Annotated in this window: 41 protein-coding genes, 1 tRNA gene, 1 other RNA gene, 2 pseudogenes and 1 CRISPR repeat array; of the genes and pseudogenes, 21 read left to right on the top strand and 24 right to left on the bottom strand. The window is 67.3% G+C overall.

From position 1 onward, the window contains the following. Both TF1_RS06215 and TF1_RS06210 read right to left on the bottom strand, forming a co-directional pair. Positions 1–248, bottom strand: a pseudogene (locus TF1_RS06215) (3-oxoacyl-ACP synthase); the annotation flags it as partial. Then, on the bottom strand, positions 248–1132 hold the full coding sequence (locus TF1_RS06210) for an ACP S-malonyltransferase (RefSeq protein WP_038043900.1): 885 nt from the start codon (positions 1130–1132) through the stop codon (positions 248–250). The pseudogene TF1_RS06215 and the gene TF1_RS06210, both read right to left, overlap by 1 nt. A 263-nt stretch (positions 1133–1395) precedes the next feature. Between TF1_RS06210 and TF1_RS06205 the strand changes: the two genes are divergently transcribed. From TF1_RS06205 to TF1_RS06185, 5 genes are all read left to right on the top strand, one after another. Next, on the top strand, positions 1396–2592 hold the full coding sequence (locus tag TF1_RS06205) for a PucR family transcriptional regulator (RefSeq protein WP_041428127.1): 1197 nt from the start codon (positions 1396–1398) through the stop codon (positions 2590–2592). A 569-nt stretch (positions 2593–3161) separates the two neighbouring features. Next, a complete protein-coding gene (locus TF1_RS16130; RefSeq protein ID WP_146088124.1) occupies positions 3162–3719 on the top strand; it encodes a hypothetical protein in 558 nt (185 codons plus the stop codon). Positions 3720–3808: 89 nt separating this feature from the next. Then, the gene (locus TF1_RS06195) at positions 3809–4573 is read left to right on the top strand and encodes a LamB/YcsF family protein (protein ID WP_011292393.1); all 765 of its coding nucleotides are present in this window, start codon (positions 3809–3811) and stop codon (positions 4571–4573) included. Positions 4574–4585: 12 nt separating this feature from the next. Continuing rightward, entirely contained in the window at positions 4586–5191 is a 606-nt protein-coding gene (locus tag TF1_RS06190; RefSeq protein WP_011292392.1) for a 5-oxoprolinase subunit B family protein, read from the top strand. Between the two features lie 39 nt (positions 5192–5230). Further along, positions 5231–6091: a 5-oxoprolinase subunit C family protein gene (locus TF1_RS06185; RefSeq protein ID WP_061783737.1), complete on the top strand. Its 861-nt coding sequence runs from the start codon at positions 5231–5233 to the stop codon at positions 6089–6091. A 21-nt stretch (positions 6092–6112) separates the two neighbouring features. Here the strand turns inward: TF1_RS06185 and TF1_RS06180 are convergent, their stop codons facing one another. Then, a complete protein-coding gene (locus TF1_RS06180) occupies positions 6113–7813 on the bottom strand; it encodes an alkaline phosphatase D family protein (RefSeq protein ID WP_061783736.1) in 1701 nt (566 codons plus the stop codon). Between the two features lie 165 nt (positions 7814–7978). Here TF1_RS06180 and TF1_RS06175 point away from each other — a divergent pair, with 165 nt between their 5' ends. From TF1_RS06175 to TF1_RS06160, 4 genes are all read left to right on the top strand, one after another. Beyond that, positions 7979–8407: a secondary thiamine-phosphate synthase enzyme YjbQ gene (locus TF1_RS06175; RefSeq protein WP_011292389.1), complete on the top strand. Its 429-nt coding sequence runs from the start codon at positions 7979–7981 to the stop codon at positions 8405–8407. A 149-nt stretch (positions 8408–8556) separates the two neighbouring features. Further along, positions 8557–8982, top strand: a complete 426-nt coding sequence (locus tag TF1_RS06170; protein ID WP_016188916.1) for a DUF3052 domain-containing protein — start codon at positions 8557–8559, stop codon at positions 8980–8982. Positions 8983–9085: 103 nt separating this feature from the next. Next, complete coding sequence (locus TF1_RS06165; RefSeq protein WP_061783735.1) at positions 9086–9556, top strand: peroxiredoxin; 471 nt, start codon at positions 9086–9088, stop codon at positions 9554–9556. A gap of 249 nt (positions 9557–9805) precedes the next feature. Then, positions 9806–9879: transfer RNA gene (locus TF1_RS06160), tRNA-Val, on the top strand. A gap of 88 nt (positions 9880–9967) precedes the next feature. Here TF1_RS06160 and TF1_RS06155 read toward each other — a convergent pair. The 12 genes and pseudogenes from TF1_RS06155 to TF1_RS06100 all read right to left on the bottom strand — a co-directional run bounded on the left by TF1_RS06155 (position 9968) and on the right by TF1_RS06100 (position 25000). Further along, complete coding sequence (locus TF1_RS06155; protein WP_061783734.1) at positions 9968–11209, bottom strand: tyrosine-type recombinase/integrase; 1242 nt, start codon at positions 11207–11209, stop codon at positions 9968–9970. Next, the gene (locus TF1_RS06150) at positions 11209–11385 is read right to left on the bottom strand and encodes a DNA-binding protein (protein ID WP_156482491.1); all 177 of its coding nucleotides are present in this window, start codon (positions 11383–11385) and stop codon (positions 11209–11211) included. The genes TF1_RS06155 and TF1_RS06150 overlap by 1 nt, the downstream gene beginning before the upstream one ends. After that, positions 11385–13084, bottom strand: a pseudogene (locus tag TF1_RS06145) (replication initiator). The gene TF1_RS06150 and the pseudogene TF1_RS06145 overlap by 1 nt, the downstream one beginning before the upstream one ends. Further along, on the bottom strand, positions 13085–14581 hold the full coding sequence (locus tag TF1_RS06140; RefSeq protein WP_082797697.1) for an FtsK/SpoIIIE domain-containing protein: 1497 nt from the start codon (positions 14579–14581) through the stop codon (positions 13085–13087). A 210-nt stretch (positions 14582–14791) separates the two neighbouring features. Further along, positions 14792–15187, bottom strand: coding sequence for a hypothetical protein (locus TF1_RS06135; RefSeq protein ID WP_061783732.1), 396 nt, complete (start codon positions 15185–15187; stop codon positions 14792–14794). A gap of 128 nt (positions 15188–15315) precedes the next feature. Next, positions 15316–16119 (bottom strand): protein phosphatase 2C domain-containing protein, encoded by an 804-nt coding sequence (locus tag TF1_RS06130; RefSeq protein ID WP_061783731.1) that lies wholly within the window; start codon positions 16117–16119, stop codon positions 15316–15318. A gap of 3 nt (positions 16120–16122) precedes the next feature. Further along, positions 16123–16965 carry a sigma-70 family RNA polymerase sigma factor gene (locus TF1_RS06125; RefSeq protein WP_174522683.1) on the bottom strand — a complete coding sequence of 281 codons (843 nt, stop codon included), beginning with the start codon at positions 16963–16965 and terminating at the stop codon, positions 16123–16125. Between the two features lie 143 nt (positions 16966–17108). Further along, positions 17109–17489, bottom strand: a complete 381-nt coding sequence (locus TF1_RS06120) for an ATP-binding protein (RefSeq protein WP_061783729.1) — start codon at positions 17487–17489, stop codon at positions 17109–17111. 107 nt (positions 17490–17596) lie between these two features. Then, positions 17597–18394 (bottom strand): helix-turn-helix domain-containing protein, encoded by a 798-nt coding sequence (locus TF1_RS15805; protein WP_082797696.1) that lies wholly within the window; start codon positions 18392–18394, stop codon positions 17597–17599. Positions 18395–18420: 26 nt separating this feature from the next. Next, positions 18421–19416 (bottom strand): hypothetical protein, encoded by a 996-nt coding sequence (locus tag TF1_RS16125; RefSeq protein ID WP_156482490.1) that lies wholly within the window; start codon positions 19414–19416, stop codon positions 18421–18423. A 910-nt stretch (positions 19417–20326) separates the two neighbouring features. Continuing rightward, positions 20327–23171: a CRISPR direct-repeat array (repeat unit 29 nt; unit sequence GTGAGCCCCACGCACGTGGGGATGGACCG). Between the two features lie 210 nt (positions 23172–23381). After that, complete coding sequence (locus tag TF1_RS06105) at positions 23382–23891, bottom strand: DUF1918 domain-containing protein (protein WP_011292386.1); 510 nt, start codon at positions 23889–23891, stop codon at positions 23382–23384. Between the two features lie 101 nt (positions 23892–23992). Beyond that, entirely contained in the window at positions 23993–25000 is a 1008-nt protein-coding gene (locus TF1_RS06100; RefSeq protein ID WP_061783726.1) for an L-threonylcarbamoyladenylate synthase, read from the bottom strand. A gap of 174 nt (positions 25001–25174) precedes the next feature. Between TF1_RS06100 and TF1_RS06095 the strand changes: the two genes are divergently transcribed. Further along, positions 25175–25465 carry a GNAT family N-acetyltransferase gene (locus TF1_RS06095; protein ID WP_011292384.1) on the top strand — a complete coding sequence of 97 codons (291 nt, stop codon included), beginning with the start codon at positions 25175–25177 and terminating at the stop codon, positions 25463–25465. 156 nt (positions 25466–25621) lie between these two features. Here the strand turns inward: TF1_RS06095 and TF1_RS06090 are convergent, their stop codons facing one another. Continuing rightward, positions 25622–28576, bottom strand: coding sequence for a glycoside hydrolase family 48 protein (locus tag TF1_RS06090; RefSeq protein ID WP_016188914.1), 2955 nt, complete (start codon positions 28574–28576; stop codon positions 25622–25624). Between the two features lie 532 nt (positions 28577–29108). On the opposite strand from TF1_RS06090, the gene TF1_RS06085 reads away from it, so the two are divergent. Next, on the top strand, positions 29109–29867 hold the full coding sequence (locus TF1_RS06085) for an adenosylcobinamide amidohydrolase (protein WP_011292382.1): 759 nt from the start codon (positions 29109–29111) through the stop codon (positions 29865–29867). Here TF1_RS06085 and TF1_RS06080 read toward each other — a convergent pair. Both TF1_RS06080 and TF1_RS06075 read right to left on the bottom strand, forming a co-directional pair. Further along, positions 29837–30163, bottom strand: a complete 327-nt coding sequence (locus TF1_RS06080) for a hypothetical protein (protein ID WP_011292381.1) — start codon at positions 30161–30163, stop codon at positions 29837–29839. The two genes, TF1_RS06085 and TF1_RS06080, sit on opposite strands and share 31 nt — an antisense overlap. A 94-nt stretch (positions 30164–30257) precedes the next feature. Beyond that, positions 30258–31139, bottom strand: a complete 882-nt coding sequence (locus TF1_RS06075; RefSeq protein WP_016188913.1) for a deoxyribonuclease IV — start codon at positions 31137–31139, stop codon at positions 30258–30260. Positions 31140–31309: 170 nt separating this feature from the next. Between TF1_RS06075 and TF1_RS06070 the strand changes: the two genes are divergently transcribed. From TF1_RS06070 to TF1_RS16230, 5 genes are all read left to right on the top strand, one after another. Further along, complete coding sequence (locus TF1_RS06070; protein WP_011292379.1) at positions 31310–32146, top strand: Nif3-like dinuclear metal center hexameric protein; 837 nt, start codon at positions 31310–31312, stop codon at positions 32144–32146. Between the two features lie 46 nt (positions 32147–32192). Then, positions 32193–32936, top strand: a complete 744-nt coding sequence (locus TF1_RS06065; RefSeq protein ID WP_011292378.1) for a zinc ribbon domain-containing protein — start codon at positions 32193–32195, stop codon at positions 32934–32936. A 22-nt stretch (positions 32937–32958) separates the two neighbouring features. Beyond that, entirely contained in the window at positions 32959–34095 is a 1137-nt protein-coding gene (locus tag TF1_RS06060; protein WP_016188911.1) for a bifunctional RNase H/acid phosphatase, read from the top strand. Positions 34096–34147: 52 nt separating this feature from the next. After that, positions 34148–34531: RNase P RNA component class A (rnpB, locus tag TF1_RS06055), an RNA gene on the top strand. 347 nt (positions 34532–34878) lie between these two features. Continuing rightward, complete coding sequence (locus tag TF1_RS16230) at positions 34879–35022, top strand: hypothetical protein (protein WP_169803309.1); 144 nt, start codon at positions 34879–34881, stop codon at positions 35020–35022. Between the two features lie 309 nt (positions 35023–35331). On the opposite strand, the gene TF1_RS06045 is transcribed toward TF1_RS16230, so the two are convergent. Next, positions 35332–37113 carry a hypothetical protein gene (locus TF1_RS06045; protein ID WP_016188909.1) on the bottom strand — a complete coding sequence of 594 codons (1782 nt, stop codon included), beginning with the start codon at positions 37111–37113 and terminating at the stop codon, positions 35332–35334. 335 nt (positions 37114–37448) lie between these two features. Then, complete coding sequence (locus TF1_RS06040; RefSeq protein ID WP_011292374.1) at positions 37449–38006, bottom strand: YbhB/YbcL family Raf kinase inhibitor-like protein; 558 nt, start codon at positions 38004–38006, stop codon at positions 37449–37451. A gap of 329 nt (positions 38007–38335) precedes the next feature. On the opposite strand from TF1_RS06040, the gene TF1_RS06035 reads away from it, so the two are divergent. Beyond that, a complete protein-coding gene (locus TF1_RS06035) occupies positions 38336–38764 on the top strand; it encodes a PH domain-containing protein (protein ID WP_016188908.1) in 429 nt (142 codons plus the stop codon). Continuing rightward, on the top strand, positions 38761–40425 hold the full coding sequence (locus tag TF1_RS06030; RefSeq protein WP_011292372.1) for a PH domain-containing protein: 1665 nt from the start codon (positions 38761–38763) through the stop codon (positions 40423–40425). The genes TF1_RS06035 and TF1_RS06030 overlap by 4 nt, the downstream gene beginning before the upstream one ends. A gap of 44 nt (positions 40426–40469) precedes the next feature. Here TF1_RS06030 and sepH read toward each other — a convergent pair whose 3' ends face one another. After that, positions 40470–41462, bottom strand: coding sequence for a septation protein SepH (gene sepH, locus TF1_RS06025; RefSeq protein ID WP_011292371.1), 993 nt, complete (start codon positions 41460–41462; stop codon positions 40470–40472). Positions 41463–41799: 337 nt separating this feature from the next. Next, complete coding sequence (locus TF1_RS06020) at positions 41800–43101, bottom strand: D-arabinono-1,4-lactone oxidase (protein WP_011292370.1); 1302 nt, start codon at positions 43099–43101, stop codon at positions 41800–41802. Positions 43102–43266: 165 nt separating this feature from the next. Between TF1_RS06020 and TF1_RS06015 the strand changes: the two genes are divergently transcribed. Next, positions 43267–44298, top strand: a complete 1032-nt coding sequence (locus TF1_RS06015; protein WP_011292369.1) for a ferrochelatase — start codon at positions 43267–43269, stop codon at positions 44296–44298. A gap of 58 nt (positions 44299–44356) precedes the next feature. Here the strand turns inward: TF1_RS06015 and TF1_RS06010 are convergent, their stop codons facing one another. Continuing rightward, positions 44357–45433: a polysaccharide deacetylase family protein gene (locus TF1_RS06010; protein ID WP_016188907.1), complete on the bottom strand. Its 1077-nt coding sequence runs from the start codon at positions 45431–45433 to the stop codon at positions 44357–44359. 409 nt (positions 45434–45842) lie between these two features. On the opposite strand from TF1_RS06010, the gene TF1_RS06005 reads away from it, so the two are divergent. Further along, complete coding sequence (locus TF1_RS06005) at positions 45843–46643, top strand: inositol monophosphatase family protein (RefSeq protein ID WP_011292367.1); 801 nt, start codon at positions 45843–45845, stop codon at positions 46641–46643. A 253-nt stretch (positions 46644–46896) separates the two neighbouring features. Here the strand turns inward: TF1_RS06005 and TF1_RS16120 are convergent, their stop codons facing one another. Then, entirely contained in the window at positions 46897–47067 is a 171-nt protein-coding gene (locus tag TF1_RS16120; protein WP_155983545.1) for a hypothetical protein, read from the bottom strand. Positions 47068–47680: 613 nt separating this feature from the next. Here TF1_RS16120 and TF1_RS06000 point away from each other — a divergent pair. Continuing rightward, positions 47681–48190 (top strand): response regulator transcription factor (locus TF1_RS06000; protein ID WP_061783725.1); only part of this gene is annotated, 510 nt, incomplete at its 3' end.

The raw sequence follows: 48190 nt of genomic DNA, 5'->3' as shown, positions 1-48190 counted from the left end.
ACCAGGTCGATGTCGTCCGGCGCCAAACCGCTGGCAGCCAGCGCCTTGCCGCCGGCAGCGACCGCCATGTCGGTGACGCTCTCCTCCGGGGAAGCGATCCGGCGTTCGGCGATACCCACCCGGCTGCGGATCCACTCATCAGAAGTGTCGACGCGCTTCGCCAAGTCGTCGTTGGTGACAACGTTGGCGGGCTGGTACTCGCCGAAAGCGACGACACATGCTCCGGGGACGGACTGGGAGGTTTTCATCACGCTTGCCCTTCCAGGTCGGTGGAGGTCGCACCCGCGTGGTCCGCGACGAGTGTGCGTGCCCGGTCCAGGTCCTCGGGAGACTTGATGGCGAGCAGTTCCACACCGCGCAGCGCTCGCTTGGCGAGATTAGTCAGCGTGCCTGCGGGCGGCAGCTCCATCAGTGCGGTGACACCGAGATCAGCGAGGGTAGCGGTACAGGCGTCCCACCGAACCGGGGAGCTGATCTGCGACACGAGACGGGACAGGTACTCCGAGCCGGAGGTGACCACTGCGCCGTCACGGTTGGACAACAGCCGAGTACGAGGATCAGCGGGCGTGAGGGTGGCTGCCAGGGCCTCCACGCGCTTCACTGCGGGAGCCATGTGGTGGGTGTGGAAAGCACCGGCAACCGCGAGAGGACGCAGCCGTGCCCGGGCAGGGGGAGCAGCCGCCAACGCCTCCAACTGTTCAAGAGTCCCGGCGGCCACGATCTGCCCCGAACCGTTGTCGTTAGCGGGAGTCAGACCCGCTGCTTTGATCGCGGCGAGGACTTCGTCCCGATCGCCGCCCAGCACCGCAGTCATTCCCGTCGGGGTGACCGCGGACGCTTCAGCCATCCCCCGGCCCCGCTCCGCAACGAGCAGCAGCGCATCCCGGGGCGTCAGAGCACCGGCAACCGCGGCCGCAGTGAATTCGCCGACACTGTGCCCGGCCACCACATCGGCTGATGCGGCGGCGGACTCAAGGTCGCCGAACAACGCGATCGCTGCCGCAATGCCCGCGCTCACCAGCAGCGGCTGGGCTACCGCGGTGTCCCGGATCTCTTCAGCGTCAGCGGTGGTGCCGTAGCGGACGAGGTCGAGCCCGACCACATCCGACCATTCAGCGAACCGCTCCGCCATTCCGGGGAGTTCAAGCCACGCGGAGAGGAAACCGGGTACCTGGGCGCCTTGGCCCGGAGCGACGATTGCAAGCACAGCATCAACCTTGCCCTGAAGAACAACACCAGCTTGATGGGGACAGGCACGAACTTCACGGTGAGCCCTTTGTGGAGACTGCACATATCCCCGCAGAGAAGTATTCCCCCGCCGTCTCCGCAGCGCCCCCTGGGGAGCACGGAACCCCACTGTACGGCTGTCCTGCCGTGAAGTGTCACCCTAGAAGGGTGACCGATTCCCCTGATGCGTCCCCGCACGACGACGCCGTACGCGCAGAGACCGTGCGCCGACTGGAACGCGCCATGGGCGCCCTGGGCACGGCCGCAGTAGCCCAGATGGAACAGCGGCTGTCATGGTTCCGCTCCATGTCCGCGGAAGACCGCTCCTGGGTGGGCCTCGTCGCCCAGTCAGGGGTCGCGGCTTTCGTCGACTGGTTCAAAAACCCGCACCGGGGCCGCCCCGCGATCGCCGTGGAAGTGTTCGGCACGGCGCCGCGGGAACTCATCCGCTCAGTGTCGCTGCAGCAGACCGTGGAAATGGTGCGGGTCGTCATCGACGTGGTGGAGAGCCGGGTCTCCGAACTCGCTGCCCCCGGCGGCGAACAGCAGTTGCGCGAAGCCATGCTCCGCTACAGCCGGGAAGTGGCGTTCAGCACGGCCCGCATCTACGCCCGAGCTGCAGAAGCCAGAGGAGCCTGGGATGCCCGGCTGGAAGCGCTGATCGTCGACGCCCTGCTGCACGGCAACCGCGAAGAAGGTCTCCAGACGTGGGGTGCCTCCCTCGGCTGGTCGCGCATCCCCGTCATCGCGATCGCGGGCCTCCTCGGCGACCAAGACGCCGAAGAAACCCTGGAAGACCTGCGCTCCCATGCCCGTCGGGCAGGACATGACGTGCTCGCAGGCGTCCAAGGCGACCGTGTCGTCGTCGTTGTAGGCGTCAACGAGAAGAACGCTTCCGACCCCATGGGCGCGGCCACACCACTAGCGGGACTGTTCGGCCCGGGACCGGTCGTGGTGGGACCCCCCGTCTACGACTTGAGCGCCGCCAACCAGTCGGCCCGCGCCGCCGTGGACGGGCTGCGTGCCGCCCCCGGCTGGCCGGACGCGCCCCGGCCGGTCGCTGCCGAGGACCTGCTGCCCGAACGGGCACTGAACGGGGACCCGGCCGCGCGGCGCACCCTCATCGAAGAGGTGTACCAGCCGCTGCGGGACGCGGGCACCCCCCTGCTGGACACCCTGTCGGTCTACCTGGAGCACGCCTCGTCCCTGGAGTCCACCGCGCGGATGCTGTTCGTCCACCCCAACACGGTGCGCTACCGGCTCAGCAGAGTGGCGGAGCTCACCGGCTACGTCCCCACCGACGGCCGCGGATCGTTCGTGCTGCGGGTAGCGCTGACCCTCGGCCGGCTCGCCGACACCCCGTAAACCGGCCACCCGTGCCAAAAGAGGGCGCCTTAAGCCGCGGAAGAAGAACAGAAAGTCCCGGGAGCGGCACTTCTTGTGAGGTGACAGCGCCCCACAGTCCAAGAAAACCAGATAACGTGAACGATGGGGTCCCTAAAAAATTAGGGGTCCGCTTCTCTCCGTACCGCGGCCACGGTTCTCGGCCCTACTTCAGGGACGTGTCAACCGGTTGGTGGGACGGTAAGCGCGTGAAGAGGGGAGTGGTGACGACGTCCATGTTGAGACGGTTGCGCACTCGCGTCATAGAGTACGTCCAGGAACCTACAGCCGCAGGCCAGATTAGACGGCGGGTCCTGTTCCACGTTCCGCTCCCGATCCTCCTGCTAGGGCCGCTCGCCTTAATGGTGGATGGCCGGTGGTCAGCGCCCGGCTGGACGATTCTCCTTTCCGTATCGGTTGCCGTCGGCGCGCTACTGCTGGCATATTTTGCCCAGCCCACACCTCTTCCCGCCGGCGTTTCCCCAGAAACGTCGGTGCGCCGTTCCTTGTACCGCTTTCGCCAGATCTCCACTGTACGCATCGGACTGGCGATGACACCCATTGTGATGGGTGCGGCCGCATCGATTACCGGCGATGGTCTTTTCCCGTATGTGGCCGCCCTACTGCTGTCCTGGCCGCAACTGCTCCTCGCGCTTCCCGGCTACTTCACCGTCTCCCGCGCACGGCGGGCGATGGAAGCCTGGGGCGCGAAAGCGTACTTGTGGGCAGCACTCGCCCAGCCTGCCCGAGTCGAATGGCCGCTGATCACCTGGTGGCTTGACTGGCGGCGAGCCCGCTTGGCAGGCAAGGAGGCAGCGACGTCCACGGGGGACACCGACCGGACCGGACGTACGGAGAAGGACGACAAGGAAACAGTGGAGGAAGACCCGGCCATCCCCGGTGTGCCTCCGCGGCTGGCTCCGCCGCGCCCGCACACACCGGTGGAAGCGGTGGTCCCCGGATTCACCAGCGGGTCCAGGAGTATCACCGCGAAGAGCGGTCCGAACTCCACCCAGCCGCTGCAACTCCAGTTGCTGCGGCTGCGGTCCAACACCCGTCCCAAGACCCGGAGCCGTCGCGACGAGCAGCGGCAGAAAGCTAAAAACTAACCTGGAACAGACAACCCCCTCTTTCGGGAGGATGACTCCCGCAGCGTCGGCCCCGGCACACCTGCCGGGGCCGACGGACAGGAACACCGATGCACATCGATCTCAACTCCGACCTCGGTGAGAGCTTCGGCCGTTGGGAACTCGGCGACGACGAAGCACTGCTCTCCGTGGTGACGAGCGCCAACGTCGCCTGCGGCTTCCACGCCGGAGACCCTCTCGTCCTCCGCCGGGTCTGCGAACAAGCGGCCCGCCGGGGCGTCGTCATCGGAGCCCAAGTGGGCTACCGCGACCTCGTCGGATTCGGCCGCCGGTTCATCGAAGTAAGCCCCGACGAGCTGGTCAACGACGTCATCTACCAGATCGGTGCGCTCGACGCGCTCGCCCGGGTCGCCGGGGAACGGGTCCGCTACGTCAAACCCCACGGCGCGCTCTACAACGCGATCGTCCACCACGAAGACCAAGCCCGCGCCGTCGTCGAAGCAGTACGCCTCTACGACCCCGACCTGGCAGTCCTGGGACTCCCCGGATCCCTGTGGCTGACCTTGGCGGAAAAAGCCGGGCTACGCGTAGTCCGCGAAGCGTTCGCGGACCGCGCCTACACCCCCGAAGGCACCCTGGTGCCGCGCCGCCACCCCGGAGCGGTCCTGCACTCCCCGGAAGAAATCGCGGAACGCTGCCTGCGGATCGCCAACGGCGACCCCATCCCCGCCATCGACGGCACCCCGATCCGGATCACCGCCGACTCCCTCTGCGTCCACGGCGACACCCCCGACGCGGTCCGAGTCGCCGAACAGGTCGCGCAGCGGCTCAGCAACGCAGGCATCAACCTCAAAGCGTTCGCCCACCACAGGTGAGGACCCACGGTGATGCGCATCCTCGAATACGGTGACGCCGGACTCCTCATCGAAGTCGACGACCTGGACACGGTCATGGCGTTGCACGCCGCGCTCGCCGAACACCCCCTGCCCGGCGTCGAGGACGTCGTCCCCGCCGCCCGCACCATCCTGCTGCGGCTCACCCCCGGAACCGACCGGACCCGAATCAGGCAAGCCGTACGCGACTTGCCGCTGCGACCCGCCGCAGCCCACCCGGTCGGAGAAGTGGAAATTCCCGTCTGCTACAACGGCGCAGACCTGGCCGACATCGCGGCAACCACCGGGTTGAGCGAGACCGAAGTGGTCGCCGCCCACACCGCCGCCACCTGGATCGTGGCGTTCTGCGGTTTCGCCCCCGGTTTCGGCTACCTCGTCGGCGACGACCCCCGGCTGCGGGTCCCCCGCCGCGCCGAGTCCCGCACCCGCGTACCCGCGGGATCAGTCGCCCTCGCCGACGGTTTCACCGGCATCTACCCACGCAGCTCCCCAGGAGGATGGCAGTTGCTGGGCCGCACCGACGTCGCGGTCTGGAACCTCGACCGGGACCCGCCGGGACTGCTCCGCCCCGGAACACGAGTGAAATTCGTCCCCGTGTAACCAGCGCCCAACCCGACAAGCAGGGGAGAGGAGGAGCCGATGCCAGCGCTGGAAGTGCTCGAAACCGGGGTGCTCACCACCGTGCAGGACGCAGGCCGGGTCGGCCACGCCCTCCTCGGAGTGGGACGCTCCGGGGCCGCCGACCCCGTCTCCTACGCGCTGGCGAACCGGCTTGTCGCCAACCCGCCCCGCGCTGCCGCCCTCGAAGTCACCTTCGGCGGGCTGCGATGCCGCGCCCACGGAGCCATGACCGTAGCAGTCACCGGGGCACCAGGACCGGTAAGCGTGGACGGCCGCGCCGCCGCCATGAACACGGTGATACACCTCCGCGACGGATCCGAACTGCGGATAGGCACCCCGGAACGCGGACTGCGCAGCTATGTGGCGGTCCGCGGCGGGCTCGACACACCCCCCGTGCTGGGATCCCGCAGCACGGACACACTGGCCGGCCTCGGCCCCCAACAGGTGACCCCGGGCACCGTGCTGCCAGTGGGGCCGCCACCCCAGGACCTTCCCGTAGTGGACGCCGCCCCAGACACCGTCTTCCCCCGCGACGAGGTCGAACTGCGCGTCATGCTGGGACCGCGCGACGACTGGTTCACCGAAGACGCAATCCGCACCCTGCTCACCAGCGACTACGTGGTCAGCAGCCGAACCGACCGGGTAGGGGCACGCCTGCTAGGGCCGCCGCTGCCCCGCTCCCGCATGGGAGAACTGCCCAGCGAAGGGATCGTCCCCGGAGCACTGCAGATCCCGCACCACGGCGACCCCGTGCTCTTCCTCGCCGACCACCCCGTCACCGGCGGCTACCCGGTGATCGCCGTAGTCGTCTCCGCAGACCTGCGCTGGGCCGCCCAGGCCCGCCCCGGCACCCGGCTCCGGTTCCGCGCCGTGGGATGACCCCGGTCTTTCCTCGTCCGCTCAACGCGGCGTGAGACGGTAAGCGGCCAGCTCCGCAACCGGAGGACGACGCTCAGGCTGGGTGACAGCCCGCGCAAGCGTACGGGGCACAGGAGAGTGCTCCCAACGCACCGTGGCAGACCGGCCGTCCAGCACAAGGGTGGCCAAAGCGTTGTCATACCAGGGCCCGCCGTCGAGACGCCACGTCACCGCGGGCGCGCGCACACCGGCTGAAGCGGCCAGAAGACGGCAGCTAAGCCCGGTGACCGCCCGAGCCGACAGCCACGTCATCCGCCGCAACGCAGGCGGCAGCCAGTTACACAGCGGAGAACAGACTAGTTGCGCAATCACCGTGTCCGTGGCATAGCCGCGAAGCCGGGCCCGAGCCAGATAGGAAAAGTGCACATCCCCGCCGAGGAACAGCACACTCGCCGGAGGCCTCCCCCGCCGCCCAGTCGCAACCTCCGCCACCGCCGCAATAACCGAAGCGAAAGAACGCTGGAACGCGGCCCAATGCTCCAAATCCAATGCCTGGCGCAGCCGCTCCCCCGGCCCGCGAAACCATTCCCCCCACGCGCCCGCACACACCGCCTCATTCCACGCCTCCAGATAGTGCACCCCCTTAGGCAGGAGAAACGGCAGTGTGCTAGCCACGATCAAGTGGTCCACGTCCCCGGTCAGCGACTCGTCCAACCACGGCTCCCCGACCGGGCCGAGCATGGACCGTGCCCGGTCGTCAGCGACATCCCGGCCGCACCGCGTATCCACCATGAGCACGCGGCTGCGCCCGAACGTGTGCGCATGACTCCACCGGTAGGCGCCAGGGTCAAGGTGCGCCTGCCACGCAAACTCGTCCAACGCCGCGCCCCCGCCGCCGCTGCACAACGCCTGCCACACCGGGTCAGCGGCGCGCTCGTCCGGAGAAAGGTTGCCCGCATGCTGGTAGATCCAGTAGGCGCCCAACCCGGAAGTGATGCGGTGCCGCCACCACGGGTTCTCGGCGATCTCCTGCCGCCAGCGGCCAGAGGTGTTCCAGTCGCCGCGGATGTCATGGTCGTCGAAGAGCATCAAAGTGGGCACAGTGGACAGCAGCCACCGCACATCCGGGTCGCTCCACGACTGCCGGTACAGTTCCGCATACTCGTCAAAGAACACGACCTCGTCGTCGGGCGGATGCGGCAAGTCCCCGCCATGGCGGGAGCGCCGCTCCGCCACATAGTCCCGCATCGGCTGCTGGATCTCATCGGCATACACCTGATCACCGATGAGCAGCAACGCGGTCGGCTCCTCCGCGGCAACCCCGGAAGCAGCACGGCGGGCTTCCGCCAACCGCAGCGCATAGGCACGGAGCACATCCGCCCCATAGCGGGCGACCGCGGCCGGACCGTGATCGGTAGGGGTCCGGCAGGAGCCGAAAAGCAGCCGCTGCGGAGCCGCGGGATCCAAAGTACGCACCAGGCTCGGCGGATGCGACGAGCCAGCAGGCGGCCAGACAGGCACACCGTCCACTGCCACGCGGTAGGGCACCGCCCGCCCCGAGGCAAGACCGGTGAGGTCGCAGAGCGCGTAATGGTGCCCGTGCACCTGGAAAGTGTCGGAGCTCACTGACCGGTCGCCAGCAGTCACCGTGACCGTGCCAGCAGCCTCGGTTTCCACCCAGATCGTGGCGCTCGTCTCGGTCACGTGACGCAGTATCGGGCCGAGCCGTAATCCGTTTCCCACTCTCGCTCTCCGCTGTAGTCCCGCCGCGGACAGTCAGGGCCGCTGGCGTGAGTATTGTCGCTTTCCTCGGAACAAGCCAGCCCACCCATGCTGTTGACATTGAAAAATTGGAGAAACTGGTGCAACGAGTTTGGAACCGGTCCGAATGTGGGTAACCGTTGCCGCATGCGGACCACTGTGCTCGAGTTACACACCGGGACGACAGAGAGCGTTACCGACATCACCCCGCAATGCGCCACGTTCGTCGCGGAAACCGGTGGAGACGGGCTGCTCAACGTGTTCGTTCCCCACTCCACTGCCGGGGTGGCGGTGATGGAACTAGGGTCCCGTTCCGACGAAGACCTCCTCGCCAGCCTGCGGGACCTGCTGCCCCCCGACGACCGCTGGCGACACAAGCACGGGACGCTCGGCCACGGCCGCTCCCACGTGATGCCAGCCCTGATCGCCCCCTACGCCACGATCCCCGTGGTTTCCGGGAAACTCGCCTTAGGGACGTGGCAATCTATCGCCATCGTTGACCTGAACGTCGACAATCCCGATCGTCAGGTGAGGCTGTCGTTCTTGACGAGTCCCTCTGACGGGGCAGGATGGTAGAAGCAGAGCACAGTTGACAAACACGCGTTGACGAACCAGGCACCCAACGTGTGAACTTAGCCAGCAACGGCGGGATCACCCCGGAAACGGGACCAGTCGCGGCCGTGCCCGTGACAGCGGGCACCACCCATAACGGAGGAGGACTTTTCGTGAGCGCGACCGCGGGCCAGGCACAGAGCGAGCGCAGCCTGGCCGAACGACTCGGATTCAAACCGGGTCAGGTGGTGCAGGAGTTCGGATACGACGACGACGTGGACGAGCAGCTCCGCCGGTCGATCGCTGCAGTGACCGGCAACGAGCTGGTGGATGAGGACTATCCCGACGTCGTGGACGCGGCACTGCTGTGGTGGCGCGCCGACGAGGAGGACGACCTCACCGACGTGCTCGTAGATGTGTCCGCCACGATCGAAGGAGGCGGCAGCATCCTGGTGCTGACGCCCAAGGCGGGCAGAGAGGGACACGTCTCGCCTAACGACGTCTCGGAGGCGGCCACGACCGCGGGACTGTCCCAGACCAGTGCGGTGAGCGCAGGCCCCGACTGGTCGGGGACCCGTCTCGTCCTTCCCAAGCGCTGACGATTCCGTGCTCTTCTCCGACACCGCGGACGTCGACGACTAACCCGGGTCGCGGGCCGTTCCTCACCGGGGCGGACGCGACCCGCACAGAAACCGAGGACCCATGCCGATCGAGGTTGGCCAGAACGCCCCCGATTTCGAACTCGCTGACCAGCATGGCCAGACCGTGCGCCTCTCCGATTTCCGCGGGCGCAGCAGGGTAGCGGTGGTGTTCTACCCGCTGGCCTTCTCCGGTATCTGCGACAAGGAGCTGCGGCAGCTCCACGAGTGCATGAGCGAGTTCACCGCGCGCTCCGTGCAGCCGCTGGCAATCTCCGTGGACTCCATGTTCGCCCACCGGGTCTGGGCGGACCGGGAGGGCGTGGACTTTCCGCTGCTGTCCGACTTCTGGCCGCATGGCGCGGTCGCGCAACGCTACGGCGTGTTCGACGCAACCAAAGGGGTAGCGCTGCGCGGCAGCTTTCTGATCGACACTGAGGGCGTGGTGCGCTGGAAGGTCGTCAACCCGACATTCCAAGGCCGCGACATGGACGACTACCGCCAGGCGTTCGCGGACCTCGGCTGGAATCCTTGAGGATGGCGCTGCCCTGCGGCTTTCCACGGCTCTTTAGCCGGTTTCCGGGAGCGGAAGCAGGCAGGAGCACCTAATAGGGCCTGCGGTTTCTCACCGGATCCGCCCGAGGCAGAAGGGCTGTGACCAGCGGGTGGGCCGGGTGGTGCCGAGGATGGCGGACGGTCTGCCCGTAAAGAGTGCAACGCCGACTCTTCGGAACCGGTACTATCTCTGTGCGGGACGGGCCTGACAGTGTCGGGCCCATGGTGCGGGCGTGTAGCTCAGTTGGTCAGAGCACCCGCCTTACAAGCGGGCGGTCGGAGGTTCGAGTCCTCTCGCGCCCACCCCCGACAAGCAGCGCAAACGCCCGGGGCCGACTACGGCCTCGGGCGTTTTTCCGCACCGGTCGACAGCAACGTGACAGCAACCGCCTCAGCCGAGCGCGTCGCCGAGCCTGCCCAGCGCCCGCCGTTTGTCGTCGAGGGAGGTGTGCGCGTAGATCGTCATGGTCACTCCGATGTCGCTGTGCCCGACGATCTCGCGGACCACCTGGGGAGGCACGTCGAGGTTGAGCAGCAGCGTCACGCAGGTGTGCCGAAGGTCATGGAAGCGCATCCCGTCGAGGCCCGCCGCCGACCGCAGCGGATGCCAACTGCGCCGCAGGTTGGTCGGTTCCAACGGAGTGCCCCGCCGTGAGGGGAACACAAGACCGTGGTCCTGCCAGTTCGCCCCCGCCGCAGAGCGTTCGGCGAGCTGGCGTTCCCGGTGCTCCCGTAGCGCAGTTATGCACAGGTCAGGCAGGGGGACCGTCCGCGCCGAGCCCTCGGTCTTGGGCGGCACCAGGAGAAGCCGACCGTCGACCCGTTGCAGGGTGTGGACCACCTCCAGACGTCCCGCCACCAGGTCCACGTCTTGCCAGCGCAGTCCGAGTAGTTCCCCGCGCCGCAGTCCCAGGCAGAGCGCCAGGACGTAAAGCGCGTGAAACCGGTCGTCCCTGGAGACTTTCAACAGCCGCTTGGCCTGGGCCAGGTCGAGCCCGCGGTTTACCGTGTAGCGCGGTGCGGAAACCCGCACCAGAGAAGCCACGTTGCGGGGGATGACCTCTTCCCGGACCGCCGTCTGAAGAGCGTTGCGCAGTACGGCATGGATGAACTGCACCATGCGTGCCGACAACCGGGTCCCGCAGCATTCCGGGGAAGTCTTGGCGCAGCAGCGGGGAAATTCCCGTGCGGCATCGGTGCCGTTGCGGCAGCACTGGCACTGTTGCCGAATATTCGTGATGAAGGTCCGCACGTCGCGAGCGGTCAGCTTGTCCAGCCGCTTCCATCCCAGAGCGGGAACGAGGTGGCGACGTATGACGCTTTCGTAGCCCTGAACGGTCTTGGGCCGCCGCTCGACCCGCACGACGTGTTCCAACCAGTAGTCCAGGTAATCCCCGACCGTCCAGTTCTCCGAAACCACCGGGATACCCCGGTCGGAGTCGGCGAGCAGCTTGTGCAGCTTGGTCCGGGCGTCTTCGTAGTCGCGCCCGTAGCCCTGGACGCGCTTGTAAATGCCGTCCGTGGTCAGAACGTAGGCCGCGAAGGCGTAGCGTCCGTCCTTGCGCTTCCAGATGCTCCCGTCCCCGTTGGCCCGTTTGCGCCCTTTGCGGTTCCGCCGATTGTTGACCGCCATCAGGCCGCGCCCTCCAGACCTTTCAGGCACTCCACCAGAACCGAGAACGGCACGAACAGAGGCCGACCGGTCTTGACCGAGCGCAGTTGCCGAGAGCGGGCCAGGCCGCAAGGCATCCGCTGGTCGGTCTGAAGCCACTGGGCCGCCTCATCAACGGCAAGGATCAGATCAGCCATCACGCTGCCTTTCCAGTTGCCGAAAGGGTGGCCTGTCGTTGAGCGGCTTGCGCCGCGTGGAGGGCGGCGCGGCGTTTGAGTGCTTCGCCGACGGCCCGCAGGAGGCGGTGTTCGCGGGGTGGCACGTCCGGGTCGGTGGGTCGGGCCAGTTCCCAGGCGATGTGGCCGCCGCCGCCGAGGAAGTGCAGCGGGACACCGTGGGGGTGTGTGTCCTTTTGGGTGTGGTCGGGGTTGTCCGGGTCGAGGCCGAGGGTGCGCAGGACCCAGGCCAGGCGGTCGGCCTTGTGGTCGGCCAGGGTCTTGCCGGACCACTTGCGCGAGACCAGGACGCGCCGGCCCGCATAGCCCAGGTACTCGCGCCGGTGGGCTTTGGAGGTGCAAAACCCCGGGCGCAGTCCTGGTTTGGCTGCTTGGGGTTGGATGCCGTAGCGCAGCCAGTTCGCACACCGCGGCGAACACGGCTCGAACCGCAGCGCGTCCAGGAGGCGTTCGACGTGCTGTTCCTGCGCCACGGTTTCGACGGTGTGGCATTCGGCGATGTCCTTGGTCAGGTACTTGGCCAGGTACCTGATGCACCGGTCGGCGTCGGGTGATCCGGCGAGCACGCCTTTGGCGTCGACTTGGGGGCCGAAGCGGACACGTGCAAGGGCTGGGCGTGGGGGGCGGCGTCCAGGGCGTCGAGGGCTTGGTCCCAGGTGGGCAGGATTTCCCCCGTGGCCGGGTCGAGGTAGGAGCCGGTTGCTTCGTCCCAGACGGGCAGGTGGTCGCCGTCGAAGACCACCCGATCAGTCGGAGGCCACCACACCTGGTGGTAGGTGGCCGCCGCGATCTGCCGCAGCTCCGCACGCGGGATCGTGCCGCGGATCGCCATGTGCAGATGCGGAGCAAGACGCCGTTGCGGCTCCACCGTGGCGAAGTACTGCACCTCGAACCCGGCCACCCGGCGCAGGTTCTGCGCGAACCGGTCCACCAGCTTGGAAAAGTGCAGGGCATCGCGTGCGGCCCGCCGGTAGTCGTAGGAGGCCGGGTCCACCGGTGTGCCGTCGGAGCGCACCCGCCCGTAGGAGTCACAGGTCAGCGTGACAAACAGCGACGGCCGGAACACTTTGCCGGTGTCGGGGTCGGTGAAGGCCCGGCCCACGGTGCGGCGCACCATCGGACGCTTGGGCAGGTCGGGCGCGTCTTGGCGTCGCCGGGTCGAGCGCACCCGCCGAGACCGAGCCCTAGCCGCAGAGGAGGGAGCGGGAGCGACCCGGCCGCGCAGCCCCGAGGCAGCGATCTCCTCATCCAGATCAGCAATGGCCTGGTCCAACTCGGCCAGGACCCTCGGGTCAGCGCCGAGGGCGGCCAGCCGGTCGCGTTCAGCCGTGACCACGGCCCGCTGTTCGACCCAGGCCCGCTGCACCGTGGTCGGTTCGTTGGGGGTGATGACGGGTTCTTCGGTCAGGTGCCAGCCTTCTTCGCACTGGGTGCGGCGCAGGGACCGCTTGCGGCGCGCACACGCCGGGCAGCGAGACTCCAGTGTTGCCCCGCACGGCACGTCGACGACCTCGCTGGCCCCGGTGACGGTGTCGATACGCCGCAGGGCCACCGGGCGGATGCACACCCCGTGGTCGGCGGCGACCTGTTCGGCCACCACTCGCGCCAACGGCTGGGCCAGGCGTTCAGCGCGGGTGGTCTTACCGGTCGGCGTGGGCATCTACGCGGCCCCCTCCGCCACGCGCAGCACCGTCGTGACCGTCGCGTCCGCCGAGGCCGACCGCTCCACCCCGGCCCCGGAGGCCTTCACGGAGGTGGGGGCGAGGCGGGCGGTCATGGCGTCGATGTCGGCATCGGACACATACGCCGCCCGCACCCGCACCGGCACGGGCGAGCCCTCCAGCCGGACGAACGCCACCCCGGGAAGGGCCGGATCGATCAGGTGCGCATTGGCGCCGCGGTCGCGTGCGCCTTCGCCGAGCACCATGTCGACCTGGGCGGCCTCATCCAGGCGCAGGGCGATCTTGTCGGGAAACAGGTTGCGCAGGTTCATGACCTCCTTGCGCGGGTCCTGCAACGCCGCCAGGACGCAGAACCCCACCGAACGCCCCTGGGATGTGAGCGTGGCGATGGCGTTTTCGGCGCGACGCCGCACGTCGCGGTCGGGGTGGTAGGCGGTCAGGAACGCCACCTCATCCAGCACCACCACCACGAACGGGTCCTCGGTCGTGGGGGTGTGGGAGCGTCGGTGTCCGGCGTAGCGTTCGGCCCGGTTCTGCATCTCGGCCACCGCGTCTTCCAGCAGGGCCACCGCCGCTTCCCCCGTGTCGGCATACCGGGCGAACAGCGAACGCCCGTAGGACAACTCCATCCGCTTGGGATCCACCGCCCACACCTGCACCGTCCCGTCCTCCAAGGCGGGAAGCATGGCGCGGACCGCCGACCACAGCACCGAGCCCTTGCCCGAGCCGGTCACCCCCACCACCAGCACATGCGTGCCGTGCAGGCGCAACCGCCACAGCGTGCCGTCCTCACGCAGGCCCACCGGCAGCGCGCCCAGATCGACCGCCTCGGGCACCTCCAGGGCGTCGATGGGGGCAGCCAAGGTGTCCAGGCGGGGAAACTCCAAGACCACGTCCCGCGGCCCGCGCACCATCACCCGGCAGGAGGGCGCGCCGAACCCGTGCGCCAACTCCACCACCCGGCTCTCGAAGTCGGCGGGAGTCGTCCCGGCGACCAGACGCACTCGCACCCGGTCGGCCCAGGCCGTGCACGTCACCTTGCGGATGCGGGGAAGGTACTGGCGCTCTTGGTAGGTCTGGGCCAGCCCGGCCACCACGAGCACCGGCTGCCAGTGCCGCGCATACACCCACCACCACCGCCACGCCGCCAGCAGCCGCAGCCCCACGCAGTGCCGGAAGGAGACCGGCCAGCGCCACCACCACACCAGCAGGCCGACAACGACCAGCACCCAGACCACCGCCACGGTGACTGTGCCGAAGACGTGCACACCCAAGACGGACAGGCCCGCCAGGGCAAAGGCCACAGGGAAACGGAACGGCAGCCCCACCACCAGCACCAGGGCGCGGGCCAGCCAGCGGGCCACGATCAACGCCACCGGGGTGGGCAGCACCGGCGTGGCGAACCGGAACGCCTGGGCCGGAACCGGCGTGGTCACCGACACCTGCTGAGAGGCCGGCCGAGGAGACCACCACATCAGCACCCACCCCCCACCAGGCAGGCCGGACGGGTGCAGGCACCCGGTGAGGAGAACGCGAAGTTCTCCCACGACACGACGGAAGACGACTGGTCAGCCATAATCAGACACACCTCTTCTGTGGTTCATCGGTTGGCAACCCGAACAGAAGCAGAAAGGCCACAGGGGCGGCTCGGTGTTGCAGCACCAAGCCGCCCCGCTCACACCAGCTCAGGCGTCCTTGGCCGCCCGACGCCCACCGGCGCCGGGAGCCTTGATGCCGCGGGCGCGCAGCGAGTAGGCCACCCGGGGCCGCCGCCCCGAGTCGTCCACGTAGGGCATGACCGTCATGCCCTCGAACTCCACCGGCCGGAACGGCAGCCCCGCCACCTCATCGGGCAGGACGGGGCAGACCTCGGCCGCCACCTTGACCTTCACCGACTTGGCCCGGCCCCGCGCGTTGGGGTCGGCGTCGATCACCTCCACCGCCCACAACGGCAACCCGGCCTCCCGGTCCACCTCCGGCCGCTTGGTCTCGAAGTTCGTCACCGCCTCCACCCCCAGCGCGAACGCGCCGTGCGGGAACACCGTCCCGAACTCCACCGGCAACGCACCCTGAATCGCCATCTAGCAGCACCTTTCCACTCTTGTCTATCCCCCTAGACGACACAGGGCGTGCGCCCCGGAACAAGGGATGTCTAGGGGGGTTGACAGAGACGGCAACAAGAAGCCCGAACGATTGTCTAGGGGGGTATTCAGTTGGCCGGTCGCCAGGTGATGACGGTGGCGTCGTCGTGGCGTTTGGAGCGCGGCCAGCGCCGACCGTCGGGGTCTGCGCGTTCGGCGTCGCGCACCCGGGCGATGAGTGCTTGCGGTCCTTGGGTGTGCAGCAGGTCGAGCAGGGCGCGCCAGTCGAGCAGGCCGAAGGTGTCGACCAGTCGGCTGGCCCCGTCGGTGAGCAGGGCCAGCCCGGCCACCCCGGCCAGCGGCACACTCCCGGTGAGCGCCTCCCCGGCGGCGCGGGGGTCGGCTCCTGCCGTCCAGAAGCCGCCGGGAACGTTGCGGTACTGGGCCAGCCCCGCATCGAACTCGCGGCGCGTCAGCTTCTCCCCCGCCGGGTGCAGGCGCCGGACCTCCTGCTCTGCGGCGTTGATCCGGTCGTCGGTGACCACCAGCGGATCGGAGTCGACCAGGTCCACCACGAGCACCGAGTCGGCCAGCACGAGATAGTCCAGCCTGTCCGGGGTGAAGCGCACGGCGGCCACAGTGGCCGAGGGCGTGTTCGGATCGGCCAGGTCACAGGCGGGGCCGTGCAGTGCAGCGGCCGTGTCGATCGCCGAGGCCAACGCGTCGGCGAGCGTGCGGTCCGGGGTGGCCTCGGCGAGCAGCAGGCCGCCGAGCCTGCGGGTGTACCAGGCCACCCCGTGCACACACCCCGACTCAAAACCCGCAGGGGTGCCGGCCCCGTCCAGCAGCACCGCCACATCCGCGCCCACCGCCGCAAAATCCTCGTTGACCCGGTCGGTGTGCGCCGGGTCGGTGGCGAGACGGAACGGCACGGGCTACTCCCGGTCGTGGCGGTACAGCGGTGTGGCCAACTCGGTCCTAGTCGGTTCGTTGGTGGTGGGGTCGTACTCGGTACGGACCAGGACCGAGAAGTTGTCCGTTCCCACCTGACCCCACAGTGTGGCGATGTCGGTGGACAGCAGGTGGGCCACGCCGAGTGAGCCCACCGGGTGCACGCCCGCGATCACTAGCACCGACCCCTTGCCGTCGGGGCGGGAAAGCCGTCCCAGATAGGCGATGTCACTGGGTTTGGGCGGGTTCTGGTCGGAGCCCGCATAGTGGACTTCGCCGGTTCGGGTGTCCCGGATGCGCCACGGTCCGCCGTCTTCGCGCTCCCAACGGAGCACCGGGTCGGTGTCGTACAGCTCCCGTATGGCCCGGCTCATCCGAGGTCCGCACACCACCACCAGGCCCGAGCGGTTCAGGTCGACCTCTCCGGAGACCGAGACATGGTCGTCTTTGACGGTCAGTTCGAGGTTGCGCGCCAGTTCTTCCAGCCGCTTGCCGGTGTTGAGGTCTTCCAGCGACACCACGGCCCGGTTCTTCTCCGGGTCGTGGCGCAGCGGGGTGACGACCGTGACCGTGCCCGAGCCGAAAAACTCCCCTTCGGGTGCCGGGCCGGTGTGGCGGATCTGGTGGATACGTCCACGGCTCAGCCCGGCTTGCTTGGCGATCTGGGCATACGACAGCCCTTGAGCGTGCAGGTCCTGAATCACGCGACGGCGCAGCCGGGCCAGGTCGGTCACTTCCTGCTGTGCTTCGGCGAGACGTTCGGTGGCCGCCCGGAGCAGAGCGAACGGGTCATCGATCGCTGCGATGCGCTCGTACTCGCTTGGCACGCGCCCCCTCCTCTCCGCCACAGCAAGCAGCATGAACAGCGCTTGCGAGTGTAGTCCCCTAGACAAAGCAGGGTCGAGGAGTTCACCAGAGGAGGAACTAACTGCCCGGAAGCGTCTGCGCCGCCGCGGCATCCGCATACCGCTCACGACGAGGGGGGATCAGTGGCCAGTTCGGCCCAGAAGCGCTGTCCTCCCGGGAGTGTGTCGCGTCCCCACTGCTTGGTCAGCGCGGCCACGATTGCCAGACCCCGACCATGCTCCTCATCGGGCGACGGCATCCCCGGGTGAGGGGTGATCGGGGTACGCGAGCCCAGGTCGGCCACGACCACGCGAACACCCCAGTCGGCCACCTTCAGGCCGACGATGAAGGAGGAGCAAAACTCCGCACTCTTGGAGTGCTTCACCGAGTTGGTCGCCAGTTCACTGACGACGAGTTCCACCTGATCGACCAACGGATGATCACCCAGGACCGCCCGGGCGAACTCGCGAGCGTCCCGCACCTGGTGCGGGAACGCGCGAAACATGCGTGACCACTGTCGAGGCACCGCAACCACCGCCGTCTAGAGGGCTATACACCTTGACGTTGGGAGCGTAAGCCAAGACAGAGCAATGATTCAACGAAATCAATGAATCAGTTGGATTGGCCGAGGAGCCGCGCGAAGTCTGCCCGGACAGTCGCGATCAACTCCCGTGCCTCCTCCCCGGACACGGCCGCCTGCTCCACCGAGGCGAAGGCGTCGCGGTAGGCCGCCACGTCGTCCGGATCGGTGATGGTCACTTCAGCCGTGAAGGTCTCCACCGACACCGCCTCATCCCCGTACACCGTGAACCCGTGCGGAGGCACCACATCCAGCCGAGCTGACCAGGGCACCACCCCGACCCATACGTTCGGCCGCTCTGACACCGCTGCCACGTAGTCGAGTTGGGCCAGCATCACCGAACCGTCCCCCGGCCAGGTCCGCAACGCCCCCTCGGACACCACGAACCGGAACGACCGAGTCTCGTCATCGAGCACGCCGGAGACGCCGAGGTCCCGAGTCCTCGCAGCCTTGGCGTAGTTTCCGGTCCGCAACAGCCGAGGAATCACCGCCGACTGAAAACCAGCCACTGAAGAGGCCGACCGCTCCAACCGACGAACCGCATCCGGTTTCAATGAAAAACCAGCATCTATCCTCCTTTCCTTGGTTCTCGTTGCATAAGCTTTCAAAGTCTCGGAAATGAGGTGCTCTGTCTCTTCTGTGGATATCGGTAGGGCTGTAATGATCTTTTTTATTGTCTCGGTTGACTTTATGCGCTGGCCGTTTTCTATCCGTGAGATGGTAGATTGGTTTGTGTGTGAGATGTTTGCCAGCTCTCTGGTGGACAAGCCAGACTTCTTTCTGGCTTGACTCAATTTTGTGCCGAGTTCTTGTAGATAGTTGGAGGACATGGGAGTTCTTATTTTATTTACAGGGTCTAGTCTCGAAAGTTGATGTGCTTCTCCGTCTCGGAGACATTCTTTTGGACGATGTTTTCGAGGGGTTCGAGCTCGTCTTCAATGTCCGCAAAGCGCGAAAATATCCTATACCTTTCTTCCTCTTTTCGGATGTCTTCTGCTCTTTTTCTCCATCTGATAAGGTCTTTTTCTCTGTATCGAAACTTCAAGCTTAGGACATTCTCCAATTCTATCTCTTCTGAGTATCTGTCAAACTGAACTAGCTTCAGCATCTCCTCCCGGTTGTCCACGATGGGGAGACAAGAAATAAGGAAGTCCAGATTTTCCTCAATATGCTGTATTCGTGACTTCAGGTGTTCGATCAGGGCAAGTTTTAAGGTTTCCTCGTTGAGGTCAAGCTGTCTTCTGAGTTCTCTTGCAACGGTATCACAAACATCCAAGGGGGAGAACATTTCATACTTGACTCCGTAGCGGTCGCAAATCTCTCTTAGAGAATCAGAAAGTGGCCAAACAACAAATTGTTGCCTTACTTTAGAAAAAAGAAGACAAGCGACATCAAATAGAATGGTAGTTGCTGGCTTAATTGATTCATGGCGAATGTTGTCCCGATGGTAAACTTCATTTCTGTACGAATGCATCTTCGTTATTGTTCTGGCAAGAGGGTGGCTAATTACGCCCCTCTGTGCCAGAAAATGGGCCTTCTCGTCGAAATGACTTTCTATTCGCTGTACTTTTTTAGGAGGTACGGTCTCATTTTTTAGACTTTCTAAAGTTTTCCGAATTCTTTCCTGGTCTAAATTTTCACTGGAGATGTCTAGCATCTGTTCCCAAAATTTGATGGATTTAAGATTTGTATGATTATTAATCAATAGATTTTCCTTTATTATTCTTCTCATGGAGAGTTCTACAACATTGTCTAGTAGCAAAAATGCCAATCTGAAGCGAGGAATTCCTCCGAGGTCTATCATTCTTTTTGCTTCTTCGAGTTGAGTTACGATAAATTCAATACGTTCCACTTTCTCTCCGGATAATTCTGGTTGCCGAATTGGGCTTTATGGGATCAAGGCGACGGCGCTGCGCGCCGTCGCAGGGTGTGGCTGTGGCTCGGGCTGCGGGCTGTCGCCCGGTCCCGAGCCACAGCCACACCGTCACAAGGCCGAGCTGCATTGATCGGTATCCCACCACAGCACAGGCCAAAGCAACGAGACATCGCGCAAACTGGCGGAATCTGGCCCCTGGCCCGTGGTCTCGCCTGTGGTTGATGGCGTTCTCGGTTCCCGTGGCACTCGATCGCGCGACCCTGCCTGTCTGTGGCTGAGCGCTCCGGCGCGATCGAGCGCCACGGACCGAGAGCCGTGGGCGCCCGCCGTTGGAACGGGGGAGGCCGAAGCCGAAGGGGACCCGACAGCGGACCGTGGTCAGTGGTTGCTGTTCCCTGCCGTCTGTGAGGTGAGAAGGGGGAGAAAGGGACAGCAACCGTGACAGCAACGGCCACGGCTTGTCCCCGGCCGAAAACGGGCGTCTTTTCGTATTAGCCCAGGTTAGCCATGGTTCGAACTAGTGATGCCTTTGCCTTACAAGCGGGCGGTCGGAGGTTCGAGTCCTCTCGCGCCCACGTCGATACGCACTCGGAGACGCCCGGGAGCCGGTACGGCCCCGGGCGTCTTGCTGTATTGAGGCCAGCTACAGCACTTCCCCTGAGCCCCGTGGGCGTGGTGCCATCAACCGTCATCCGTCGCGCAAGAAGAAAGCTCGTCATGGCCACGCAGGGACCGCCAGGCATTCCGCGTATGGCGACGGTGATTAATTGGGTTCTAGTTCTGACTCAGATTTCTGGAAAACGGTCTAGAGTGTCTTGTGCGACGAAGTTGTCCACGCCTTTGGTAACGAGGAGATAACGCCTCGCAAAGTTGCAGGTCAGCTTCTGTGAGTCCCACGCACGTGGGGATGGACCGAGGTCCCCCGGTACAGCCGGTGCGTGGTGTGGGTGAGTCCCACGCACGTGGGGATGGACCGGATCTCCGTTTCGGAGGGTAGAGCTAGGGCACGTGAGCCCCACGCACGTGGGGATGGACCGCTAGAACAGTGTGTTCTGTGTCACACTATCGTGTGAGCCCCACGCACGTGGGGATGGACCGATCCGAACCGGGTTCTCCTGCGGCGGGACCAGTGAGCCCCACGCACGTGGGGATGGACCTCCTGACCATCTGGTGCGAGGAGGGGAGGTGCGGTGAGCCCCACGCACGTGGGGATGGACCGCTCGGCGACCAGGTCAACGAGGGCTGTCAGCTGTGAGCCCCACGCACGTGGGGATGGACCGGACGAGGAGTGGAGGGAGCGTTCTCCGCGGAGGTGAGCCCCACGCACGTGGGGATGGACCGTCGTCGAACTGGCAGACGAACTCTCGGACTGGGTGAGCCCCACGCACGTGGGGATGGACCGCCGACCAGCGATTTCCGCTGCTTCCCGACCGTGTGAGCCCCATGCACGTGGGGATGGACCGGTTCTGGGCTACCGTCGTCACGATCAGGGGAAGTGAGCCCCACGCACGTGGGGATGGACCCTCGGCCGCTAGCGCGGCATAGGTGGGCAGGCGGTGAGCCCCACGCACGTGGGGATGGACCGGAGCCTGCACTAATGATCCGGGTTGTCATCAGGTGAGCCCCACGCACGTGGGGATGGACCGACTGTTGCCGCGGTCGAGCAGTTCCAGGCCGACGTGAGCCCCACGCACGTGGGGATGGACCTGCCACTGCGGCGGTCGAACGGCCACGCCGAATGTGAGCCCCACGCACGTGGGGATGGACCGCCTCCTCGGCGGTCGGCCGGTCTCGGGCGACCCGTGAGCCCCGCGCACGTGGGGATGGACCGTGCCTGACCGCGCTTGGTCTTAACGCGGTCGATGTGAGCCCCACGCACGTGGGGATGGACCGGCACGCCCACCCGGTCGACCTCCGATCACCCAGTGAGCCCCACGCACGTGGGGATGGACCGCACCCGCCCGGCTACACATCCCAATCCCCGCCGGTGAGCCCCACGCACGTGGGGATGGACCGAAGACCCGGGCAGCGTCCGCGGCGTATGGATAGTGAGCCCCACGCACGTGGGGATGGACCGGAGGGATGCTGAATGGCCACACTGGCAGAACTGTGAGCCCCACGCACGTGGGGATGGACCGCATCGCTGAGGCGCACGAGCGTTCCGCCGACTGTGAGCCCCACGCACGTGGGGATGGACCGTAGGAGCGGGCGTCGACGAGTTCGATGTCGTCGTGAGCCCCACGCACGTGGGGATGGACCGCCGCACCCGTAGGCGGGGCTGCGGACGAGTTCGTGAGCCCCACGCACGTGGGGATGGACCGAGCGCGACCACCAACGACGTCGACGAGAGCGCGTGAGCCCCACGCACGTGGGGATGGACCGACCTCATCGACCTGTCCAGGGCGACGTTAGACCGTGAGCCCCACGCACGTGGGGATGGACCGGTGACACTTCACGGTCAGCTTCAGTGATGTACGTGAGCCCCACGCACGTGGGGATGGACCGTTCCCGGCCTGCAGCTTCCCGGATTAGCGGCCGTGAGCCCCACGCACGTGGGGATGGACCGCGCCGCTAGGTTCATGCTCATCAACCCCACGCAGTGAGCCCCACGCACGTGGGGATGGACCGGTCGACTTCGATGTAGCAGGGCTGGGGTTCGTGTGAGCCCCACGCACGTGGGGATGGACCGGACGTGCCCCACGAGCCGCTGGGACGCGGATTCGTGAGCCCCACGCACGTGGGGATGGACCGAACCCCGACCAGCTTGATGATTTCTTGGAGCTGTGAGCCCCACGCACGTGGGGATGGACCCGCCCACGACGACGAGGAGCCCTGACTGTAGATGTGAGCCCCACGCACGTGGGGATGGACCAACGGTGCCACCCCGCTGCGTCGCGGCCTGGGGGTGAGCCCCACGCACGTGGGGATGGACCGGTGACACTTCACGGTCAGCTTCAGTGATGTACGTGAGCCCCACGCACGTGGGGATGGACCGTGCTCCTGCCACTGGCAGACCTGGACACACAGGTGAGCCCCACGCACGTGGGGATGGACCGCCGACCAGCGATTTCCGCTGCTTCCCGACCGTGTGAGCCCCACGCACGTGGGGATGGACCGGTTCTGGGCTACCGTCGTCACGATCAGGGGAAGTGAGCCCCACGCACGTGGGGATGGACCGCCCTCAGACTCGTCTGGGGGCTTTCTCCGTTGGTGAGCCCCACGCACGTGGGGATGGACCGAGGCAGGGACACCATCGTCAGCTCCTGATCTGGTGAGCCCCACGCACGTGGGGATGGACCGAAGGGCCCTGCCGCGGGGGCGTCCGCGACAGGGTGAGCCCCACGCACGTGGGGATGGACCGCACAGAGCCCGCCGCACCAGACGGCGGGCACCGGTGAGCCCCACGCACGTGGGGATGGACCGGAGGGATGCTGAATGGCCACACTGGCAGAACTGTGAGCCCCACGCACGTGGGGATGGACCGGCCACACTCTCCAGTCGGAACGCGGCTGCCTTCGTGAGCCCCACGCACGTGGGGATGGACCGCCTCCAGCTCCGTGGTGTACGTCATCGATGAGTGAGCCCCACGCACGTGGGGATGGACCGGGAGAAAACCCCCTACCCCCCTCCACCGCCGGTGAGCCCCACGCACGTGGGGATGGACCGGTTTCGATAATGGAGGGATAGGACGATGATCAGGAGGTGAGCCCCACGCACGTGGGGATAGATCGGACACAACCACTGATGTCCCTGGCGCCTTCTCGAAAGTTGTGGGAATGCAGCGGTGCCTGGACTGCTCGGGCATTGAGGAGCGCTATCGGTTACTTAGCGCTGCCTCAGGCCAGCACGCGTGGGCCCTTGGGCTGTGCATCGAACGAGAAACTCTGACAGCAACGGCACCGCTGAGTGCCCGCTGCTGTCAGGGCTGCTGGTGCTGCGGGTCACGTGGGCTGCCACGCTTGGCTGGCCTGTTCGATGTCTTCTGCGGCTACTCGGCGCAGCTTGTGGGCGAGATCGGACAGCGCCCGCGCCACGGCTAGTTCCTCCCCAATCTCCGGGATATCGGCGTCGGTGGGATGCTTGCGTGCTTCTCCGTGGCCGCGCAGGTTCCACTTGGTGGACGGCAGTTGCGCTTCGGCGAGGGTGCGCACGGAGCCGTTCTCGTGCACCTCCGACACTGCGACGTCGATCTGTATCCGTTTCAGGGACTGTCCCGGCTGCGGTTGACGGGCCTCCGTATGCTCCTGGCGGGCTTGGGGGACGGGGTGGCGGGGCTCGATACGGGCGTCCGGTCCCGGGTAGACGAGGGTTTCCCGGCCTTCGTCCTCCCACCGCACCCAGTAGGGCGGGCCCCCGTTGTCCCCCTGCACTTTGAGCACGACGCCTTTGCGCGCGGGCAGGTCATCGCGGGGGCGTTCCACAACGATCCGGTCTCCGGCTTGAGCTTTCATCGGCCCTCCCTGGTGTCGGTGCTCTCTTTCTGTCTCCACAGAAAGAGAGCCCGGAAACGGGCTCGTCTATGCGGAAAAATCCCTTGCCCCAGGGGGAGAGGTCAGTGCGCCCGGGATGCGCGCAGCAGCCGGTCCCGTACCGCCAAGCCGATCCCCGCGGGTTCGGGGGGGATCGCGACGACCACGTCGGCTCCCGCCGCGTCCACGTCCCGCAGCCGCTGGTACAGCACGCGGGCATAGTCCCGAGCCGAAGCAGGGGACGGTAGCACCACCACGCCTTCCGGCAGGTTTTCGGGCACGGTAGCGGTCTCCGCCAGCACAGCCACCCGGTGTCCTTTCTCCACCCACTGGGCGACCGTGTCCGCGGCTTCTGTTGCTTCGGCTAGCACGACCCGTGCGGCGGGTGCGTAGTGGGCGGCGAGCATGCCGGGTGCCCGGGCCGGTCCGGTGGGGGTGGTGTCGACGGGGGCGCCGGTGACCGCGGCAAGGTCGTCGGGGGTGATGCCTCCGGTGCGGAGCACGGTGAGTCGGCCGTCGGCCACTTCGACGATCGTCGATTCCACGCCGACCGTGCACGGTCCGCCGTCCAACACCAGGTCGACCCGGTCCCCGAGGTCAGCGGCAACGTGCGCGGCCGTGGTCGGGCTCACTCGGCCGAACCGGTTCGCGGAAGGTGCGGCGATTCCGCCGCCGAAGCGTTCCAGGAGTGCGAGCGCGACCGGCTGGTCGGGGACCCGCAGCCCTACCGTGGCGCGTCCACCGGTCACTGCGTCCGGCACTTGGGCGGAGCGGGGGAGGATGAGGGTCAGCGGTCCGGGCCAGAACGCGTCCGCCAGCGTGCGGGCGAGAGGAGGAAAGGTAGCAGCCCAGTCGCGCGCGCTCTCCGCGGAAGCGACGTGCACGATCAGGGGGTGGTCAGCGGGACGGCCTTTGGCGGCGAAAATGCGCGCTACCGCGGCCGGGTTCGCGGCGTCCGCGCCTAGGCCGTAGACGGTTTCGGTGGGGAAAGCTACGAGGCCGCCTGCCCGCAGGACGCGTACCGCCTCGTCCAACGCTGCCGGTGATACGGCACGTACGGAAGGGTGGCGTACTGTGCCGCCGTCGCCCATCACTCCTCCTCGGTGTCGTGGTCGCCCTGCGACCGTGGCCGTTCACCATGCTAGGGCTGTGGCGGGGGTTCGCCGTGTGGGCGCGTGCTCAGGCTGTCCTGGGGAAGAGGACAGTCCTGGGCAGGCCGCCGGATGAGAGATGCGCCGCCGCCTGGGGAACGGGAGGGGAACGCCATGGATGTCACGGTGATCGACAATCCGGCACAGCACCGGTACGAGATCCGTGCCGGGGAGAAAATCGCCGGTTTCACGGAATACCAGCCTGTTGCCGGTGATCGGGTGGTCTTCTTCCACACTCGGGTGGACGGCTCTTTCCAGGGGAAGGGGATGGGCAGCCGGCTGGTGCGGGAGGCGTTGGATGATGTGCGGGCCCGCGGGCTGCGGGTGCGTGCGGTCTGCCCCTATGTCAAGGCGTGGCTCGAGCGGCACCCGGACTACGCTGACCTGGTTGATCGGGCTGGATAGGGCGGGGCGTCGGGCCGAGTAGCAGGCCGTGAAAGGAGTCTGGGGCCGTCCGGTGTTGGTGCGCCGGACGGCCCCAGGGGGGTGGTGGAGGGCGGTCCGCGGCGGGGGAGCACTACGCCGCCACGGACCGCCGGTCAGGAGACGGACTGTTCAGGATCAGGGAGCTCCGGCCCCGAACAGTTCGTCGTGGGCTGCGAACGCGGTCGCGATTTCCACCTGAGCCCAGAAGCGGTGGCGCTCCACGATCGGCGCCGGGACGTTCTGCGGGTCGTTCAGGTGTGCCTCGACCTGCGGCCACAGCGGGTCGTTCTTGTAGAACGAGCGGATGGACAGGAAGGTCGCGCCCGGCTCGATGCGGTCACCGTTGGGCATGGTGCCCGACCAGCCCGGCGGCACGTACAGGCCCTCGGAGCCGTCCCACGGGTCGTCCAGACGGTCCCAGCTCGGCTGCTCGGGGGTGGCGATACCGATGCTGTCCCGGTGGGCCAGCAGGGCGTCCAGCAGACCCTCCGCGGTGGCGAGGGCGGTGGTGTCGCCCGAACGCTTCGCGTAGTACATCAGGGTCTTGGCCAGAGCGGCGGTCACACCGACGTCCTGGCTGTAGGAGACGACCTGGACGTGCAGGTTCGGGTTGCCGGTGTAGGTGCCGGTCCAGGTGTCAGGCTGGCCCGACCACTCCAGGTCGGAGGGGACCTGGAAGTTCTGGCCGCCGTTGTCGGCGTCCACGTCGGTGTGCTGGATGGCCCACGGCACCCACTTGTCGAGGATGGCCTCGGCCCGGGCGTCGCCGGTCACGTAGTAGAGCTGGGCGACGCGCTCCATGTTCCAGACCTGGAAGCCGAACCAGTTGTTGGACGGCGGGTCGTTCCAGACCGGCTGCCAGTCGTAGTACATGCCGTAGAACTGCGACAGGCCGGTCGGCGGGGTGTCGTAGCTTCCCTTCCAGCTGTTGGTGGCGCCACCGGCGATACCACCTTCAGCGGACTGCAGCCACTGGAGGAACTCCAACTGGCGGTCGAAGCTGGTGGCCCAGTCCTGGACACCGGTCGGGGAGTCAGGCTGCAGTTCGGGCACCTGCGAGAGCGCGTAGGCAGCGAGCACGTTCTGGTAGCCCTGGTGCGAGGAGCTGGAGCCGATACGCCACGCCCACGCAGAGGAGGTGTCGAGCGAGCCGCCCCAGGAGTAGTACCAGGACAGCAGGTAGTGCGCGCTGTCCTTGCCTTGGCCACCCGGGCAGGAGGTGGCGCCGACGCAGTTGCCGATCTTCTTGAAGTACTTGTCGAACATCGCGTACCGGAGGTAGTCGCCCATCTTGGACGCCTTGTCCATCAGGCCCGCGATCTCGTTCTCCTTGCCCTGCTCCTTGGCCCATTCGTGCGCCCAGAACATCACCTGGACGGCCCGCGCGTCAGCGTCGGGGGCGTTGGTGTAGCGCCACTGCTTGGCGTAGTTCTGGTCGTCGGTGAACAGGTCCAGGTAGCCGTTGGGGCCGCCGTGCGTGAAGTCGTCGCAGGACGGGTGCGGAATGGTCTCCCACACCGACTCGCGCGCACCACGCTGGTAGGTGTTGATGTAGGCGGGGGCGTCGTCGGTGCCGTCGCCGCAGAACCCGAAGCCGTAGACGTTGTCCACGTCGAGCAGCCAGTGCATGCCGTAGATCTCGTTGGTCCCGTAGGTGGAGCTCAGCTCCTGGGCGAGCGGGTCTTGACCCACCGGGACGTTGTTCATGAGAGGCGACGGGTAGCCGTCAGCGTTGGGCTGCTCGGGGATGTAGGTCGCCGGGGAGTTCGGGTTGTAGGCGGAGTTGGTCGGCTGGTCCTTGGTGCCGGGGATGATGAAGGTCTCCATCGACTCCCAGGCGTCGTGGAGCGGCTTCCAGTCACCGGTGACCCGGCCGTAGTACGCCTCCAGCCACAGGTAGTAGCTGAACGCCTCGGACGTGGTCTGGTGGCCGTGGTCCGGAGCCTCGACGATCATGGTCTCCACCGAGTGGTAGGGGACCAGGAGCCCGTTGAATTCGCGGAAGTAGCCGCTGGCGGGGTCCTTGATCTTCTCGTACTGCTCCAGGAAGGCCTGGTCGTAGGAGCTGGTGTTCGGGTCGATCTCCCGGACCGTCACCTCGGCCGAGTCGTGGCCGGGGGCGCTGACGGTGAAGACCGCCTCGGCCAGGTTTCCGCCGTTGTCAGCGGAGGCGATGGTCACCTTCTGCGGCTGGTTCCAGTTGCTGGAGGTGAACTGGAGTTGGGAGCCGCTGGAGACGGTCAGGTCGGAGCTGCCCGACGTGCGCGCCACGGTGACCGTGACGTTGCCGGAGGGCTGGTTGGACAGCCGCACCTCGAAGTCGGCGGTGCCGCCCTGCGGCACGCGGACGGTGGGCGGTGAGGCGATGACGGCGGCCCGGTCCAGCACTCGGATGGCGATGGGAGCGGAGACGGTCCTGGCTCCCTGGTCGTCGTAGGCGATCGCGGTCACCGAGTAGGAGCCGGCGGCAGCGTCCGTCCAGGTGAAGCTGTAGGGGGAGGTGGTGTCGGTGCCGATGACGGTGTTGTCGGCGGCGAATTCCACCCGGTCGATCGAGCCGTCGGGGTCGGAGGCGACCGCGGTCAGCTCGATCGGGTCGTTGACCAGGAAGGTCGAGTTGTTGGCCGGGGATGTCAGGGTGACATCGGGCGGCAGGTTGGCGGGCTGGGATCCGCTGCAGGTGACGCCGTTGACGGTGAAGCTGGTCGGGGCGTCGTTGGAGCCGCTGTAGGTGCCCTGGAAGCCGAAGGAGATGGTGGCTCCGGGGGCGATATTGGGGTTCCAGTCCGGGTAGCGGACGGTGACGTTGGCGCCGCTCTGGCTGAACACGCCGTTCCAGCCGTTGGTGATCTGCTGGTTACCGGGGAAGGTCCAGCCTACTTGCCAGTTCTGGATGGGGTCGCTGCCTTCGTTGGTCACCTTGACTTCGGCGACGAACCCGCTACCCCAGTCGTTGGAGTCGTCGTAGTCCACCGAGCAGGCGACGGCGGCGTGCGCGACGCCGGGGGAGAGTACAGCGGCGGCCAGGGCCGCTGCGAGCGCCCCCGAGGCCAGCGTGCGCCAGCGCCGGGGAGACAGTAACGATCTCATGCTTGGAAATAACCTCCGGATCTTCCGGTTCCGGAGCAGCCGTGCCGTTCGTCGGCATACCGAGAACCGGCAAGGCCGTTCGGAACCGCGTGTCACACAGGAGAGGGGTGTGCGGCGTGCCGGGTGTGGACTGCAGCCGCCGCGGGGGTGGCATCGCTGGTGTCGGGGCGATGCCGGGTGAAAACAGGGGGATCAGTGAAACCAGCGGTACCGGGTTCCGGTTCTCTCCTTTCTGCCGGGAGCACTGGCATGGGAGCGCTCCCATGAATTGAGCTCAGGGGTCGCAGTGGCCTTCCCGGGGTGGTGGGGGCTCGCCCCGGGAAGGGGGCCTGTGGCCTGAGTCACGGGAGCGCTCCCAGTAGGAGGGTAACGTTCCGGATGTGCCGTGTAAACCCTCCGTAAAAAGACAATGGGACGAAGCGTGAGACTCGCAGTACTCCGCGTGGCATTCGCCCAGATGGAAGCATGACCCCGCTGCCGCCCGATGCGGACTCGTTAAAGTGGCCCCGCGGAACCGACCCTGGAGAGCGGAGTGGACACGGAGACGATCGGCGACGGCACCCTCCTCACCGCGCACCTGCGCTGGCGGCGCGACAACGGCCGCGCCCTTGCCGCAGTGCTCTGGCAGTGCGGCCCCGGCTGGCGCATGGCCGCCTCCAGCGTGCTCGGCGGCGGCCTCGGACCACGGGACTACGTCATCAACGCCCAAGTCGACGGCGACTACCGGCGGACCGACCCGGACAACCACCTCGAAGAACTCGCCACCCACTTCGGGATGACCGGCACCGGGGTAGGCCTGCTCACCGCCGCCAACGTCAGCGAAGCATGCTTCGCTGACGACCACGGGGTCGAAGTCCTCGCCACCGTCGGACTCGGCCGCCCCACCTGGGCGGCCGCCGACCCCGCGCTCGACGAAGCACGCCTCCCCGGCGAAGAGACCCGCCCCGGGACGATCAACATCGTCGTCGCCGTGCCCGCCCCCATGTCGGACACCGCACTCGTCAACCTGGTCGCCACTGCCACCGAAGCCAAAGTCCAGGCACTCTTCGACAGCGGGTACGCCTGCACCGGCACCGCCTCAGACGCGGTTTGCGTTGCGGCACTCGTCGGCGACACCCCGCCCGCCCAGCGGGAACTGTTCGGCGGAGTCCGCTCCCGCTGGGGCGGCCGAGTCGCCCGCGCCGTCTACGCCGCGGTAGCTGAAGGAGCCCGCCGGGAAGCCGCCCGCTCCCAGCAGCGCTCCCCGCACCGGGCTGCGGCCTACTCCCCGTCGATGATGTCGGGCACGTAGTACTCGTCCACCGGCATCGGCCCCCGATACCCCTGGCACATGCACTTCCGGTAGGTGTGGGTGCGCTCCCCAGTCCACCGTCCCGGAATCACCACCTGCGCCTGGCACGTCTTGTCCTTTTGGTCGTGGAAAACCAGGTGGTGTCCGCAACCGCAGATCGGCTGAGGGGTGCGCGGACCCTGAGTGAGAGAAGCCTGCGCCGGAGGCACGGAGGAGCGGCGGTTGGGCAGCAGGCGTCCCACCAGCACCCCTCCCAGGGCGATCATCGCGCCGACCACCAGACTCACGGGATCCATGGCGGTGTGTCCTTCCCTCGCGGTCCTCCCCTAATTGTGGCCTAAACCGACCCGCATCCGGCCTTCCCTGCACGCCGCTTTCTCCTTGCGTGCATCACCGCGCAGCCTCCTGCTCCGGCGTCGCAGCCTGCGCCCGCAACTCTTTGAGCGTGGCCACATCCCGGGCATGCGGCCCCTCCGGGCCCGGGGTCTCCACCACCACGGGAACCCCCGCGGAAACCGGGTGCGTGAACACTTCGGCGAACGGGTCAGCGCCGATATAGCCCAGTCCGATACCGGCGTGCCGGTCCCGGCGGCTCCCGCACGGCGCAGCCGAATCATTGGCATGCACCAGCCGCAACCGGTCCGCTCCGACCACCTCGCCGAACCGGTCCAACATTGTCCGCATTCCCGCTCGGGTGGAGACGTCGTGGCCCGCTCCGAACACGTGCGCGGTATCCAGACACACCCCCGCCTTAGGGTGGCGGTCCACCGCGTCCAAGTAGTCGGCGAGATCGTCCACCGTGGCGCAGAGCACCTGCCCCTGCCCCGCCATCGGCTCCAGCAGGACCGGCGGCGCAGCCTCGTCCAGCGCCTCCAGAATCGGCAGCAGCCGGGCCCGCACCCGTGCCAGACCGGCGGCACGGCCCCCGCGCACCGCGGACCCGGTGTGCACCACCACGCCGCGGGCCCCGATCTGCGCGGCCCGCTGCAGCGTGTACTCCAACGACGCCACCGACCGGGCAGCGATCTCCTCGTCGGGCGAACCCAAGTTGATCAGATAGCAGGCGTGGACGAAAACCGGGAGGTCAGTGCGGGCGCGCAGCAGCGCATCCTGCTCCGCGTTCCCCGGAGTATGTGCCCAGCTTCGCGGATTGGTGACGAAGACTTGGATGACTTCGGCGCCGATCGCGTCAGCGTAGGACAACCCACGCTTGGCCAGGCCACCGGAGACCGGAACGTGCGCTCCGATACGGGAGAAAGGTGCGAGGGCCATGGACGACCAGCGTAGTGCCGCCCCAAGCCTTGGACTGCAGCACCTGCCGTCCGTCCCGGCCCGGCTGTTCCCGCCCCGCTGCCCAGGGCCGGGGCCGCGGGACACCGCGTCGGACCCTAGGGCACACCACGGCGGTGAAGCGTTACGCTGCCTGCGTGAGCCCTTCACCGTTGACACTGCACGAAGTGACTGCCGCCTTTGAAGCGATCTACGATCCGGCCTGGGCCGCGTCCTGGGATGCGGTCGGACTGGTGTGCGGAGACCCCGACCAGCCGGTCCGACGGATCCTGTTCGCGGTGGACCCGGTGGGCGTGGTCGTGAACGAGGCCGAACAGTGGGGCGCCGACCTGATCATCACCCACCACCCCCTCCTGCTGCGCGGGGTGACGAGCGTGGCCGCCACCACCCCCAAGGGGCGACTGGTTCACCGGCTGATCCGCGCCGGTATCGCCCTGTACACGGCGCACACCAACGCTGACACCGCTGCGCCGGGTGTGTCCGACGCGCTCGCGGCCGCTGTCGGACTCGACGGGCCGCTGCGTCCGCTCGACCCCGACCCCACCGACCCTGAAGGCCAGCGCGGTATCGGACGCATCGGGGAACTCAACGAGCCGATGACGGTCCGCGAGTTCGCCGCGCAAGCAGCCCGCGGTCTGCCGCCCACCACCAGCGGCCTGCGGGTGGCCGGGGACCTGGACCGCACGGTGCGGACGATCGCGGTGTCCGGGGGTGCAGGCGACTCCCTCCTGGACACGGCACGCCGTGCCGGAGTGGACCTGTTCCTCACCGCCGACCTGCGCCACCACCCGGCCTCCGAGTTCGCCGAACACGGCGATATCGCCCTGATCGACGCCGCACACTGGGCCACCGAATGGCCGTGGCTGGCGGAGGGAGCAGCCCGGCTCCGCGACGCTTTGGGCGGAGAGCGGGCTAACGTGGAAATTCGCGTATCCGCAACCGCTACTGACGCTTGGCAGCAGTCGTTCGGCGCCGCTATTGCGCCTTGATGCACTGCGGCGCCATCACCGTCGTCGAGAACAGAACAGAGGACCGTTGAAAGCAGAACCCGCTCACCAGCTTCGACTGCTTGATCTCCAAGAGACCGACACCGAACGTGACCGGCTCAACCGTCTGCTGCGTGCCCTGCCGGAAGAAGAGCAGCTCCGACAGTGTGAAGCGCGACTCACCGAGCTCCGCGACCAGTTGGCGGTCACCGAGACAGAGCTCCGCGACCTCGACCGGGAGCAGCGCAAAGTCGAGCGTGACATCGACCAAGTGCGGGCACGCGCCGAACGCAACACTCAGCGCATGGAATCCGGTCAGATCTCCTCTCCCCGGGAATTGGAGAGTCTCCAAGCAGAGATCGAGTTGCTGGCGCGCCGGCAGAGCGAGTTGGAAGACATCGCTCTTGAGCTGATGGAGCGCCGGGAGGAAGCCGACAAGCGCCGCGCGGACCTCGACCGGAAAGTGACCGAAGCCGTTGAGGAACGGGATGACGCAGAAAACCGCCGCTCCGAAGCGGTGCTGCGGATCAAGGACGAGCTGGACAGCGCCACCCAGCGGCGCAGCCGGATCGTCAAAGAGCTCCCTGAAGACCTGCTCAACCTCTACGAACGGCTGCGGGAACAGTACGCGGGGATCGGAGCAGCAGCCCTGCGCTACGGCCGGTGCGAGGGCTGCAAACTGCAGTTGAGCGCCGCCGAACTGCGGGAGATGCGCCTGGCCCCGCCCGAAGAGGTGACCCGGTGCGAGAACTGCCGCCGCATCCTGGTGCGTGTCGCAGACTCCGGGCTGTGACCGCGGCGAAATGAGAGCAGGGATGGGACGCAGGATCGTCATCGAAGCGGACGGCGCGTCCCGGGGCAACCCCGGCCCAGCCGGGTACGGGGCCCGGGTGCGCGACGCCGACACGGGGGAACTCCTCGCGGAAGTCGCCTCCCCGATCGGGGAGGCCACCAACAATGTGGCCGAATACCGGGGCCTGATCGCGGGCCTGGAAGCAGCGGCCGCGATTGACCCGACCGCCGCAGTGGAGGTCCGCATGGACTCCAAGCTCGTGGTGGAACAGATGTCGGGCCGCTGGAAGATCAAACATCCGGCGCTGCAGCCGCTGGCCCGCCAGGCCCGGCAGGTCGCAGCGTCACTGGCGTCGGTGACGTACCGGTGGGTGCCGCGGGAGCAGAACGCGCAGGCCGACCGGCTCGCCAACGAAGCGCTCGACGGCGCTGTGCGCAACTGGAGCACCCAGCGAACAGAACCGGTGCAGGCAGCCGAACCGGTCGAACCGCCGGTGGACCAGGGGAAGACCGACGGCACCGCGCTGGGCTGGGGACCAGCGGACACCAACCCCACCCGGCTCCTGCTGCTGCGCCACGGCCAGACACCCATGTCCGTGGAGCGGCGTTTCGCCGGGATCGGCGACATCCCCCTCACCGAAGTCGGCCACGAGCAGGCTAAAGCCGCGGCACGGCGGCTCGCGCAACGCCCCGTCGACGTGGTCGTCTCCTCCCCGCTGCGCCGCACCCTGGACACCGCCCAGTACGTGGCCAAGGAATGCGGACTGGACGTGGAAGTGGAGGAGGACTTCCGGGAAGCCGACTTCGGCGCCTGGGAGGGGATGACGTTCGCTGAAGCGCGCAAGCACTCCCCGCAGGAGTTCCACCGCTGGCTCTCCGACCCGCACGTCCCCCCTCCGGGAGGGGAGAGTTTTGCCGAAGTCTCCCGCCGGGTCACCCGGGCCCGGGACCGGGTGCTCGCCCGGCACCGCGGCCGCACCGTGGTGGTGGTCACCCACGTCACCCCGATCAAACTGCTGGTCCAGCAGGCCATGCTCGCCCCGCTGCCGGCGCTGTACCGGATGCATCTGGATGTGGCGTGCCTCTGCGAGGTCCACTGCTTCAGCGATGGCCCGATGGTGGTGCGTTCCCTGAACGACACCGGCCACCTGGCCTGCTAGGCCGCGACTGGCCGCGGAAGAAAACACCGGGGCGTACAATTCTTTACTACAGGGAGTCGGCCAGACGGCCGCGGCACCGCGCACGCGGTGTCGAGGAAAGTCCGGACTCCACAGGGCAGGGTGGTCGGTAACACCGACCCGGGGTGACCCGCGGGATAGTGCCACAGAAAACAGACCGCCGTCCCCGTGGGACGGTAAGGGTGAAACGGTGGTGTAAGAGACCACCAGCGGCCGGAGTGATCCGGTCGGCTAGGTAAACCCCACCCGGAGCAAGGTCAAGAGGGAGACTTCGGTCTCCTGCACGGACGCTTGAGGGCGGCCCGTCCGATGTCCGTGGGTAGACCGCATGAGGCCGCTGGCAACAGCGGTCCTAGATGGATGGCCGTCACAACCCGTTCAGGGTTGACAGAATCCGGCTTACCGGCCGACTCCCTGTTTTCCGCCCTTCTGGCCTGGTCTTTTATGCGCGAGAGCAGGACTGTTCGCTCTTTAGCGCCCCGAGAAGTCTGAGGTCTTTCCGGGAGTCGAGGAACACAGCCGTGTCGTCCCCGTCCAGGGCACGCAGGGCATCCGCTGGTTTCGGCAACCGTTGGAAAGCGGGTTGCGGCACCCGCGAAAAAGCCCGTCGTGGCACGGGATGCCCCACAGCACCGCTGGTCACACCGGACGGGAAGAAAATACTGGGGGAAGGGCCCGCCGAAGATGCGGTGCGTGCCCCGTAAAGTCCGTGCCCACCGTTACATTGGAGAGGTTGCAGCGCCTGACCAACCCGAGATGGTGAGCATGAGCCCCACGGTGTATCTGCTGATGTTCGGTCTTCCCGTCGTCGCGATCGTCGTCATCATCGGTCTCGCCATCTACCAGGCGTCGCCGGTGGAGAACGACGAACGTGAACCGGGGCCGCAGCAGGATCAGTCCGAAGAGTAGACACGCGGCCCGCTAGCGGGCCGCCCACCCTTCGTCTTCCTCTCCAGCTGGCGCGCCGCCGGGGCAGACGCCTGTCCGCTACCGGCACACCCGAGGCATTCCAGAGCCCGCACGTCCCCGAACCCGGGTGGTTTCCGGTCCGCGATCCCACCAGCGGCGACCGCAAAGCAGAGCATCGCCGACCTCCTCGTCACGACTCGTGCCCGCTCATCCAGCGGGAAGGCGCGCTGAGCAAGCGGCGGTAGGAGCAGACGGAGAAAAGCACGCGGTGCGGGGAACCGCGGTTCCCCGCACCGCGTGAACGTGGTCCTACCGGTAGGGGTAGCCGTCGGGACGGTCGTCGAAGCGACCGTCGGGCCGTGCAGGCGGCCACTCCTGCGGCCGGTCATACCCCGGTTCGCCGTACCCCGCTGGTGAGGGAGGCGATTGCGGATAGTCCCCCAGCACGTCGTAGCTCTGATAAGGCGTTCCCGAAGGCGCGGAGGGTGGTGTGTTGTAGTCGGTGCGGGGCTGGGTTCCGGTGTCGTAGGAGCTGAAGGAACCGGGGGTGGGCGGGTAGGGGGTGGACCCGTAGCCGCCGGGGGTGCCGCTGGCAGGGGTCGATGAGGCGGGGAAAGCAGGGGGTGCTCCCGCCGGGTCGCCCAGCGGCGGCTGCCCACCGGTCGGGCTCTGGCCCCACAGGGGACGCTCCCACGGGTCAGCGGCAGGAGACGGCGGCTCAGCAGCCGGTTCGCCCGAGGCAGGGAACAGCGGAGCCCCGTACCCGGTGTCCCCGGTGGATGCGGGGGGTGGTGTGTTGTAGTCGGTGCGGGGCTGGGTTCCGGTGTCGTAGGAGCTGAAGGAACCGGGGGTGGGCGGGTAGGGGGTGGACCCGTAGCCACCGGGGGTGCCGCTGGCAGGGGTCGATGAGGCGGGGAAAGCAGGGGGTGCTTCCGCCGGGTCGCCCAGCGGCGGCTGCCCACCGGAAGGCGGCGGACTGGGCGGCACCGGAGACGTCCGCTGGTAGGAACCCGTGTCCAGGCTCGACCAGATCGGAGAACCAGTGTCGGAGGACGCGCTCGTGGGCGTGAACGACGGATCGGTGAGCGGATCCGGCGCTGCGGACCGCTCCGACGGAGCCCCCGGCAGCGGCGTGTCGTAGCGGCTCCGCTCGTGTGAACCGCTGTCGAACGGGGACGGCGCACCACCCAGACCACTCCGGCTGTGGGAGCCGGTGCTGAACGAAGGCGACGACAGCGGATCGTCGTACGAGCTGTCGCGACGGTGGCTGCCGGTGTCGTACGCGGAAGACCGGGGAGCGCTCAACGGGTCGTCGTCCGGCCGTGCCGACGCGGTCGGAGCACCCGCCACCTCGTAGGAAGTGCGGTGGTGGCTTCCGGTGTCGTACGCGGAGGGCCGAGGGGCGCTCAACGGGTCGTCGTCCACGCGGCTCGCGGCAGCCGGAGGGTCGGCGGGACGCTGCGCAGCGTCCGGCTCGCCGTTCGGGGCCAGCGCGGAGGGAGCAGACTCCTGGCCGAGGCTCGCCAACACCGCGAGAGAGTCGTTGCCCTGCGCCGGGGCGGCTGGGACGTCCTCCGGCTCCGGGGAGCGGTGGTCTCGTGCGGAAGGCCGCTCCTCGTCAAGGTCGTCGTCATCGTCGAAGACCACGTCCATCGCCTGCGTCGACTCGTGCCGGGTGTCGCGGCGCGCCGTGCGGAACGGGTCGTCGTCGGACTCGTCGTCACTGTCGGCGTACAGGCTGGAGAAGTAGTCCGCGTCCTCATCGTCCCAGTCGTCGCGTTTCTTGCGGGACCGCGACTTGCGGGAGGCACGCGACTCGGAGGAGCCCCGAGAACGCCGGCGGGAACGCGGTTCCTCCTCCTCATCCGCCACGGGGTCTTCGTCGAGCTCGGCTACGTCGTCGACTCGGCCGCGGGGCGTGTGGCGCGCGGAACGCCGCGGCCGCTCCGCCACCTCGTCCTCCACAGTCTCGTCGTAGTCGTCGTACTCGTCGTAGTCATCGGCTCCACTGCTCGCCCCCAAGGAGCGCAGCCCCAGGACGATGAGTAGGAGGACGATGATGACGATAACGGCGATGAGCGCGATGATCATGGTGAATACACCACCTTGGGCCCCGCGGCCTGGTAGAGGACAGAGACGGCACCGGCGGTGGTGGAGGGAGCTTCCGGCGTCGGGCCTACCCCGCCCTGGCGCACACCGCACCGGGAGGATGGTGAGCGATGCCGGGCATGCGACACCCCGGAAGTGGTGTCCGGACGCCGTGGCCCCCGGACACGCCAGCGCACCGGTGGACGTGAAGTGGATTCGGTCATTAACAAATCAGCGGGGTGCACGGCCCCACTTTATGCATAGATGTGCCATCCGTGCAGGGGGGAATCAAGATAGCCTTTCGGGAAAGCTGGGTAAATCGCGGTCTTTCAGGGGTGTCACGGCACGCTTGTCAGCCGTCCTCGTGCCAGAGTGCGCGTGGCGATCGCGCCGAGTGCCACGTCCAAGGGCGCGGCCTCTCCGAGCTCCACGCGTTCAGAGAGGGCGTAGACCGTGAACCGGAACTCGTGCTCGTTGCCTTTCTCCGGGCACAGCGGCTGGTAGCTGGCCGTGTCGAAACTGTTCATCCCTTGCTGTGCGGGGATGGGGACGGTCCCCTCGGGAAGCTCCGGGTTGTCCGGGTCGAGCCCGTAGACCACCCAGTGCACGGCCGCGCCGCCTGACTCGTAGACGGTGTCGACGACCAACGCCAACGACTCTGTTTCGGCAGGCAGTCCGGACCAGCGCAAGGGCGGGGACATCCCTTCGCCTGCACAGGTATAACGGTCCGGGATCTTTTCGCCTTCCCGCAGCATCGGACTGGTGACGGTGATGTCGTCGCTCACTTCGCCGTTGCTGGGTCCGATCAGCACTCCGCATCCGGTGGCGGTCAACGCGAGCAGTACGGCTGCGGCCGTACCGGCGGTGCTACGGCGATGTCGTGCAAGGGAGAACATGGGACTCCTGTGAGGCACGGAACGAACGTAGGGGAATCCGCGAGAATGCGCCCGGCAGAATCCGAACACAAAGCCGCGGGACGCGTCAGCGGTTCCGCAGGAACCATACTGCCGTCATGGTCCTTTCGTCCCTCCTGCCAGGAATGATCCCGAAGAAGTGCGGACGTCGTTGACGCTCTGCAGCGGCACAGGTGACATGAAACACGCTTCTTTCGGGCACTACGCGTAAACTTGGGCAGGTGACCACAGTCCAGCTTCGACCTCCCAAAAACCGGGTTTCTCCTCGAGCGGTCTGGCTATGGACCGTCACGGACGCGATCGAAGGGGCGGTGACAGTCGGAGGGATCACACTGACTGCGTGGGCTGTGGACACAGCCCGGTGGGGCTGGCTGCCAGACTGGTTGGTGGACCGGATCTGGTGGGTGCCCGTGGCCGTCGCCTGCTACAGCGTGGTCAAACTGGTGGTCGCACCGCGGTGGCGCTACCGGGTGTACCGGTGGGAGGTCACCGCCGACGTCGTCTACACCCGCAAGGGCTGGATCAGCCGTACCTGGCAGCTTGTGCCGATCACCCGCCTGCAGACCGTGGACCACACGCAGGGCTGGCTGGAGCGGCTCTTCGACTTGGCCACCGTGGAAATCCAGACCGCTTCACACGCCGGCTCCTCAACGATCAAAGGGCTGCCTGAAGCGCAGGCCCGGCAGCTCTCCGAAGAACTAGCTGCACGCGCGGGACAACTGCGGAGTGACGCCACGTGAACGCCGAGCATGAGCCGCAACCCGACCAGGCCGGTGCGGACCTTCCCGAACCGGACGGCTCGCGCCCTGAGTCGGCCGCGCCCCGCCTGGCCGCTGAGGCGGAGCGGCGGCTCAGCCCGCTCACCGTGGTAACCACCGCAATCCAGCACGGCCGTTCGGCGGGCCTGCCCGTGCTGGTGGCGCTGTTCGCGGGCGACTTCAACCCGTGGGTGCTTGGCGGCACAGTCCTGGTCGGTGTCCTGCTGGTCGTCGCCGGCATCGTCCGCTACTGGACCGTGCGCTACCAGATCATCGGCGAGCGACTGGAGATCCGCTCCGGTCTGATCTCCCGGAGCCGGCGCGCGATCCCGCTGGAACGTATCCGAGGCGTCAACGTCACCTCCACCCTGCTGCATCGCATTTTCGGGCTGGCTGTGGTCCGGATCGACGCGGCCGCAGGCGGCGCCCTCCAACAGGAGGAGGCGAAGCTCGACGCGATCGCCACCGCCGAGGCGGAACAGCTCCGCGTGGAACTGCTGCGCCGCCACTCCCTCCTGGTGGAGCACGAGGCGGCTGAGGCAGAGGAACCAGCAGCGGAAACCGAGGCGGCCCCCGCGGAAAGCGCGGAGGTCACGTACTTCCGGATGCCGTGGCGCTGGTACCTCTACGCGGTGCTGAGCCCCGCCTACCTGCTCACCCCGTTTGCTGTGCTGGCGGCCCTGTTCGGTTTCTTCAACCAGTTCATCGACGCTGAGGTGATCGGCGCCTACGTCATCGGCCAGGCGGACACGATCTGGGGGATCGTCACCTCCCGGAGCGGGCTGCTGCTCCTCACCCTTGTCGGAGTGGTGGCGGCGATACTCGTGGCCATGCCGCTGTTCGCCGTGGTCTCCTACATGATCAACCAGTGGCAGTTCACCCTGCACCGCCGCGGGGAGGCCCTGGTCACCGAGCGTGGACTGTTCACCCGGCACAGCGTCACGTTGGAGTACCGCCGTATCCACGGTTACGAACTGCACGACACCCTCGTGCAGCGGCCGTGGGCTCTAGGCCGGCTGTCCGCGATCGTCACCGGGCTCGGCGGGTCCACGTCCCGTTCGGCGCTGCTGCCGCTGGGGCCGCGGGCCGAGGTGGAGCGGATTGTGGCGCAAGCGTTGCGTCCGTTCCACGGCAAGCTGGTCGCCCATCCCGCGGCTGCGCGCTCCCGCCGACTGTTCCGCGCGGTGGTGCCGCCGCTGCTGCTCGCCGGGTGTGCGGCAGCACTCGGCTGGTTCTGGGTGGCCGGTGGGCTGCTCGCGGTGGCGGTGCTGGGAGTGCCGCTGGGTATGGACCGCTACCGCTCCCTGGGGCACGGCTACGACGGGGAACAGGTCAGTGTCCGCTCCGGGTCGCTCGCCCGGGTGCAGGCCACGGTGGCCCGCTCCGCCATCATCGGCTGGCGGTGGCGGCAGAGCGTGTTCCAGCGTCGGGCCGGGCTGGCCACCATGAAAGCCACCGTTGGTGCGGGCAGCGGAGGATACGACGCGATCGACGTCGATTTCGCGGACTCGGTGGCGTTCGCCCATGCCGTCACCCCGGAACTGCTCGCCCCGTTCCTGGCAGCGTCTGCTGCCGGGGCTGCTGACCAGGCGGCGGACACTTCCGGCCAGGAGGGTGACCGTTCTGGCGGTGCGGGCGCCTAGCCTGGCCGCGGACCCTGGCCGGCTGCTGGTCGGCAGGTGCGGTCTCAGTCAGACCGCTTCGACCCGAACATGATCTCGTCCCAGGACGGCACTGAGGTGCGGCGGCCGCGTTTACGGCGGGGCTGCTGGGAAGCTCCGGTGGCCGCGGGCACGGACGCTTCGGGGCGGCTCGCCCGCTGCGGGCTGGCACCCCGCTGTGTCGGGGAGCCGGGACCGGGCGTGGGGGCGGGACCGGGCCGGTGGTGGCGTTCCGGCACGGTGGCAGTGAACACCGTGTCTTCGGTGGTGGGGCGCACCAGCTCTGTGGTGATGGGGGAGCGGGGCGTTGTCGAGGCGTCCGTCTCCTGAGGTGTCGCGGCAGGCGCCTGGGGCGGCGGGGCAGCCTCCCGTGCCGGGGAGCGGCGTGGAGTGAAAGGAGTGACGGTTGCCTCGGGAGGTGCGGGCGGCACCGATACTTCACGGTCGTCAGCGGAGAGGAGACGCACCGCCTCCTCGTCATAGGGAGTGACCGAGCGGCGCCGCGGCTCGTAGATCCAATGGGCGACGTGCTCTTCCCCCATGACACGGAAGGACAGTTTGACCTGCCAGGTGTTGTCCTCCCGCTTCCACGAGTCCCAGGTCGCCTCCCCCGATTCCAGTTGGGCCACGCCAATCCGTTCGGCTACTAAGTCGCCGAGGGTGGGGCCCGGGGCGGTCTCCCCGGGACGGCGGACCAGGGCAAGCTGCGCTTGCCGGGCCATGTACTCGCGCTCCTGCAGCACTGGGCTTTCAAACCAGCGCACGCGCTCGACAGGGATTCCTGCGGCCTGGGCAATAGATTCGGCAGTTTCTCCCGCGCGTATCCGGGCCTGGATCTCCTTGGGGCGCAACGGATTCTCCACTTCGATCTCGTACTGGCCGAGCCGAGAGAATTGCCCGCGCACGGCAGCGCGGAGCCGGTCGTCGACGGGCAGCATGAAACGGGTTCCGCGTCCGGCACTGGCCAGCACCAGGTAGGTTCCGTCCTCACTGACGGCGACCAGGCGAAGCTCTTGCATCGCCCTCCCTTTCGCGTCCCGTCGAGGGGGTGGGAAACCCGGTATCCCCCAGTTCACAGTCTTGTCGGCCCAGGTCCTTCGAGCCAGTACCGCACCCGGCATGTTCGAAGACACGCCTGAAGCGGAGCGCGGTGCACTCCCCTATCGTGCCATCCCGACACGCCGAGAGGGGCACGGCCAGGCCGTGGTTGTGGACACTGGCCCGTTTTCTCCCGTTTGTGTGGGGTGGCAAGTCCCGGCCACGGCTGTGAGAAAGCGGACCGTATTGCGGAGCGCCTGTCGAGCTGACACGCCGAGCAAAGGCAGAGGAGACCGCAGACGGATCGTTGCGCCGAGACTATTCTCCCCACACGCGGTCGAGATAGGCGTTGGTGAAGCGCCGGTGCGGATCGACCCGCTCGCGCACTTCGAGAGCGTCGCGCAGCCGAGGATAAACCTTGTCCAAGTAGGACAAGGTGCGGGTGTGCATCTTGCCCCAGTGGGGCCGTCCCGCCGCAGCGGTGAAGATCGCCTCCAGGTCCGCGAAATACTCCTGCCACGGGCAGCCCTGGTAGACGTGCACGGCCACGTACGCGCTCTCCCTGCCGTAGCCGGGGGACAGCCACACGTCGTCGGCGGGGGCGAACCGCACTTCCACGGGGAAGCTGATCCGGTGGCGGCTGCTCGCGAACACGGCGCGCATGTCGTGGAGGACGTCGGGCAGGTGCTCGACGGGGATCGCGTACTCCATTTCCACGAACTTGACCCGGCGCGGACTGGTGAACACCCGGTAGGAGACGTCGACGTATTCGCGCGCGGTCAACGCCCGCGCCGAGATCTGGTTGATCGCGGGGATGAGGCGGGGCAGGCGCCGCGCCATCCGGTTGACGACTTCGAACACCGAGTTGGAGAGGAACTCGTCATCCAGCCAAGCGCGGAAGGCTGAAAGCGGGCGGGCTGGGCCGGGGACGCGGTTGTTGCGCTTGGTGATGGTGCGTTCGGTGTGCGGGAACCAGAAGAACTCGAAGTGGTCGTTGGTGGTGCGCAGCTCCTCCAAGCGTTCGAGGACTTCCCCCAGCGGCATGGGGGTTTCCCGGGCGTGCAGCAGGAACGCGGGCTCGACCGCCATGGTGATTGCGGTCACCACGCCGAACGCTCCCAGGCCCGCGCGGGCGGCGTCGAACAGGTCCGGGTCCTCGTCTCGGGAACAGGTGACCACGGACCCGTCGGCCAGGACCAGTTCCAGTTGCTGAATCTGTGCGGCGAGGCTCGCCGAGGCGCGGCCGGTCCCGTGAGTGCCGGTCTGGGTGGCACCCGCCAGCGTCTGCACGGCGATGTCTCCCATGTTGGTCAGGGCTGCGCCGTGCGCGGCGAGCGTTTCGTTGAGGTCGCAGAGCCGCATTCCCGCTTCGACGGTGGCGCGTCCGGCGGCGAGGTCCACGGAGCGCACCGAGGCCAGGGCGGCGGGGGAGAGCAGGGTGCCGTCGGTGGCCGCGATGTCGGTGAAGGAGTGCCCTGATCCCACCATGCGGATCCGGCTGCCCGCCGCCGCGGCTGCGCGTACTTCGGCGACGACCTCGGCGGTGCTGGTAGGGGTGGCGATCCGGGTGGGGGTGATGCGGCAGGTGTCAGCCCAGTTGTGCCAAAGAGTGCGGGTCACGGCGTCCTCAGCAGGGGGGTTGGCCCGGGGACCGGGTGGGGCGGGTCTGGCTTCGAGGAGGGGATTCGCAGTGTGCGGGCTCGGCGGCGGACTGTCAAGAGGGTCACGCCGCCGTGAAGGAGGGGGTGGTGCACGGGTCACGCGGAGTGCTGGTTTGATGGGGCCATGAGGTCCTATGACGCGTTTCTGCTGATCTCCTTCGGTGGTCCGGAGAAGAGGGAAGACGTTATCCCGTTCCTGGAGAATGTCACCCGCGGTCGGGGCATCCCTCGGGAACGGTTGGCTGAAGTCGGGGAGCACTACTACCTCTTCGATGGGGTCAGCCCCATCAACCAGCAGTGCCGGGACCTGATCGCAGCGTTGCGTGACGACTTCGCCGCCAACGGGGTCGAACTGCCCATCTACTGGGGTAACCGCAACTGGGACCCCTACCTCGAGGACACCGTGGCCGAGATGGCGCGCAACGGGGTGCGCCGCGCGGTGGCGCTGGCGACGTCGGCGTACAGCAACTACTCGAGCCACCGGCAGTACTTGGAGGACATCGAGCGGGCTCGCGCCGCGGTGCCGGAGGCTCCCGAGATTGACCTGATCCGCCCCTTCTACGACCACCCCGGGTTCATCGACGCTTTCGTTGACCACACCCGCCAGGCGTTGGAGCGGATTCCTGAGGAGCTGCGGCCGGAGACGCGGCTGCTGTACTCGGCGCACTCCCTGCCGATCGCGATGGCGAAGAAGTCAGGCGATCCCCGCCGCGACTACGGGTCGCTGACCGCCTATGAGGCGCAGCTGCTGGAGACAGCCCGGCTGATCACGGAACGCCTCGACCGCGACTACCCCTACGAGATCGTCTACCAGAGCCGCAGCGGCCCGCCCTCCCAGCCGTGGCTGGAGCCTGACATCAACGATCGGCTGGAGCAGTTGGCGAAGGAAGGCGTGCGGTCGGTGGTCGTGGTTCCGCACGGGTTCGTCTCCGACCACATGGAGGTCAAGTACGACCTGGACGTGGAGGCCCGCGAGACCGCGGAGAAGCTCGGCATCCGCCTGGAGCGGGCGGCCGCTCCGGGAACGCACCCGGCGTTCGTCGCGATGGTCCGCGACCTGGTGGCGGAGCGGGCGGAGGGGCGTCCGCCGCGCGGCCTGGGCGCTATCGAACGGTCGTGCCACGACGATCCAGCTGACTGCTGCCAGCGGAGCTGACGGTGCGACGGGGGTGATCCGGCGGTGACCGGGTCACCCCCGTCAGCCAGGCAGGCAGTCAAGGCAGCGGAGCATCGGAGTTCAGGTATTCCTCCCAGCCTCCCGGCGGGGCCTGGCCGACGTTGAGCCGGGCGAGTTTCGTGAGGACACCGGGGTCTTGGGCGTCGAGCCAGTCGGCGAGCTGCCGGAAGGAGACCATTCGGACGTCGGGTTCCCCGCCGATTTCGTCCATGAACTGTTCAACCGCGTCCATGTAGATGCCGCCGTTCCACCGTTGGAAGTGGTTTCCGATGAACAGCGGGGCCCGGTTGCTGAAGTAGGCGCGTTCGAACCCTTTCAGGTAGGTGTCGCGGGCTTGGGCGCGCCACCGGCCGTATTTGCTGCGGTCGCCCTGGGGCGTCTTCGACTGGTTGACCATGATGTTGTAGTCCATGGACAGGACTTCGAAGTCTTCGCCGGCCATGGGCAGCGACTGCAGGGGGAAGTCCCACAGTCCGTGCCGGCGCACAGGCCAGACCTGCAGCCATCCGGGAGAGCTCGCGTCGTAGCGCCAGCCGAGTTTGGCCGCGGTGGGCAGGAGTTGGTCTCTGCCTTGCAGGCAGGGGGTGCGGCCGCCCACGAGTTCCTTGCGGTAGTCGAACGGCAAGGGCGAAAGGTCGGTGAATCCGGTGTTGGTTTTCCAGGTCATCACGAACTTGATGGCCTGCTGGATCTCCGACTCCCAGTCGGCGGGCGACCAGGTGGACACCCCGTTGGGTCCGCAGAAGTGCCCGTTGAAGTGGGTGCCGATCTCATGGCCTTCCCGCCAGGCCAAGTCGAGCTGCCGGATGGTGCGGTGGATGGACTCCTCGCTGAGATAGCCGATATCGGAGGCGCCCACCGGGTGCTTCGGCGGATGGTAGAGGTGTTTACGGTGCTCGGGCAGCAGGTAGATGCCGCTGAGGAAGAAGGTCATATGGGCGTTGTTGCGGCGGGCCACCTCGCGGAAGCGGCTGAACAGCCTGTCGCTGAGTTCTCCGGCACCGTCCCAGGAGACGACGACGAACTGCGGTGGCCCTGACCGGCGGTCGAGCTGGTCGACGGTCGGCTGGTTGGGCTGCGGTCCGGTGTCTGACGTAGAGCCGTCACCGATCACTCGGACTCGTCGCGGCGCGGCCTCAGGACCGGTCCCGGCCTGTGTCGTCGAGCAACCGACGGTACCCAAGGCGGTGAGTGCGGTGGCGGACAGAAAAGTGCGACGCGAAATTTTTCCCACGAGATCCTGGTTCCTTCGGCTTTTCGGCGTGAGAACGTGAAAGGGCGGTGACCGCGAGAAATTTATCACTTTGAGTAGCTGATTGGTTACATAAAGTGTCGAGTGTTGTGCGTTGTGTCCCTTCGTGGATCAGCGGCCACAGATAGGCTCGAATGCGGCACAAACTGACAAGCGGCGGTGTCTGCGGACAAAAAGAAAAACGCCGGCAATGCGCTCCACGAGGGAGTAAGAGGGCTCCGCAGTCCCGCCCGGGCAAGGCACCCCACAAATCCGTTGTGAGGAGACCACCGTGACCGTTCCCGATCCGCGGGAGTTGCTGGACCTTGCGCTGGAAGCGGCCCGTAAAGGAGGTGCGCTGGCAGCGCGCGGCCAACACGGAATCTCAGTACTCGACGTCAAGTCCTCGCCCACTGATGTGGTCACCGAGATGGACCGGGCCACCGAGGAGATGATCCGCGACGTCCTCCTCAGCGCTCGGCCCGACGACGCGATCCTGGGGGAGGAGGGCGGCGCAGCCCAGGGCAGAAGCCAGGTGCGCTGGGTGGTCGACCCCATCGACGGCACGGTCAACTACCTCTACGGGCGGGCCGAATGGGCCGTCAGCGTCGCCGCGGAAGTCGACGGGGAAGTGGTGGCCGGGGTAGTGGAGGTCCCCGTGCTCGGGCGGACCTACACCGCAGTGCGCGGGGAAGGCGCCTACCGCAACGGGGAACCGATCTCCGTGGCCGACCCCGTGGACCTCAGCATGGCCCTGGTCGCTACCGGGTTCGGCTATGCGGCAGAGCGCCGCCGTAAGCAGGCTCAGGTACTCGGCGCACTCCTGCCGAAGATCCGGGACATCCGCCGGGGCGGCTCAGCCGCGATCGACCTGTGCACAGTGGCGGAGGGGAGCGTCAACGCCTACTACGAGCAAGGCGTCCACCCGTGGGACTGGGGCGCAGGGGCCTTGATCGCGGAAGAAGCAGGGGCTCGCGTGGCGGGGCTGCGCGGCACCCCGCCGAATAACGCCATGCTGGTGGCCGCACCCCCAGGCCTGTTCGAACCGCTCCACGACCTCTTGGTGTCGCTGGAAGCGGACCGGGACGCCTGACCGGTGTTCCGGTCCGTGGCGGTGGGGTGCGCACGTGCCGTCCCTGACTCAGCGTCGTACCGGTGTGCCGAGTCTGCTCGGGACTATTCCGGGCTGCTTCCGGTCGGGAGCAGCGAGGCGAGTCGTCGGGGAAACAGCGCAGTGCACCGGCGCATGCCATCCGCCATTCCGCCTGCGGACGGGGCGGGCGGCGCCGATGCCGAAGGCCGGGCCGCCCTGCAGGTGCCCCGGCCTTGCCGCGGCATGCCGCCAGTTACGCGCTGTACGGATCGATTCCGTGGAGGGCAGCGATGCGGTGCAAGTCCTCCAGCTCCGACGCGTGCGCGTCGGCAAGGAATTCGTCTCCGGCAGCCTGGGCCGCTTGGAGCGACGTAGAGGTTTCGCGGATTCGTACGCGAATCTCTGCCAGAAACTCGCCCATCATCACACCCCTCTCTCACCATGGTTGGCGGTTGCCGACCATACCCATGACAGTCCGCGCACCAAACATCACGGTTCGACAGAATTCCGTGACGGGACTGAGAGATTTCTCTCCCGAGGAGCACGACGCTGTGCTTGATCGATCGGTGCGACAGGGCACCACGATAACCCCGGCCCCTACGCGGGGCACAGGGGGATCCGGAGAATAACGCGCAATGTGCGGAGCAGGGCCAATACCCCAGGATGATCACGGAAAGGCAACGCTTATCTCTTTCTTATCCGTGCTGTGTCAAATTTGAGATGTGCGGGGTGAACGTCGCGGTCGGCGGTTGGGGGATGCGCCGACCGCGACTCCTTCTTTTCGGGCCGCTGAGTGCACAGAACAGTACGCCTCGTGTGTCGGAGGCGTCGGGTTCGAAGTATCATCAAAGGGGTAACCGGCCTCCAGCCGGAAGTCGTGCTTCCGGCTGCGTGAGACGCCCTTGGCGAGGGCTTCCACCTTGTCGAGGAGTGGACAACTGAAGGCGCAGCCGGAGATAAACGCCGCTGCCGGTGTGTTGGGGGATGCGCCGGCAGCGGCCTTTTCCTTATCACCACGAAAACGAACGAAGGACACAGTGCGCGTACTCGTGGTCGAAGACGAGCAGGTTCTGGCCGACGCGATCGCGGTAGGACTGCGTCGCGAATCGATGGCGGTGGACGTCGCCTACGACGGCGACAGCGCCCTCGAACGTGCCAATGTCAACGACTACGACGTCATCATCCTGGACCGGGACCTGCCGGGAACCCACGGTGACGAAGTCTGCAAATCTTTGGCCACGGCCCGTTACCCGGGACGGATCCTCATGCTCACCGCGGCCGGGGAGCTCGACGACAAGGTGGCCGGGCTCAGCCTGGGCGCCGACGACTACATGGCCAAGCCCTTCGCTTTCGCCGAACTCGTCGCCCGGGTGCGCGCCCTCGCCCGGCGCTCCGTGCCCCCGCTGCCGCCGGTGCTCCGCCGCCAGGGCATCACCCTGGACCCTGCCAACCACACGGTGGAGCGAGACGGGCGGCCCGTCTCGCTCACCCCTAAAGAGTTCGCGGTCCTCGAAGTCCTCATGCGCGCCAACGGGGCCGTGGTGAGC

This window comes from Thermobifida fusca NBRC 14071 = JCM 3263, from assembly GCF_001592045.1.
Classification (GTDB): Bacteria; Actinomycetota; Actinomycetes; order Streptosporangiales; family Streptosporangiaceae; genus Thermobifida; species Thermobifida fusca.
This window is presented reverse-complemented; position numbering and strand designations above follow the sequence as displayed.

Bases quoted from the DNA above. Each gene is read 5' to 3' on its own strand.
- sepH (WP_011292371.1), bottom strand. From the start codon at position 41,462: ATGCAAGAGCTTCGCCTGGTCGCCGTCAGTGAGGACGGAACCTACCTG.
- TF1_RS06075 (WP_016188913.1), bottom strand. From the start codon at position 31,139: ATGGCCCTCGCACCTTTCTCCCGTATCGGAGCGCACGTTCCGGTCTCC.
- TF1_RS06040 (WP_011292374.1), bottom strand. From the start codon at position 38,006: ATGTTCTCCCTTGCACGACATCGCCGTAGCACCGCCGGTACGGCCGCA.
- TF1_RS16230 (WP_169803309.1), top strand. From the start codon at position 34,879: ATGAGCCCCACGGTGTATCTGCTGATGTTCGGTCTTCCCGTCGTCGCG.
- TF1_RS06090 (WP_016188914.1), bottom strand. From the start codon at position 28,576: ATGAGATCGTTACTGTCTCCCCGGCGCTGGCGCACGCTGGCCTCGGGG.
- TF1_RS06015 (WP_011292369.1), top strand. From the start codon at position 43,267: ATGAGGTCCTATGACGCGTTTCTGCTGATCTCCTTCGGTGGTCCGGAG.
- TF1_RS06120 (WP_061783729.1), bottom strand. From the start codon at position 17,489: ATGTTTCGCGCGTTCCCGCACCAGGTGCGGGACGCTCGCGAGTTCGCC.
- TF1_RS15805 (WP_082797696.1), bottom strand. From the start codon at position 18,394: ATGTCCTCCAACTATCTACAAGAACTCGGCACAAAATTGAGTCAAGCC.
- TF1_RS06190 (WP_011292392.1), top strand. From the start codon at position 4,586: ATGCGCATCCTCGAATACGGTGACGCCGGACTCCTCATCGAAGTCGAC.
- TF1_RS06100 (WP_061783726.1), bottom strand. From the start codon at position 25,000: ATGGGCGACGGCGGCACAGTACGCCACCCTTCCGTACGTGCCGTATCA.
- TF1_RS06175 (WP_011292389.1), top strand. From the start codon at position 7,979: ATGCGGACCACTGTGCTCGAGTTACACACCGGGACGACAGAGAGCGTT.
- TF1_RS16120 (WP_155983545.1), bottom strand. From the start codon at position 47,067: ATGATGGGCGAGTTTCTGGCAGAGATTCGCGTACGAATCCGCGAAACC.
- TF1_RS06080 (WP_011292381.1), bottom strand. From the start codon at position 30,163: ATGGATCCCGTGAGTCTGGTGGTCGGCGCGATGATCGCCCTGGGAGGG.
- TF1_RS06095 (WP_011292384.1), top strand. From the start codon at position 25,175: ATGGATGTCACGGTGATCGACAATCCGGCACAGCACCGGTACGAGATC.
- TF1_RS06060 (WP_016188911.1), top strand. From the start codon at position 32,959: ATGGGACGCAGGATCGTCATCGAAGCGGACGGCGCGTCCCGGGGCAAC.
- TF1_RS06150 (WP_156482491.1), bottom strand. From the start codon at position 11,385: ATGGCTGATCTGATCCTTGCCGTTGATGAGGCGGCCCAGTGGCTTCAG.
- TF1_RS06210 (WP_038043900.1), bottom strand. From the start codon at position 1,132: ATGGCGGAGCGGTTCGCTGAATGGTCGGATGTGGTCGGGCTCGACCTC.
- TF1_RS06140 (WP_082797697.1), bottom strand. From the start codon at position 14,581: ATGTGGTGGTCTCCTCGGCCGGCCTCTCAGCAGGTGTCGGTGACCACG.
- TF1_RS06165 (WP_061783735.1), top strand. From the start codon at position 9,086: ATGCCGATCGAGGTTGGCCAGAACGCCCCCGATTTCGAACTCGCTGAC.
- TF1_RS06135 (WP_061783732.1), bottom strand. From the start codon at position 15,187: ATGGCGATTCAGGGTGCGTTGCCGGTGGAGTTCGGGACGGTGTTCCCG.
- TF1_RS06045 (WP_016188909.1), bottom strand. From the start codon at position 37,113: ATGATCATCGCGCTCATCGCCGTTATCGTCATCATCGTCCTCCTACTC.
- TF1_RS06185 (WP_061783737.1), top strand. From the start codon at position 5,231: ATGCCAGCGCTGGAAGTGCTCGAAACCGGGGTGCTCACCACCGTGCAG.
- TF1_RS06195 (WP_011292393.1), top strand. From the start codon at position 3,809: ATGCACATCGATCTCAACTCCGACCTCGGTGAGAGCTTCGGCCGTTGG.
- TF1_RS16130 (WP_146088124.1), top strand. From the start codon at position 3,162: ATGACACCCATTGTGATGGGTGCGGCCGCATCGATTACCGGCGATGGT.
- TF1_RS06105 (WP_011292386.1), bottom strand. From the start codon at position 23,891: ATGAAAGCTCAAGCCGGAGACCGGATCGTTGTGGAACGCCCCCGCGAT.
- TF1_RS06155 (WP_061783734.1), bottom strand. From the start codon at position 11,209: ATGGCGGTCAACAATCGGCGGAACCGCAAAGGGCGCAAACGGGCCAAC.